We start from the raw sequence: 56341 nt of genomic DNA on the forward strand, positions 1-56341 counted from the left end.
CTTGCTCATTTAAAAAATAAAAATTAACGTTGACGTTTGTCGCTTTGTTCAGTTTTCAAAGTTCAACCGCCGCTCTTGAGCGACTTTCTTATATTAACAAGTTGTCTTTCATTTGTCAACAACTTTTTAATATTTTATTTCTGATGAATTGCGATTGTTTTCCAATCACTCATCAGCGACATTTAATAATTTAACATCTGTGCTATATAAAAGTCAACACTTTTTGAAAAGTTTTTTTGTTTTATCAAAAAATCTTATTTACTTCCCTGCTTTCGCCGAATCTTAGCAAGATCTTTGAAAGGATTTGATACTTTTCTTGAATGTTTCGTTCAAGAACTACATGATTCAAACTTTGTTGAAAAGCAACGTTTGATCTCTTTATCTCTTCTCTAAGTAGTGCTTCTAACTCTAAACACTCCACCTGATTAAATAAACAAATTTTCATTGATTCACCTGCTTTTTGCGACATTGATTCTCACACATCAAAATAAAATCAGTTGTTCTTTTCCTTACCTGTTATTAATTGTAGACAAAACGCATACAAATTAGACAAGTACTACTTATTAAATGAGGTGACAAAATGAATATGTTTTATACTATTCGAGCCAAAAGAATCAAACAGACCATGCTTATCGTAGTTGCTGCGTTTTTTACAAGTTTTTTTCTCTATGCTCAGCAGACGTTTCACTTTCCCGTGTTTTCAACGGATAACGGTCCAAGAGCTGTTTATAAGGCGGATGATAAAAATCCGGAAGTTGCTCTGACCTTTAACATCAGCTGGGGAGATGAAAGAGCTATTCCCATTCTGAATGAACTAAAAAGACAGCATATTGAACATGCTACTTTCTTTTTATCTGCTTCATGGGCTGAACGTCACCCAGATATTGTAGAGCGCATTAAGAAAGAAGGTCACGAAATTGGCACAATGGGCTATGACTATACTTCTTATACAAGCCTAAAACCTAATGAGATTAGACAGGATCTTGCAAAATCAAAGAAAGTCTTTGATTCTCTAGGCCTTAAAGATGTTCACCTTCTTCGTCCTCCTAACGGGCAATTTAATAAAGACATCTTAAAATTAACAGCAGATATAGGATATACTACTGTTCACTGGAGCATTGATTCTAAAGACTGGACAAATCCAGGGGTTGAAAAAATTGTCTCGAATGTTACAAAGCCTTTAGACGGGGGAGATATTATATTGCTGCACGCGTCTGACTCCGCTCAACAAACAGCAAAGGCTATTCCATATATCAAGAATTCATTACAAAATAAAAAAGTCTCAAACGTAAGTATTTCAACATTAATTTCAAATTCAAAAACCCAAGTAAAAGATATCCGCTAAGATTTATTCCCACTGTATATGGAAAGCAAAAGCAGACAAATATACTATTTGTCTGCTTTTGCTATTCTTGCGTGCGTAAGAAGTTTCGGCAAAATAAGAAGTTGATACATATTACAAATTAGAAGTGGAAACAACATAAGGTAAAGCCAGCTTTCTTCATTCGTTCGCAGCGCTGGGAACCATTCAATTGTCGTTACAACAATCATAAAAAACAGCGCTGGTACAAAAGCCTCTTTATTCGTCTGCTTTTTCTTTGCATACGCCACTAACAACCCCACCGCTAACAAGAAAACGCTTAACAAAATATACTTACCTATGCCTTCTCCCGCTTGTTGAAAGAACTTATATCGAAAATAAGCAACGTCAAATAATACAAATAAAACAAATACAATTTGAACCGATTTCCAAAGAGATGCAGATTTAAAAATTCCCAACCCAAATCGGTGAATAGTTAAATATGCAAAGAACCCCATTTGGCTAATTAAACTAAAAATAAACCCTACGCCTACGAGCCATGTTAAAACAGCAACAATTTCTCCTATCTTTCCTTGTTGAAATAAGTGACCGTATTCCCCCCAGCGCACCGCAAACCCAACAACAGCTGTACTTATACCCCCAACAGCTAACGTGGTTAGAAATAGACGAACCCAATTTCGACTATTCACTTCCATCTCCCCCATAAGTTACAAAATTGTACCTTTTCATAAATTGTACCAATCACGTTTTGAAAAATCTAGAGCTCTTTTATGAATAAAAAACCTTGATTATCTCATATTAAGCGTAAGCATATTAGGAAAGGAGCTCATTACTATGAAAAAGCGACTCATGCTCCTCATTTATATAGGAATGTGTATGCTTTTAGCTACAGCCTGTGCACCGCAAGATGAAGAGAACAATGGTATGGATTATGATCAAACAAAGAAAATGGTTGTTGATATTTTAAAAACAGATGAAGGAAAAAAAGCAGTCGAGGCAATTATGAAAGACCCTTCTGTTAGACAAGATATTTTAATGGATCAAAACGCGATAAAAGATACAATTTCTCAAACCTTAGTATCAGATAAGGGCGTGGAATTTTGGAAAAAAGCCATGGATGATCCGAAGTTTGCTGAAAGCTTTGCTAAAAGTTTGGAAAAAGAAAATAAGACGGTCATCAAACAACTAATGAAAGATCCTGAATATCAAGGAATGCTTCAAGATGTTTTAAAGGATCCGGCTATGGAAAAAGAAGTACTGACTGTTTTAAAGAGTAAAGAATATCGCACTTATTTACAAAAGATTATGACCGAAACGTTTGATAGCCCTCTTTATCAATCTAAAATTCAAGACATTCTTTTGAAAGCCGCTGAAGAAACACAAGGTGGACAAAAACAAAGCAGCGACGATGGCGGTTCTTCTTCCGCTGGATCTGACTCAGGGGGAGAACAGCAACAGCAGTGATTAAATACGCATCTCACATGAGATGCGTATTTAATTATGTCATTTATTTTTATTAAAAAACCTAAATGACTTCTTTATATTTTTTAATACTTAGTATTTTTATTGGAATTGTAAACTTTAATTCTTAGCTTTATGGTAAAATATTAGAAATTAACACAATCGTTTTATAGCAAAAGGAGGGAATTCGATGGAATTTCGCGTTATTAAAACGTTTCAAACCATTGTTCGTTTAGGAAGCTTTCAATTAGCCGCTGAATATTTAAAGTACTCTCAGCCTACCATTACACTGCACATTCAAAAGTTAGAATCCGAACTAGGATTTAAGCTTTTAGAACGAGGAAAAAGCATTAAACTTACTGAAGCAGGTAAAATCTTTTACGAACGGGCAAATATTTTACTAAAGGAATATGAATATCTAAATAATACCTTAAAGGATTATTCAACAGGCGAAGCTGGCACGATCCGTATAGGTGCTGCAGAGCCTACAGCAAGCAGTCGACTGCCTTCCATTCTCTCATTATTTAAAAAAAGATATCCCAACACAGAAATTAGCTTACTCGTTGCAGACGAAAAGCACCTTCATCAACATATACGCAATCAAGAAATTGATTTCGCGATTGGCACTGTCTCAGAATCGTTCAGAGATATAGAGTTTGAGGCATTGCTAACGGAAAAACTTGTGCTGCTACTACCATTCAATCATGCGCTAACAAAAAGAAAAACAATCTTTGCAAAAGATTTAATACACGAAACGCTGATTACAGCTGGGCAATCTTCCGTTCAAAAGAAAATTGAGCAGCTAATCTTTGAACGAACAGGACAGCTGCCTGCTAAAGTCCAGTTAGGCACTATTAGCACACTTCAGCATTTTGTAAAAGAAAACTTAGGAATAGCCGTTGTTCCACAAATAAGCGCAACTCTTCCGCCGGATCAAGTGGTGGTTAAAACGATTCATGACTTACATGAGGGGCCTGCAATCGGCATTTTAAAGCACCAGTCTCACACCGTAAGTACAGCTGGAAAAACATTTTTAGCTCTCTTAAAACAAAACCTCGCATTTGATTTAAAAAAGACGCAGATTGAACTCTCTGTATAATAATAAAAAGCACGCGCTCGAACAGCGCGTGCTTTTTATTATTTTCCTGTTGCTGCTTTTTCATTTTCGCAAATAAATGCAATCTTACTTGCAATCTCTCCATATATTTGACCTAAACGATGCGATTCGTCGTAAATGGAAGGTGCAAAATCTTCTTCATTCCAATCAGGCTGACTTAACGGAAGCTGTCCTAACAGCTCTGTCTGAAGTTCCTCAGCCAGTTTTGGACCCCCGCCTTTACCAAATACATACTCTTTTTCCCTTGTTAGCTGGCTTTCAAAGTAAGCCATATTTTCTACAACTCCAATGACCTCATGATCGGTTTTCAAAGCCATAGCACCCGCTCTAGCTGCAACAAATGCCGCTGTAGGATGTGGTGTTGTAATAATCACTTCTTTACAAGCAGGAAGCATGGAGTGAACGTCTAATGCGACATCACCTGTTCCTGGAGGTAAGTCTAGTAAAAGATAATCTAATTCTCCCCATTCAACTTCTGTAAAGAAGCTCGTCAACATTTTTCCGAGCATAGGTCCTCGCCAGATAACAGGTGAATTATCTTCTACAAAGAAGCCCATGGAAATAACTTTTACTCCGAAACGATCAACTGGAATAATCTTTTCACCTTCTACTACAGGACGTTGTGTGATTCCCATCATGTCTGGGACGCTGAATCCATAAATGTCAGCATCAATTAAACCAACTTTTTTTCCTAAACGAGCTAGAGAAACGGCTAAGTTAACAGAGACTGTTGATTTACCAACGCCTCCTTTACCGCTGGCAATAGCAATAAATTCAGGTGCATTCGGACTAGTTAGTAAGTTGCCAGTATTCGGCTGCTCAGCGCGGTACTGCTGAAGTTCCTCAGGCGTAAACTCAACAAATCGCAGTCCAACCGACTGTACACCTGCTTTTTTTAATTCTTCTACAATTGTGCCTTGCAGGCTCAACTGTTCACTCGTACCTGTTTTTGCAACAGCAATCTTCAGGCTTATATGCTGTTTTTCAGCTTTAATTGTTATTTCTTTAATCGCATCTGTTTCTGATAGTTTTTTATTTAAAAATGGATCTGTAATTTCCCCTACTACTTCTTTTACTTGCTTTTCCGTTAGCATACTCCCACCACCATGTTAAAATCTATTTATTTATACTATCAAGTATATCATACATATTAGATTTTTCTGAATAGAAGGGTGCTATGCTTTTTATTTAGGCTTTTCTCCAGTAAAATACCGGCTGACTCCTTCATAGATGGATTCAGCTAACTTTTTTTGATAGCGTTTCGATTGAAGCATTTTACGTTCTGTAGGATTTGACAAGAATCCTACTTCAACCAAAGCACCGGGTGGCTTAGAATGCTTAAGAAGGTAAAGAGTTTGAATAGCTTTTGCTTCACGGGTCGTATTGTCCAGATTATTTCTTAGCTCTTGTTGAATGAGTTTGGCCACTTGCTCGTTTTCTTTTAGGGATCCGTAATAGAAAGTTTGAGCCCCTCTCCACGCAGAGGATGGAATAGCATTCAAGTGAATACTTAAGTACAAATCAGCGTTGGATTTATTAATCATCGTTAAGCGATTTTTTAAGTCTTCTACTTTTCTGCGACTGTATCCTCTTGTATCTTTGGCCGCTAGGTCTTCGTCTTTTTCTCTCGTCATAATAACAAGTGCCCCTTGCTCTTGCAGATAGTCTCGAAGCATTAACGAAATTTTAAGAGTTATTTCTTTTTCAAGCACCTCATCCTCTCCTACCGCTCCTCCATCAACACCGCCATGTCCAGGATCTAGTACAATAACTTTCCCGCTAAGAGGAAGTGAAAGCGAACCGGATGATGTTCTATGATCTATTTGATATTGTACAATGACAAAAAGAACGAGAAGCGCTATAATTGTGCTCATTATTTTTACTTTAGACATTTTATCCCTTCCCTTCTTGCCTCACCTATTTATTTCTATATGGGACAAGAACGGGAATTATGAGTACTTTTTAATGCAAACGTAAACGGCGTCTTTTTTCTGCGGTTCGATAACCTTCTTTCCACCAGTCTTGCACATATCCTTGACACAAATAATACAGACCATCTTGATAAAGATCTGTTACAGACATGCTGACGGCTCCGTACAATGTATCAATTAAAAGAGACTCTTCTTGCTTACTGTGCTTCTGAACATCTTCGTAGCCTTTACCACGTTTACTCACCCGGGCACCTAATAAAAATGATTCGATAGCAATGTCAAGACAGTACTCCTCCACATGTTCGTCTCCTAGCATATTCCACTGAAACATTGGATGAAAATAACGGCGCAGCCTCTCTTGAAGCAAATCAAACGATAGTTCCCTTAGGACTTTGCGTTCATATTTCATTTCTTTTTCATAACGTTTTTCTTTTAAATATGTAACCTCGTTCACGATAACGCCTCCCTTTTTTACATATTGTCTGCACAAGCCTTCGTCTCATACGCAAACAACAAATAAAAAAAGCCTTGGTCCAAAGACCAAGGCTTGAAACGTAATATAAAATTAACGTTTTGAGAATTGTGGTGCACGACGAGCGCCTTTAAGACCGTATTTTTTACGTTCTTTCGCACGAGCGTCACGAGTTAATAGACCAGCACGTTTTAATGTTCCACGGTATTCAGGGTCTGCTTCTAATAAAGCACGAGAGATTCCGTGACGAATAGCGCCAGCTTGACCTGCATAACCTCCACCATTAACGTTTACAAATACGTCATAGTTACCTACAGTTTCAGTTAAAGCAAGTGGTTGTTTTACTACTTCACGTAGTGCAGCAAATGGAATGTATTCTTCGATTTCACGACCGTTGATTGTTACGCGACCGTTACCTGGTACTAAACGTACACGAGCAACAGAGCTTTTACGACGACCAGTTCCGTAATATTGTACCTGTGCCAAGATAATAACCTCCTCTTATTAATTATCCGCGAAGTTCGTAAACTTCTGGTTTTTGTGCTTCATGTGGATGTGTTTCACCAGCATACACATGTAATTTTTTGAACATTTGACGGCCTAGGCTACCTTTTGGAAGCATGCCTTTGATTCCTAATTCAAGCATTTTCTCAGAGTAGTTAGTACGCATTTCTAATGCTGTACGTTGTTTCAAACCACCTGGGTGCATGCTGTGACGGTAATAAATTTTATCAGTTAATTTTTTACCTGTTAATTCGATTTTTGACGCATTGATAAGGATCACGTGATCACCAGTATCAACATGTGGTGTAAAAGTTGGTTTATGTTTACCGCGTAAGATTGATGCTACTTCACTTGCTAAACGACCTAAAGTTTTACCTTCAGCATCGACAACATACCATTTACGCTCTACTTCGTTTGCTTTCGCCATGAAAGTTGTACGCATGAGTTTCCCTCCTAATTTTCATCATCAATTATAAAATTATTTCAACCTTCTATTTCAACACGATTAATTTCCGGGGCTAACCGTGGGGTTAAAATACATACCATATGATATATTATATCTTTAAGCTACTAATGTCAAGAAAATGTTACACCAGGTTTAGTTGTCATAGAAAACGCGCCATAAATATAGTCCTTGCGAAGGCGCAGTTTTCCCTGCACGAGGACGTGATTTGCTTTCTAGAATATCTTTTATAGCATCTGGTTCAATACGGCCTTGTCCTACTTCTAAAAGCGTTCCAACAAGAATACGAACCATATTATACAGAAAGCCACTTCCAACGAATCTAAACACAAGCTGACTATTCTCTTCATACATATCAATCTTGTAAATCGTACGAATCTTATCTTCCACTTCTGTCCTCGCTGAACAAAAGCTTGTAAAGTCGTGTGTACCGAGTAAATATGTGATGGCTTTTTTCATTTTTGAGTAGTCTAATGGATAAGGGTAATGGTATGCATAAGAACGAGTGAAAGGATTTCGATCTTCGCCGCGCAAAATATGATAGCGATACTCTTTTGAAGTAACGTCATACCGGGCGTGAAAATGTGCATCAACTTCACATACATTCTTCATTACAATATCATCTGGTAGCATTGAATTCAATGCTTTTTTCCACTTATCACATGGAATATTTAGGTTTGTGTCAAAATGAATGACTTGCCCCTGTGCATGAACATTTGTGTCCGTTCGTCCAGAGGCGTAAATCGGAACTTTTTTGTTATGCATTTTCTCTAAAACGGCTTCAATCTCCAGTTGAACTGTTCGCTTATTGGGCTGAACTTGATAACCTGAAAAGTGTGTGCCGTCGTATGCAACTATACATTTTAAACGTTTCATCTTTTCACCAAACAATCTTTACGTTCTAATCAGCACTAAAACAACTGCTACTGCCAGCAGAAGTAAAAGCATAATTGTATCTATGCTTCCCCATTTTAATTGACGATACTTTGTACGCCCTTCTCCGCCTTTATATCCTCTTGCCTCCATGGCAATAGCTAGCTCTTCAGCACGCTTAAATGAACCTATAAATAAAGGAACAAGCAAAGGAACGACAGCTTTCAACCGATCCGTAACGGGACCGCTGCTAAAGTCCACTCCTCGTGCTGTCTGCGCTTTAATAATTTTATCTGTCTCTTCCATCAATGTAGGAATAAAGCGAAGAGAAATGGACATCATTAAAGCTAATTCATGAACAGGAAGCTTGAGCTTTTTAAATGGATTCAACAAGCTTTCCATTCCATCTGTTACTTCAATGGGCGTAGTCGTTAACGTTAGCATCGTCGTAATTAAAATTAAGAACAAGAAGCGCAAGGAAATTAAAACACCTTGAATAAGGCCGCCTTTATAGACAGAAAACCATCCCCATTCAAACAAAAGAGGACCTTCCTTCGTCATAAAAATGTGCAAAAGAAACGTGATGATAATAATAAATAGAACGGGCTTTAACCCTCTTAAAATAAAGGAAACGGGCACTTTACTCATGGCCACTATCACAAGGGTATACACACCTAAAAAAGCATAGCCGATAGGGTTATTTGCTAAAAACACAATTAATACATACGCAAATACGAGAAGCAGCTTGGCCCGAGGATCCATTCGATGGACAAAAGAATGACCCGGGACATACTTACCAATAATGATTGAGTTCATCATATTCGTTCACCTTGCTGCATAAGGTGCTGCACTTTCTCTACCACTTCAGAAAAGGTAATAACCGTATCCGATGCTTCAAGCTGAAATTTCTTTTGCAGCTTCAGCATAAAGCGAAGCGATTCTGGAACATCCAATCCATATTCTTTTAGCTGCGTATGCTGACCGAAAACTTCTCTAGGTGACCCTTTCATCGCAATCGTTCCTTTATTCATTACAATTAGCTCATCAGCGTACATAGCTGCATCTTCCATGCTGTGAGTCACGAGAATCGTCGTCAAGCCTTTTTCTTTATGAAGACGATAAATCATATTCATAATTTCTTGACGGCCTCTAGGGTCCAATCCAGCAGTTGGCTCATCTAAAATTAGCACATTAGGATTCATCGCTAGAATACCTGCTATCGCTACACGACGCATTTGTCCACCACTCAAATCAAAAGGAGATCTGGTGAGAATGTCTTCTGGCAACCCCACTAACTTGATAAGCTCTCGTGCTTTTTGCTTTGCTTCTTCTTCCGAAACGCCATAATTCATTGGTCCAAAAGCTATATCTTTTTCCACCGTTTCTTCAAAAAGCTGATGTTCTGGAAATTGAAACACCACGCCTACTTGCTGACGAATAGCTTTTAAATTCTTTTCTTTTCGATTGGCTTTAATAGTGCGCTCACCGATTTGAATTTCACCAGCAGTTGGCTTCAATAAGGCATTCAGATGCTGTATGATTGTTGATTTCCCAGAACCAGTATGGCCAATAACAGCCAAAAATGTACCTGATTGAATGCTTAAATTTAAGTCATGCAGAGCAATTCGTTCAAATGGTGTATTAACTTGATAACGATGCTCTACTTCTTTGAATATAATGTCCATAGTTCGTCCACCAAGTCCTCATCTGTTAAATGAATTTTTGATAAAGGAATTCCTACGGAAGCAAAACGATGGCTTAGTTTAACGGAAAACGGCAAGTCTAGTCCAATATCCGTTAACTTGGAACCTAATGCAAATACTTCGCGTGGAGTACCTGTTGCATAGATCTTCCCTTTGTTCATCACAACGACTCTGTCAGCCATTGCTACTTCATCTAAATCGTGGGTAATTGAAATAACCGTCAGTTGTTTTTCTTCTTTTAATTTTCTAACAGTTTCAAGTACTTCAGTTCGTCCAATAGGATCTAACATAGATGTTGCTTCATCTAGAATGATAACAGATGGCTGTACGGCAATTATACCCGCAATGGCCACACGCTGTTTTTGTCCACCTGATAGCTGATGAGGCTCTTGATCCAGAAAAGCACTCATATTGACCATTTCGATTGCTTCAGGTATACGTTTTTCCATAATTTCAAATGGAATCCCGTTGTTTTCAAGCCCAAACGCAATATCATCTTGAACGGTTGAGCCAACAAATTGATTATCTGGGTTTTGAAACACCATTCCAATCTGCTTGCGCACATCCCATATTGTTTCTTCAGATAAAAGAGTATCGCCCACTCGAACCGTTCCTTTTTCAGGTAGCAAAAGGCCGTTTAGAATTCGTGCCAGCGTCGATTTCCCAGATCCATTATGTCCAGCTATCGCTAACCATTCACCTTTATAAGCAGAGAGAGAAAGGTGATCTAATGTTAGGTCTGCTTCAGGATCGTATCGAAAGCATAAATCTTTTACCTCTAAAGACATTTCTTTCAACGCTATCTTCCTCTCAGCTTTTTCTATTGCAGCATTGCCTACATTGGTTTTTTACGCTATTTACCCGGTTTAAGGTATAAAAAAAGGGCAACGACTAGTTACACACTGTCTCGCCCTTTTCTATCTGTATTAAAAATATTAAACTAATTCAATGATAACCATTGGAGCACCGTCACCACGGCGAGGTCCAACTTTTAAGATACGAGTGTAACCGCCTTGGCGATCTTCGTAGCGAGTAGCGATATCGCTGAATAGTTTTTGTAAAGCGCTTTGACCAGCTTCCTCGTTAGCTACTTCATTACGGATGTAAGATGCAGCTTGACGACGAGCGTGTAGATCTCCACGTTTACCTAAAGTAATCATTTTTTCAACAGTTGAACGTAATTCTTTTGCACGAGCTTCAGTTGTCTCAATGCGTTCACTGATGATTAAATCAGTTGTTAAATCACGAAGAAGCGCCTTGCGTTGTGCGCTTGTACGACCTAATTTACGGTAAGACATGTGAGGTCCCCTCCTTTGTTAAGTAGTTAAACAGGTAGATATAATCAGTCGTCCTTACGTAGACCCAAACCTAATTCTTCAAGTTTAGCTTTAACTTCTTCTAAAGATTTACGGCCTAAGTTACGAACTTTCATCATATCTTCTTCTGTTTTATTAGCAAGCTCTTGTACAGTATTGATGCCTGCTCGTTTTAAGCAGTTGTAAGAACGAACAGATAAATCCAGTTCCTCGATCGTCATCTCTAGAACTTTTTCTTTCTGGTCTTCTTCTTTTTCTACCATGATCTCTGCTTTTTGAGCTTCATCTGTTAAGTTAACGAAGATATTTAAGTGTTCCGTTAGAATCTTTGCACCTAAAGCAACAGCTTTTTCTGGCTCGATGCTACCGTCAGTCCAAACATCCAACGTTAACTTATCGTAATTTGTCATTTGACCAACACGAGTATTTTCTACATAATACGATACGCGAGTAACAGGCGTATAGATTGAGTCAATTGGAAGTACACCAATTGGTTGGTCTTCACGCTTGTTAGCATCGGCAGGATTATAACCTCGACCTGTGCGAGCAGTAAGTCTCATACGGAAATGAGCATCTGACTCAAGTGTTGCAATATGAAGATCCGGATTTAGAACTTCGATATCACTGTCTGCTTGAATGTCAGCAGCCGTTACTGTACCAGGACCTTTAACATCGATCTCAAGTGTTTTCTCTTCATCAGAGTAAATCTTTAACGCTAACTTTTTAACGTTTAAAATGATGTTTGTTACATCTTCAACAACTCCAGGAACTGTTGAAAATTCATGTAATACACCTTCAATTTGAATAGATGTTACAGCTGCACCAGGGAGTGAGGATAATAGGATACGACGTAAGGAGTTACCCAAAGTAGTACCATATCCACGCTCAAGTGGTTCGACGACGAATTTACCGTACTTTCTATCATCGCTGATTTCTACCGTTTCGATTTTTGGCTTTTCAATCTCTATCAATATAAACCCTCCTTCAAAACGTCGAAACCTCGGCTAGACGGCTGATTTCTCAAATGCCTAACCGAAATTCCCTATTAGACAGTTCCCGAATGTGCACAACAAATGGAAAACATTTCGTTGCATGAATAAATTCTACACCATCATCATTATAGACAACGAAATAGAATCTATACATATTAATTATACACGACGACGTTTTGGTGGGCGGCATCCGTTGTGAGGTACAGGAGTAACATCTCTAATAGCTGTTACTTCTAAACCTGCAGCTTGAAGAGCACGGATAGCTGCTTCACGACCAGCACCAGGGCCTTTAACTGTAACTTCAAGAGTTTTCATTCCGTTATCCATAGAAACTTTTGCAGCAGCTTCAGCAGCCATTTGCGCAGCAAATGGAGTGGATTTACGAGAACCTCTGAAGCCAAGTGCGCCTGCACTAGACCAAGCAATCGCATTACCGTGAACATCTGTAATTGTTACAATAGTGTTGTTAAACGTTGAGCGAATATGAGCTACACCAGCTTCAATATTCTTTTTCACGCGACGTTTACGTGTATTAGTTTTACGTGCCATCTGTTAATGACCTCCCTTACTAATTATTTCTTCTTGTTCGCTACAGTACGGCGTGGGCCTTTACGTGTACGAGCATTGTTTTTACTGTTTTGACCACGAACTGGTAAACTACGACGGTGGCGGATACCACGGTATGAACCAATCTCAATTAAACGTTTGATGTTTAAAGAAACTTCACGACGAAGATCGCCTTCTACTTTATAGCTATCTAAAATATCACGAATTTTACCTAATTCTTCTTCTGTTAAGTCACGAACGCGAGTATCTTCAGAAACTCCAGCTTCAGCTAGAACTTTTTCAGCAGTTGGACGACCAATACCGAAAATGTATGTTAATGAAATTACTACACGCTTGTCACGAGGAATATCAACACCAGCAATACGTGCCATATGAATAGTGCACCTCCTTATTGATTAACCTTGTTTTTGTTTATGCTTAGGGTTTTCACAAATTACCATTACTTTACCTTTTCTACGGATAACTTTACATTTTTCGCAGATTGGTTTAACTGATGGTCTGACTTTCATGTTTCATACCTCCTTGATAGTACGGAGTGCATAGGTTTTATTTGAAACGGTACGTAATTCTACCGCGAGTTAAATCGTATGGTGACAATTCTACAGTTACTTTATCACCAGGTAAGATTCGAATGAAATGCATGCGAATTTTTCCTGATACGTGAGCAAGTACTGTATGACCATTTTCTAATTCTACCTTGAACATAGCGTTAGGTAAAGTCTCAGCAACTGTACCTTCAACTTCAATTACATCGTCTTTTGCCATTAAAGTGCTCTCCTTTCTTTGAAACAGTAACAAGCTATCATTAAACGACTTAAAAAGAACCTGTTCTGAACATCCGGAGATCGTAATCATTAAATTCAAGATGATTGACGCTAATATACATCTTTACCATTTTAACAGCAATTCAGACGAAAAACGATCATCGTGAATTTAGATAATTACTGTTTACTGTCCAGTGCATCTAGCGAGGAATGGATAGAGATAACATCCTTTAACATTACAATGCTGTCAGAATTTCATATCCCGTCTCAGTAATTGCAATAGTATGTTCGAAGTGCGCACACATTTTACCATCCACTGTCACAACTGTCCAGTTATCAGGTAATGTTTTTACATATCGCATACCAGCATTCACCATTGGCTCAACTGCCAATACCATGCCTGGACGTAGACGCGGTCCTTTATTCGGTGGACCATAATGAGGTACTTGCGGATCTTCATGTAAGTCTTTGCCGACGCCATGGCCAACATATTCTCTTACAATCGAAAAGTTACGTGATTCTGCGTACTGTTGAATAGCATGTGAAATATTCGACAAACGCTCACCCGGCTTCGCTTCTGCTAATCCTTTGTAGAGAGATTGCTCAGTCACATCAAGCAGCTCTTGATTTTCTAATGAAATCTTTCCTACTCCATATGTCCAAGCTGAGTCACCGTGATAGCCACCGAATTTAGCTCCGATGTCTAAACTGATGATATCCCCTTCATTAAGCTTGCGTTCTCCCGGAATACCATGAACTAATTCTTCATTCACAGAAGCACATACACTGCCGCGAAAACCATTATACCCTTTAAAAGACGGAATTGCATCATGTTGACGAATAAAATTTTCAGCAATTGCATCCAATTCTATAGTCGTAATACCTGGAACGATATGTTTTTTCAACTCTTGATGAGTTAAAGCCACGATTCGTCCAGCTTCACGCATGACCTCAATTTCCTCTGGTGTCTTGCAAATGATCATTGCTTAACCCCAGCAAGTAATTGACGAACATCCTCAAACACAATGTTAATATCTTGATTACCATTAATATTGCGTAGATAACCTTTTTCTTGATAGAAATCAAGTAGAGGTTGAGATTGTTTAACATTAACTGAAAGTCTAGTTGAAACCGTCTCAGCATTGTCATCTGCACGTTGATAAAGCTCTCCGCCACATTTGTCACAAACTCCTTCTTTCGCAGGAGGATTGAATACTAAGTGGTAAGTAGCTCCGCAATCTTTACAAATGCGGCGTCCAGTAAGACGCTCCATTAAAATGCTTTGATCTACATCAATATTAATCACATAATCAATTTGCTTGTTTAGTTCTTTTGTAATTGTTTCAAGAGCTTCTGCTTGGGCTACTGTTCTCGGGAAGCCATCAAGTAAAAAGCCGTTTTCACAATCTTGTTTGTTTAAACGCTCGCGCACAATTCCAATTGTTACTTCATCAGGAACAAGGTTACCTTGGTCCATAAATGATTTAGCTTTTAAACCTAGTTGCGTTCCTTCTTTAATTGCAGCTCGGAACATATCTCCTGTTGAGATATGAGGGATATCGTAATGCTCAACGATTTTTTCTGCTTGAGTACCTTTCCCAGCACCAGGAAGGCCCATTAACACTAAATTCATTTCTTGCTTCCCCCTCAGTATCTTATCCGTTTAATGGGAAAGCAGCCTGCCTCCCACTAAACAGCTTTACTTAATAAATCCCTTATAATGGCGTTTCACTAATTGACTCTCAAGCTGTTTCATTGTCTCAAGAGCTACACCGACAACAATTAACAAACTAGTACCGCCGATCTGAGCAGATGAGGGTAGGTTTGCAATTTTGATGAACAGAACCGGCAACACAGCAATTAACGCAAGGAATATCGAACCGATTAATGTCAGACGATATAACACTTTCGTTAAATAAGCTTGTGTGCTTTTACCAGGACGAATGCCTGGGATGTAGCCACCTTGCTTTTTCAAGTTCTCTGCTACTTGTTCAGGGTTAACTTGAACAAATGTATAGAAGTAACAAAAAGCAATGATTAACGCTACATACACTATCATACCAATTGGCTTAGTATAGTCAAATGTATTCTGAATCCACGTCGTTACATCATTTGGACCGAAAAATGATGCAATTGTTGGTGGTGTGATAATAAATGAAACTGCAAAGATAACAGGAATAACCCCAGCAGCATTTACTTTTAACGGTAAATGAGTGGATTGACCTCCAACAGGATTACGACCAGCTGAACCCTTTGCATATTGAATAGGAATTTTTCGTAGCGCTTGTTGGAAGTAAATAACCCCAACAATAATAGCTAAAACTGCAATCGCAATTAAAACTACCGTTACGATACGAATGAATAATTGATCCCCAACGTCTTCAAATTGCTGTGCATAAATTTGATTTAATGTTGTCGGAATACCAGCTGCAATCCCAGCAAAGATAATGATAGAAATACCATTACCTACGCCTTTTGCAGTAATCTGTTCTCCTAACCACATTAAGAAGGCAGTACCTGCCGTTAACACTGTAGCAATTAGAAGATACGTAGAAATTCCTGGATTAGCGATCAATTGTCCGCCCGAAATATTGTTGAATCCTATAGACATACCTAAAGCCTGGATAAATCCAAGCACAATTGTTCCATAACGAGTTACTTGAGCTAATTTACGGCGCCCAACATCTCCCTGCTTTGACCATTCTGTAAACTTAGGTACAACATCCATCTGCAATAATTGGACGATGATGGATGCTGTAATATAAGGCATAATGCCCATAGCAAGAATGGAAAAGTTTTTTAACGCGCCGCCGCCAAATGTATTCAGAACTCCGAATACATTTAACCCATCTTGCAATTTTAGTACATCCGTATTAACACTTGGTACAGGAATAAATGTACCAATTCGGAAGACAATTAACATTAACAAAGTGAAAAAGATTTTTTGTCTTATTTCACGCACGCGCATTAAATTGGAGATTGTTTGAAACATTAGATCACCTCAACTGTACCGCCAGCAGCTTCGATAGCTTCTTTAGCAGTTGAAGAGAATTTAGCAGCTTTAACAGTTAGCTTAGAGTTTAATGTACCGTTTCCTAGTACTTTAACGCCAGCTTTTGCTTTGCTTACTAAACCAGTTTCGATTAATAATTCTGGTGTTACTTCAGTTCCATCTTCAAAACGGTTAAGAGCTTCTAAATTAACGATCGCGTATTCTTTGCGATTGATATTAGTGAACCCACGTTTTGGAAGACGACGGAATAAAGGAGTTTGACCACCTTCGAAGCCAGGTCTTACGCCACCGCCAGAGCGAGCGTTTTGCCCTTTGTGACCTTTACCTGAAGTCTTTCCGTTACCTGAACCAGTACCACGACCTACACGGTTACGTACTTTACGTGAACCTTCAGCTGGTTTCAATTCATGAAGTTTCATTCCGGAGCACCTCCTTAGAGTGACAATTTATACTTATTGCTCTTTTACTGTAACAAGGTGAGCTACTTTGTTAATCATTCCGCGAATTGCAGGATTATCGTCTTGAACGACAGTTTGATTTAACTTACGTAGGCCAAGTGTACGAACAGTTACACGTTGATCTTCTGGACGACCAATTACGCTACGAGTAAGGGTAATTGCTAGTTTGTTTGCCATTCCATATCCCTCCCTTATCCTAACAGTTCTTCTACAGTCTTGCCACGTAGTTTTGCAACATCTTCAGCACGTTTTAGGTTAGCTAAACCGTTAAGAGTTGCACGTACCATGTTGATTGGAGTGTTTGAACCTAAAGATTTAGATAGAATATCACTTACTCCACCCAATTCTAGTACCGCACGAACTGGGCCACCAGCGATAACTCCTGTACCTTCAGAAGCAGGTTTTAAGAAAATTTGACCTGCACCAAATTGTCCAAGGATTTCGTGTGGAATAGTTGTACCAACCATAGGTACAGTAATTAAGTTTTTCTTCGCATCTTCAATTGCTTTACGGATTGCATCTGGTACCTCTTGTGCTTTACCAGTACCGAATCCAACGTGACCGTTTTTGTCACCAACTACAACTAATGCAGCGAAGCGGAAACGACGTCCACCTTTCACAACTTTAGCTACGCGGTTAACGGTAACAACACGTTCTTCAAGCTCTAATTTATTTGGATCAATACGACGCATGATTTTCCCTCCTTTTACAATTAGAATTGTAATCCAGCTTCACGAGCAGCGTCAGCTAATGCTTTAACACGGCCATGATATAAATAACCGCCACGGTCGAATACTACTTCGTTTACACCTTTTTCTACTGCGCGTTTAGCGACTAATTCGCCAACTTTGATAGCAGCTTCAGTGTTACCAGTGCTTTCTAAAGTCAGGTCTTTATCTAACGTTGAAGCACTTGCGATTGTTACTGAATTTAAATCGTCGATAACTTGTGCGTAAATATGTTGATTAGAACGGAACACGTTTAAACGCGGACGAGTTGCAGTTCCAGATAACTTCGCACGAACACGAGCATGTCTTTTTTTACGAACTTTGTTTTTATCAAGCTTCGTGATCATTTCGGGCACTCCTTTCTTTTACCTAACCGGCATTACTTCTTAGCAGTTTTACCTTCTTTACGACGTACATATTCGCCTTCGTAACGAATACCTTTACCTTTGTAAGGCTCTGGTGGACGAACGTCACGAATATTTGCAGCTAATGCACCTACGCGTTCTTTATCAATACCTTTAATAACGATCTTAGTTTGAGAAGGAACTTCGATTTCGATTCCTGTTTCAGGAGTAATCTCAACTGGGTGAGAGTATCCAACGCTCAATACTAATTTGCTACCAGATTTTTGTGCACGGTAACCTACACCGACTAATTCTAAACCACGTTCGAATCCTTTAGTAACACCTTCAACCATGTTACCTAAAAGGCTACGAGTAGTTCCATGAAGAGCGCGGTGCTCTTTATTGTCACTAGGACGATTAACAACTAATACGTTGTCTTCAACTTTAATTTCGATTTCAGGGTGGAATGTACGAGTTAATTCACCCTTTGGTCCTTTTACAGTTACAGTGTTGCTCTCGTTCGTAACTGTAACACCTGCTGGAAGTTCTAAAGGCTTTTTACCAACACGTGACATAGTTACACCTCCATTCACATTTAAAACTTATTACCAAACGTACGCTAATACTTCTCCACCAGTTTGCTTTTGACGAGCTTCTTTGTCAGTTAAAACACCTTGAGAAGTAGAAACGATTGCGATACCTAAACCGTTAAGTACACGTGGTACTTCGTTAGTTTTTGCATAAACACGTAGACCAGGTTTACTGATACGTTTTAAGCCTGTAATTACACGTTCGTTATTTGAACCGTATTTTAAGAAGATACGGATAATACCTTGTTTGTTGTCTTCGATGTATTCTACATCACGTACGAAACCCTCACGCTTAAGGATTTCTGCAATTTGCTTCTTAATGTTAGAAGCAGGAACTTCAATTTTCTCATGACGAACCATGTTCGCATTGCGGATACGAGTTAGTAAATCTGCAATAGGATCAGTCATTACCATATTAATTTACCTCCTTCCCAAACTTGGGTTTTACCAACTAGCTTTTTTAACACCAGGAATTTGACCTTTATAAGCAAGCTCACGGAAACAAATACGGCAAAGCTTGAATTTACGTAGTACTGAGTGTGGACGTCCACAACGTTCGCAACGTGTATACTCTTGTACTTGGAATTTTTGCTGGCGTTTTTGCTTCGCAATCATTGATTTTTTAGCCACATTTTCGCCTCCTCTGCTTAACGTTGGCAGTTATTACTTCTGGAATGGCATACCGAACTGAGTTAAAAGCTCACGAGCTTCTTCATCAGTGTTTGCTGTTGTAACAATAACGATATCCATACCACGAACTTTAGTTACTTTATCATAATCGATCTCTGGGAAGATCAATTGTTCTTTAACACCTAACGTGTAGTTTCCACGACCATCAAATGCTTTTTTAGATACACCACGGAAATCGCGCACACGTGGAAGTGATACTGATACTAATTTATCGAAGAATTCGTACATACGCTCGCCGCGTAAAGTAACTTTCGCACCGATTGGCATACCTTCACGAAGACGGAAACCAGCGATAGATTTTTTCGCACGAGTTACAACAGGTTTTTGACCAGTGATTTCAGCTAGTTCTTCAACAGCGTTATCTAAAGCTTTTGAGTTAGAAACAGCATCACCGATACCCATGTTGATTACGATCTTGTCGATTTTTGGCACTTGCATTACAGATTCATAATTAAACTTGCTAACTAGAGCAGGAGTAATCTCTTTTGTAAATTTCTCTTTAAGACGGTTCATGTGAACTAAACCTCCCTTCACATTTCATTAATTATTTATCTAAAGTTTCACCAGATTTTTTTGCTACACGTACCTTTTTGCCATCGATAACTTGGTACCCAACACGAGTTGGCTCACCAGATTTAGGATCCAACGGCATTACGTTTGATACGTGGATAGGTGCCTCTTGGCTAACGATTCCACCTTGTGGATTTACTTGAGAAGGTTTAGAGTGTTTTTTCACAACGTTCACGCCTTCAACAAGTACACGGTCTTTCTTTGGGAAAGCTGCAAGTACTTCACCTTGCTTACCTTTGTCTTTACCAGAGATAACCACTACTTTGTCGCCCTTTTTAACATGCATCCTATTCGCACCTCCTTAAAAGGCATTTTGTATTTGTTCTATATATCAATTAGATAACTTCTGGAGCCAATGATACGATCTTCATGAAGTTGTTATCACGTAATTCACGAGCAACTGGTCCGAAGATACGAGTACCACGTGGTCCTTTGTCGTCACGGATGATTACGCAAGCATTTTCGTCGAAACGGATGTAAGAACCGTCAGTACGGCGAACACCACTTTTTGTACGTACAACAACAGCTTTAACAACGTCACCTTTTTTAACAACGCCTCCTGGTGTTGCTTGTTTCACCGTACAAACGATAACATCACCAATGTTTGCTGTCTTACGACCTGAACCACCAAGTACTTTAATAGTAAGTACCTCACGTGCACCAGAGTTGTCTGCAACTTTTAAACGAGATTCTTGTTGAATCATGTACGAAACCTCCCTTCGGATGAATCATTCTTATCCGATCTATCTTAACTATTAGATGATAACAGCTTTTTCTACAACTTCTACTAGACGGAAACGTTTAGTAGCTGATAACGGACGAGTTTCCATGATCTTCACGATATCGCCTAGTTGAGCTGTATTGTTTTCATCGTGAGCTTTGAATTTCTTTGAGTATTTTACACGCTTGCCATAAAGCGAATGCTTTTTGTAAGTTTCAACAAGAACAGTAACAGTCTTATCCATTTTGTCAGAAACTACGCGGCCAGTGTAAACTTTACGTTGGTTGCGTTCACTCATTCTGAAAGCCTCCTCTCAGACTTAATTATTTATTAGCAGCAATCTCTCTTTCACGAACTACAGTTTTCATACGAGCGATCGATTTGCGCACTTCGCGAATACGAGTAGTATTCTCTAATTGTCCAGTCGCTAATTGGAAACGAAGGTTAAACAACTCTTCTTTTAAAGCCTTAACTTTTTGTTCAATTTCAGCAGTGGTAAGGTCACGAATTTCATTAGCTTTCATTAGAATCACCACCAATTTCTTCACGTTTTACAAACTTACATTTTACAGGTAGCTTGTGTGCAGCTAAACGTAAAGCTTCACGTGCAACCTCTTCAGATACACCTGAAATTTCAAACATTACTTTTCCAGGTTTAACAACTGCTACCCAACCTTCAGGAGCACCTTTACCAGAACCCATTCGGACTTCTAGAGGCTTAGCAGTATAAGGTTTAGAAGGGAAAATTTTAATCCATACTTTACCGCCACGTTTCATGTAACGAGTCATTGCGATACGAGCAGCTTCGATTTGACGGTTTGTAATCCAAGAAGCTTCAGTAGCTTGTAAACCGAATTCACCGAAATGTACTTCCGTACCACCTTTAGCGCGTCCACGCATTTTTCCGCGATGTTCGCGACGATATTTAACGCGTTTTGGTAATAACATAATTATTTTCCTCCTTCCTCAGTTTTCTTTTTAGTAGGAAGAACCTCTCCACGATAGATCCATACTTTCACACCAAGTTTACCATAAGTAGTATCTGCTTCAGCGTGAGCATAGTCAATATCAGCGCGAAGTGTATGAAGTGGAACTGTACCTTCACTGTAATATTCAGAACGAGCAATATCAGCTCCGCCTAAACGACCAGATACCATTGTTTTGATACCTTGTGCGCCAGCACGCATACTACGTTGGATAGCTTGCTTTTGAGCACGACGGAATGATACACGGTTCTCAAGTTGGCGAGCGATGTTTTCAGCTACTAGTTTAGCATCTAAATCTGCTCGTTTAATTTCAAGGATGTTAATGTGTACACGCTTGCCTGTTAATTGGTTAAGAGCTTTACGAAGTGATTCTACTTCAGTACCACCTTTACCAATTACCATACCAGGTTTTGCAGTGTGGATCGTTACGTTTAAGCGGTTAGCAGCGCGTTCGATTTCAACTTTAGAAACAGCTGCATCGTTTAAACGTTTAGCGATATATTCACGTACTTTTAAGTCTTCATGTAATAAGTCAGCGTAGTCTTTGCCAGCGAACCATCTTGATTCCCAATCACGGATGACACCGACGCGAAGACCGACCGGATTTACCTTTTGACCCATGAATTATCCCTCCTTCTTTTCTGATACCACGATTGTGATGTGGCTTGTGCGCTTGTTAATTTGGCTTGCACGTCCCATAGCGCGTGGACGGAAACGTTTTAAAGTTGGACCTTCGTTAACAAAAGCGTCAGTAATAACTAAATTGTTAGCGTCCATTTCATAATTGTGTTCTGCATTGGCAATAGCAGATTTTAATACTTTCTCAACGACTGGAGAAGCAGCCTTTGGCGTGTGAAGTAGCACTGCTAGCGCTTCACCCACTTGCTTACCTCGAATTAAATCTACAACTAAACGAACTTTACGAGGAGCAATACGTACTGTTCTCGCGACAGCTTTAGCTTGCATTTAAAAGCCTCCTCTCATATTAGCGTCTTGTTTTCTTATCATCACTTGCGTGACCTTTGTAAGTACGAGATGGTGCGAATTCACCAAGTTTGTGACCTACCATGTCTTCAGTAACATAAACTGGTACATGTTTACGACCGTCATATACAGCAATTGTATGACCAATGAACTGAGGGAAGATAGTTGAACGACGAGACCAAGTTTTTACTACTTGCTTGCTGTCAGTTTCGTTTAACTTCTCAATTTTGTTGATTAAATGGTCATCTACAAAAGGTCCTTTCTTTAAGCTGCGACCCATAAATGAACCTCCCTTCGTGATTGTCCTACGGTTCGTTTGAACCGTAGCTCAATCCCGTTATTTTTTACGACGACGAACGATAAATTTATCGGATTTGTTTTTCTTCTTACGAGTTTTGTAACCAAGTGTTGGTTTACCCCATGGACTCATTGGAGACTTACGTCCGATTGGAGAACGTCCTTCACCACCACCGTGTGGGTGATCGTTAGGGTTCATTACAGAACCACGTACAGTTGGACGAATACCTAACCAACGAGAACGACCGGCTTTACCGATGTTGATTAACTCGTGTTGTTCGTTACCAACTTGACCTACAGTTGCACGACAAGTTGCAAGGATCATGCGTACTTCACCAGAAGTTAAACGTACTAATACGTATTTACCTTCTTTACCAAGTACTTGAGCAGATGTACCTGCAGAACGAACTAATTGTCCACCTTTACCAGGTTTCAATTCGATGTTGTGTACTACTGTACCAACAGGGATGTTAGCTAAAGGAAGCGCGTTACCTACTTTAATGTCAGCTTCAGGACCTGACATAACTTCTAAACCTACTTTTAGGTTTTTAGGAGCAAGGATGTAACGTTTTTCACCATCAGCATAATGAATTAATGCGATGTTAGCTGAACGGTTTGGATCATATTCGATTGTAGCAACGCGTCCAGGTATTCCATCTTTATCGCGTTTAAAATCGATGATACGGTATTGACGCTTGTGCCCACCACCTTGGTGACGAACAGTCAATTTACCTTGGTTGTTACGACCACCTTTTCTCTTGACAGGTGCAAGTAACGATTTTTCTGGTTTGTCAGTAGTAATTTCAGCGAAATCAGAAACTGACATACCACGACGACCATTTGAGGTTGGTTTATACTTTTTAATCGCCATCTCAATTTCCCTCCTTCTCTAGTAATCTTAAGCTTCGAAGAATTCGATTTCGTTGCTCTCTTGAGTTAGTGTTACTACCGCTTTACGACGACGGTTAGTAAGACCACTGTAGCGACCTACACGCTTGAATTTACCTTTGTAGTTCATGATGTTTACTTTTTCAACTTTTACGTCAAAGATTTTTTCGATAGCATCTTTAACCTCAGTTTTATTAGCTTTTACATCAACATCAAACGTATATTTTTTCTCAGCCATTAAGTCTGTTGAACGTTCTGTAATTACGGGGCGCTTAATAATATCACGAGGATCTTTCATTATGCAAGCACCTCCTCTACTTTTTCAACTGCGTCTTTAGTGATTACAAGCTTATCATGGTTCATAACGTCTAATACGCTTAAACCATTAGCTGCAACAACTGTTACACCAGGAATATTACGTGCTGAAAGTGCAACATTTTCGTTAAGATCAGCAGTTACTACTAATGCTTTGCGTTCTACTGTTAGGTTTTTAAGAACTGCTACCATTTCTTTTGTTTTTGGAGCGTCAAAAGAAAGAGCTTCAAGAACAACGATGCTGTTATCTTGAGCTTTAGTTGATAATGCAGACTTAATTGCTAAACGACGAACTTTTTTAGGTAATTTGTAGCTATAGCTTCTTGGAACTGGACCAAATACTACGCCACCACCACGCCATTGTGGAGAACGGATAGATCCTTGACGAGCACGACCAGTACCTTTTTGACGCCATGGCTTACGGCCACCGCCTCTTACTTCAGAACGATTTTTAACTTTAGAAGTACCTTGACGTTGAGATGCGCGTTGCATTACGATCGCGTCGAAAAGTACTTTGTTGTTTGGTTCGATACCGAAAACGGCATCTTGAAGTTCGATCTCTCCAACGTTTTCACCGTTTTGGTTAAACAATGCTACTTTTGGCATTGGTTATTCCTCCTTTCTCGAAGAATTATTATTTAGATTTAACTGCAGATTTAACAGTAACTAGAGATTTTCTAGCTCCTGGCACGTTACCTTTTACTAATAAAAGATTGCGTTCTGCGTCAACTTTAACGATTGATAAGTTTTGCACAGTGATGCGCTCTCCACCCATGCGTCCTGGTAATAATTTACCTTTAAATACGCGGTTTGGAGCTACAGGACCCATTGAACCTGGGCGACGGTGGTAGCGAGAACCATGAGACATAGGTCCGCGAGATTGTCCGTGGCGTTTAATAGCACCTTGGAAACCTTTACCTTTTGAGATTCCTGTTACATCAATTACATCGCCTTCTGCGAAAATATCAACCTTGACTTCTTGACCAACTTCATATGCTGAAGCGTCCACACCGCGTAACTCACGGATGAAGCGCTTAGGAGCAGTATTAGCTTTAGTAGCATGTCCTTTTGCAGGTTTGTTAGATAGTTTTTCACGGATATCTTCGAAACCTAATTGGATTGCTTCGTAACCGTCTGTCTCAGCGTTTTTAACTTGAAGAACTACGTTAGCAGAAGCTTCAATTACTGTTACTGGGATCAAGTCACCATTTTCAGCAAATACTTGAGTCATACCGATCTTTCTTCCTAAGATTCCTTTGGCCATTAGTCACACCTCCTAAGTATCTTTTCATTCTTTATTTTAAATTAAAGTTTAATTTCGATATCTACACCAGATGGTAAGTCTAAACGCATTAATGAATCAACAGTTTGTGGTGTTGGATTCACGATATCAATTAAGCGTTTATGCGTGCGCATTTCGAACTGCTCACGAGAATCTTTATATTTGTGTACTGCACGTAGAATTGTATAAATTGATTTTTCAGTCGGTAATGGAATCGGACCAGATACAGCCGCACCAGAACGTTTTGCAGTTTCTACGATTTTCTCAGCAGATTGATCAAGAATTCTGTGATCATATGCTTTTAAACGAATGCGAATTTTTTCTTTTGCCATTATTTTCCCTCCTTTTTCGCCTATTTTACAATAGACATTCTCCGCGGAAATTTCCCCACACTCGCCATGGCAAAGCGGCCGGGTGTGTCGGCAACCTTCCGCATCATCGCAGTCAAAGACCAACATTTTTATTATACTAAAAATGGGTTCATATTGCAACAATAAAGTTAAAAAACTTTTTTATGTGTCGCACACTTTTTTCATTATATATAAAAGGAGATCATTTTGCAAGTGTAATAGTAAAAACTATCTTTACCTTTTATCACCAAATAAAAAAGGAGTAGGTTACCCTACTCCCTTTACTGAAACGAGAAATTACTCGCTGATTTTAGCTACAACGCCAGCGCCTACTGTACGTCCACCTTCACGGATTGAGAATTTAGTACCTTCTTCAATCGCGATTGGAGCGATAAGTTCAACAGTCATTTCGATGTTGTCGCCAGGCATTACCATTTCTACGCCTTCAGGTAAGTTACAAATACCAGTTACATCAGTTGTACGGAAGTAGAACTGTGGACGGTAGTTTGTGAAGAATGGAGTGTGACGTCCACCTTCGTCTTTAGAAAGAACGTATACTTCAGCAGTAAATTTAGTGTGTGGAGTGATTGAGCCTGGTTTAGCTAATACTTGTCCACGTTGGATTTCTTCACGTGCTACACCACGAAGTAAAGCACCGATGTTGTCGCCAGCTTCAGCATAGTCAAGAAGCTTACGGAACATTTCTACACCTGTTACAGTAGTAGATTTTGGCTCTTCAGTTAAACCGATGATGTCGATAACGTCACCAACTTTAACTTGTCCACGCTCTACACGACCTGTAGCAACTGTACCACGACCAGTGATTGAGAATACGTCCTCAACTGGCATCATGAATGGTTTTTCAGTGTCACGTTCTGGAGTTGGGATGTACTCATCAACAGCGTCCATAAGCTCGATGATTTTAGCTTCCCAATCAGCTTCGCCTTCAAGAGCTTTAAGAGCAGAACCTTTGATTACTGGTACATCGTCACCAGGGAAGTCGTATTCAGAAAGAAGGTCACGTACTTCCATTTCTACTAATTCAAGTAGCTCTTCGTCGTCTACCATGTCACATTTGTTTAAGAATACAACTAGGTAAGGTACACCTACTTGACGAGAAAGAAGGATGTGCTCACGAGTTTGTGGCATTGGACCATCAGCAGCAGATACTACTAAGATACCGCCATCCATTTGAGCAGCACCAGTGATCATGTTTTTAACATAGTCAGCATGTCCTGGGCAGTCAACGTGTGCATAGTGACGAGTGTCAGTTTCATACTCAACGTGTGCAGTTGAGATTGTGATTCCACGCTCGCGCTCTTCTGGAGCAGCGTCGATCATGTCGTAAGCCATTGCTGCACCTTTACCACTTTTCTTAGCAAGAACAGTAGTGATAGCAGCTGTTAAAGTTGTTTTACCATGGTCAACGTGACCAATTGTACCGATATTGGCATGTGTTTTTGAACGGTCGAATTTTTCCTTAGCCATTCGAAAATCCTCCTTAAAATTCATGTAGTTTATGGTTTATGAGGCCGTGAAAGGGAATGAGCTCCACTTTCACAGCGTACATAAGTAGTTATACTTCAATAAAGAGTGAAAATCAATTATTCACCTTTATTTTTTTTAATAATTTCTTCTGAAATTGATTTAGGAACTTCTTCGTAGTGATCGAAGTGCATAGAATATGTTCCGCGACCTTGAGTGTTTGAACGTAATGCAGTTGCATAACCAAACATTTCAGAAAGTGGAACGAATGCACGTACAACTTGAGCGTTACCGCGTGCTTCCATACCTTCTACACGTCCACGACGAGACGTAACGTCACCCATGATATCTCCTAAGTATTCGTCAGGGATAACAACTTCAACCTTCATCATTGGTTCAAGGATAGCTGGGTTACATTTTGATACTGCGTTTTTAAGAGCCATAGAAGCGGCAATTTTAAACGCCATCTCACTTGAGTCAACGTCATGGTAAGATCCATCAACTAAAGCAGCTTTGATATCGATTAATGGATAACCAGCAAGAACACCGTTTTGTAATGCATCTTCAAGACCAGCTTGAACTGCAGGGATGTATTCACGTGGAACTACACCACCAACGATTTTGTTCTCAAATTCAAAGCCTTTTCCTTCTTCGTTAGGTTCGAACTCAATCCAAACGTGACCGAATTGTCCACGACCACCAGATTGACGAGCGAATTTACCTTCAACTTTCGCACCAGCGCGGAAAGTTTCACGGTAAGCTACTTGAGGAGCACCAACGTTTGCTTCTACTTTGAATTCGCGACGCATACGGTCAACGATGATATCAAGGTGAAGCTCACCCATACCAGAGATGATGATTTGACCAGTCTCTGTATTAGTTTCCGCACGGAAAGTTGGATCTTCTTCTTGTAACTTTTGAAGAGCTGTCGTCATTTTATCTTGGTCAGCTTTTGATTTTGGCTCAACAGATAAAGAGATAACTGGCTCTGGGAATTCCATAGACTCAAGAATTACAAGACTCTTTTCGTCACATAGAGTATCACCAGTAGAAGTATCTTTTAATCCTACAGCTGCCGCGATATCTCCAGCGTATACTTCAGAAATCTCTTCACGAGAGTTAGCATGCATTTGTAGGATACGACCTACACGCTCACGCTTACCTTTTGTAGAGTTTTTGATGTATGAACCAGAGCTTAGTACACCAGAGTACACACGGAAGAACGTTAATTTACCAACATAAGGGTCCGTCATAACTTTGAACGCTAATGCTGAGAAAGGAGCGTTGTCGCTAGACTCACGCGTAACTTCTTCTTCTGTGTCAGGTACGATACCTTGGATTGCTGGTACATCAACTGGAGATGGTAGGTAATCAATTACCGCATCTAGCATTAATTGTACACCTTTGTTTTTGAATGCTGAACCACAGATAACTGGGTAGAATTCAACGTCACAAGTACCTTTACGGATACCAGCTTTTAGTTCTTCAACTGTAAGCTCGCCTTCGTCTAAGTACTTCATCATTAATTCTTCGTCAAGTTCTGCAACAGCTTCTACTAGGCTTGCACGGTATTCTTCAGCTTGCTCTTTGTATTCCTCAGGAATTTCACGAGATTCTGAACGAGTACCTAAGTCATCTTCGTAGAAGTATGCTTTCATTTCCACAAGGTCAATGATTGCTTCGAAGTCATCTTCAGCACCGATTGGCAACTGAATTGGGTGAGCATTTGCACCTAAACGATCGTGGATCGTTTTTACAGAGTACAAGAAGTCAGCACCAATTTTGTCCATTTTGTTAACGAATACGACACGGGGAACACCGTACGTAGTCGCTTGACGCCATACTGTTTCTGTTTGAGGCTCAACACCAGATTGAGCATCAAGAACTGCCACAGCGCCATCAAGTACACGTAATGAACGCTCAACTTCAACAGTGAAGTCTACGTGTCCAGGAGTATCGATGATGTTAACGCGGTGACCTTTCCAAGAAGCAGTTGTCGCAGCAGACGTGATAGTGATACCACGTTCTTGCTCTTGCTCCATCCAGTCCATTTGTGAAGCTCCTTCATGAGTTTCACCAATTTTATGGATACGGCCAGTATAATAAAGAACACGCTCAGTTGTTGTTGTTTTACCAGCATCAATGTGAGCCATGATCCCAATATTACGAGTGTTTTCTAAGGAGAACTCTCTTGCCATCTTAGGTATTTCTCCTTCCATATTATAATTTGTTTTTTTAAAAGTTTCGTTAAAAGATTACCAACGGTAATGAGCAAATGCTTTATTAGCTTCTGCCATTTTGTGAGTATCTTCACGTTTCTTAACTGCAGCACCAGTGTTGTTAGCTGCGTCAAGGATTTCGTTAGCTAAACGCTCTTCCATCGTTTTTTCTCCACGAAGACGAGCATAGTTTACTAACCAACGAAGACCTAAAGTAGTACGACGCTCTGGACGTACTTCTACAGGAACTTGGTAGTTAGAACCCCCTACACGGCGTGCTCTAACTTCTAGTACAGGCATGATGTTTTTAAGAGCTTGGTCGAATACTTCCATAGCTTCTTTACCACTGCGCTCTTGTACTAAATCGAATGCTCTATAAAGAATAGCTTGTGACTTACCGCGCTTTCCATCAAGCATCATTTTGTTGATTAAGCGAGATACAAGCTTAGAATTGTAAATCGGATCTGGTAATACGTCTCTTTTTGCAACAGGTCCCTTACGTGGCATTCTACTTCCTCCTTTCACTTTTAAAAGTTTATCTATTAATTGTTAAGCTATTATTTTTTAGCTGCTTTTGGTCGCTTAGTACCATATTTAGAACGACCTTGCATACGGCCATCCACACCAGCAGTATCAAGTGCACCACGTACGATATGGTAACGTACCCCTGGTAAATCTTTTACACGTCCACCGCGGATAAGTACCACGCTGTGTTCTTGTAAGTTGTGACCAATACCTGGGATATAAGCTGTTACCTCGATACCGTTTGTTAAACGTACACGAGCATATTTACGAAGAGCCGAGTTCGGTTTCTTCGGTGTCATAGTACCCACACGTGTACATACACCACGTTTTTGTGGAGAAGATTGGTTAGTTTGAGCTTTCTTGAAGCTGTTGTAACCTCTGTTTAAAGCAGGTGAGTCAGATTTTTTACCTTTACTCACACGACCATTACGGATTAATTGGTTAATAGTAGGCATTTAATTTTTCCTCCTTTCGCCTTTTGTAAGACCACACATCCAGGTGGTTCATTTTTTAGCAAAAAACAAAGTCTTTGAAACTAAAAGTTCAAAAACGTGTTAACTAATAATTGCAACAGTTGCAGCGTTAACTTCTATCCTACAAGCTTGACCAAGCTTTCGCATAGAAGGGACATACGTATACGGAACGTTTTCTTGCTGTGCCGTTTTTGCCACAATGGATGTGACATAAAAATCAGCGTCTTCAGCAATGATGACTTCCTTTACTGTACCTTTTTTTAATGCTTTCACCGTCTGCTTTGTTCCTACAATAATATGATCAGCCTGTAATACTTTTTCATAAGACATTATCATATCCTCCAAAGTAACAGGTAGTTTATAGGAGCACCTTTGATATAGTATCATTCCCTAGAATGGATGTCAACTAACGTTTCGTAGTTTTTTTAAAAAACATCCATTCTAGAGTAATGATTTTATAATTAGTCGATTGTTACCGTTTCTTCAGCTTGGTTTTTGATTGGTTCAGCATTACGATATCTCGTCATACCTGTACCAGCCGGAACTAGCTTACCAATGATAACATTCTCTTTAAGTCCAAGCAACTCATCACGTTTTCCTTTGATTGCAGCATCTGTAAGAACACGAGTTGTTTCTTGGAATGACGCAGCAGATAAGAAGGAATCAGTTTCAAGAGATGCTTTTGTAATACCAAGTAATACAGGACGGCCTGTCGCTGGACGATTGCCTTCAAGTAATACTTTTTCATTAGCATCAGTGAATTGGTGAATATCAAGTAATGAACCTGGTAATACATCTGTATCTCCTGAATCCATTACGCGCACTTTACGAAGCATTTGGCGAACCATTACCTCTACGTGTTTATCTCCAATTTCTACCCCTTGCATACGGTATACTTTTTGCACCTCACGAAGCAAGTACTCTTGTACAGCCGTGATGTCTTTTACTTTTAGTAATTCTTTAGGATCAATTGAACCTTCCGTTAATTCTTGACCACGTGCAATGCGCTGTCCTTCAATAACTTTCAGGCGTGCACTGTACGGAGCTGTGTAAGAACGAGTTTCAATCTCTCCTTGAACAGTAATTTCGTGCTGACGATCGCGTCCTTCAGAAATGCCGGCAATTGTACCTTCAATTTCAGAAATAACGGCTTGACCTTTAGGGTTACGCGCTTCGAAGATCTCTTGGATACGCGGTAAACCTTGAGTGATATCGTCTCCAGCAACCCCACCTGTATGGAATGTACGCATCGTTAACTGTGTACCTGGCTCACCGATAGATTGAGCAGCGATGATACCAACTGCCTCACCCACTTCAACTTCTGAACCAGTTGCAAGGTTACGACCGTAACATTTTTTACATACACCGTGGCGAGTGTTACATGTGAATGCAGAACGAATCCATACTTCTTCAACACCAGCATCCACAATTGTTTCAGCTAGGTCTTCTGTAATTAATTCGTTTTCTTTCACTAACACTTCGTTTGTTCCTGGGTGAAGTAGTGTTTTTCTTGCATAACGTCCAATTAGACGCTCATCAAGTTTCTCAATTTCTTCTGTTCCTTCTTTGATTGCAACAGCCAGAATACCGCGGTCTGTACCACAGTCGTCATCACGTACGATAACGTCTTGTGCCACGTCAACCAGACGACGAGTAAGGTAACCTGAGTCAGCTGTTTTAAGAGCCGTATCGGCAAGACCTTTACGTGCACCATGGGTAGAGATAAAGTACTCTAATACTGTTAAACCTTCACGGAAACTAGATTTGATTGGTAACTCAATGATACGACCGGACGGGTTGGCCATTAGTCCACGCATACCTGCAAGCTGAGTGAAGTTAGATGCGTTACCACGGGCACCAGAGTCACTCATCATGAAGATTGGGTTGCGTTTGTCTAATGACGCCATTAATTTACCTTGGATAACGTCTTTCGCGCTACTCCATACAGAGATAACACGCTCATAACGCTCATCTTCAGTAATTAAACCGCGACGGAATTGTTTTAGTACGTTATCTACTTTAGCTTGCGCTTCTGTTAAGATAACTTCTTTTTCTCCTAAAACCACGATATCAGCTACACCAACTGTAATACCAGCTTTAGTAGAATATTTGAAACCTAGGTCTTTCATACGGTCAAGCATTTTAGAAGTCTCAGTAATTTTGAAACGTTTAAATACTTCAGCGATAATATTACCTAAGATTTTTTTCTTAAACGGTGCGATAGCCGGTTGATTCTTGATGAATTCCTTCACATCTGCACCTTTTTCAACAAAGTACTTCTCAGGAGTTTTCACTTCTAAGTTTTCTCTTGTTGGTTCGTTAATGTATGGGAACGATTTTGGTAAAATTTCGTTGAAAACTAATTTACCAACCGTTGTAACAAGCAACTGTTGATTTTGTGCTTCTGTAAACGTTTCGTTGTTTAAAGAACCTGCATACACACCTACACGTGTATGAAGATGCACATAACCGTTTTGGTACGCTAATAGTGCTTCATTTGTATCCTTGAACACCATGCCTTCTCCAACTGCCTCTTCACGCTCAAGCGTTAAGTAGTAGTTACCTAATACCATATCCTGTGAAGGTGTAACAACTGGTTTACCATCTTTAGGGTTCAAGATATTTTGAGCAGCAAGCATTAAGATACGTGCTTCTGCTTGTGCTTCCGCAGATAATGGAACGTGAACCGCCATTTGGTCACCGTCAAAGTCAGCGTTATATGCTGTACATACAAGCGGATGAAGACGAATAGCGCGACCTTCTACAAGCGTAGGTTCAAATGCTTGAATACCTAGTCTGTGTAGCGTTGGTGCACGGTTTAAAAGAACTGGGTGCTCTTTAATAACCGATTCTAATACGTCCCATACTTCAGGTTGCACACGTTCAATTTTACGTTTTGCACTCTTGATGTTATGAGCTAAACCGCGTTCAACAAGCTCTTTCATTACGAAAGGTTTGAAAAGCTCTAACGCCATTTCTTTTGGAAGACCACATTGATACATCTTTAAGTTCGGACCTACAACGATTACCGAACGGCCAGAGTAGTCAACACGTTTACCTAATAAGTTTTGACGGAAGCGACCTTGCTTACCTTTTAACATGTGAGAAAGAGATTTTAATGGACGGTTACCTGGTCCTGTTACCGGACGGCCACGACGACCATTATCGATTAATGCATCTACAGCTTCTTGAAGCATACGCTTTTCGTTTTGAACGATAATGCTAGGAGCTCCAAGGTCTAATAAACGCTTTAAGCGGTTGTTACGGTTAATTACACGGCGATATAAATCATTTAGATCAGACGTAGCAAAGCGTCCACCATCTAATTGAACCATTGGACGAAGTTCTGGCGGAATAACCGGTAGAACGTCTAAAATCATCCAAGAAGGTTCGTTACCAGAATGACGGAAAGCCTCTAGTACCTCTAAACGTTTAATAGCACGTGTACGACGTTGACCTTGAGCAGTTTTCAATTCTTCTTTCAAAGCATCTACTTCTTTATCAAGATCGATGTCATGCAATAATTTTTTAACAGCTTCAGCACCCATTGCTGCATGGAAAGTTTGTCCGTACTTCTCACGATACGCACGGTATTCTTTCTCTGATAAAAGCTGTTTCTTTTCAAGTGGTGTATCACCAGCATCTGTTACTACATAAGAAGCAAAATAAATGATTTCCTCTAGCGCACGAGGGGACATGTCTAAGACAAGTCCCATGCGGCTAGGAATACCTTTGAAGTACCAAATATGTGAAACAGGTGCAGCTAGTTCGATGTGACCCATGCGTTCACGACGAACTTTTGCGCGCGTAACTTCTACGCCACAACGATCACATACAACACCTTTATAACGAACGCGCTTATATTTTCCGCAGTGACATTCCCAGTCCTTTTGTGGACCAAAAATACGCTCACAGAATAAGCCGTCTTTTTCAGGTTTTAACGTACGATAGTTGATCGTTTCAGGTTTTTTTACCTCACCGTACGACCAAGAACGAATTTTATCTGGCGAAGCTAGACCGATTTTCATATACTCAAAGTTATTTACATCTAGCAAGGAGCCTACCTCCCTTTTAATCTACAGGTTTTTTCCCTTAACGTTTATATGAAAGTAATTCCTTACTCTTTTGTGACAGGATCTTTTTGTCCTTCAGAAAGGCTTTCTTCGTTATCTGCAATAATTGATTCTGTTGGTTGCTCATGGTCCTCTTCTGAGTCCATGATATCAATTTCTTGCTCGTCAGCAGAAAGCATCTTCACATCCATACCTAAACTTTGTAGTTCTTTGATTAATACTTTGAACGATTCAGGTATGCCAGGTTCTGGAATGTTTTCACCTTTAACAATTGCTTCGTATGTTTTCACACGACCTACTACGTCGTCTGATTTCACTGTTAAGATCTCTTGTAATGTATAAGCAGCACCGTATGCTTCAAGTGCCCATACTTCCATCTCACCAAAACGCTGTCCACCGAACTGCGCTTTACCACCAAGTGGTTGTTGTGTAACAAGTGAGTATGGTCCAGTAGAACGAGCGTGAAGTTTATCGTCTACCATGTGAGCAAGTTTGATCATGTACATGATTCCTACTGATACACGGTTATCGAATGGTTCACCTGTTCGACCATCATATAGAACTGTTTTAGCATCACGAGACATGCCAGCTTCTTCGATTGTTGCCCAAACATCTTCCTCACGCGCACCATCAAATACTGGAGACGCAACGTGAATGCCAAGCTTACGAGCAGCCATACCTAAATGAAGCTCTAGCACCTGACCGATGTTCATACGAGATGGTACCCCTAATGGGTTTAACATGATGTCAATTGGCGTACCGTCTGGTAGGTAAGGCATATCTTCTTCCGGTAAAATACGTGAAATTACACCTTTGTTACCGTGACGACCGGCCATTTTGTCACCTTCAGAAATTTTACGCTTCTGAACAATGTATACACGGACTAATTGGTTTACACCTGGTGGTAATTCGTCGCCATCTTCACGGTTGAAGACTTTAACATCAAGGATAATTCCACCGCCGCCGTGCGGTACACGAAGAGAAGTATCACGAACTTCACGCGCTTTTTCACCGAAAATAGCGTGTAGAAGACGTTCTTCAGCTGTTAGTTCTGTTACACCTTTTGGCGTTACTTTACCAACTAAAAGATCTCCATCTTTTACTTCTGCACCAATGCGGATGATTCCACGCTCATCTAAGTTGCGAAGCGCATCTTCACCTACGTTTGGAATGTCACGCGTAATTTCTTCAGGTCCAAGTTTCGTATCACGAGACTCAGATTCATATTCTTCAATATGAACAGACGTATATACATCGTCTTTCACAAGGCGTTCACTCATGATGATGGCATCCTCATAGTTGTAACCATCCCATGTCATGAAACCAACCATTACGTTTCGTCCTAAAGCAAGCTCACCTTTTTCCATTGAAGGACCGTCGGCTAAGATCTCACCTTTTACTACTTCGTCGCCAACTGAAACAATTGGACGCTGGTTGTAACAAGTACCTTGGTTAGAACGAACGAATTTTAATAATTTGTATTGATCTAAGTTACCTTTAACTTTTTGTCCGTCTACTTCTTCATAGCGGCGAACAAAAATTTGTTTTGCTTCTACGCGCTCTACAACGCCAGGGTATTTACAAATCACGGCTGCACCAGAGTCTTTACCAGATACATATTCCATACCTGTACCTACGATTGGTGCTTCAGGATTTAATAAAGGTACTGCTTGACGTTGCATGTTCGCACCCATTAATGCACGGTTAGAGTCATCGTTCTCTAAGAATGGGATACATGCTGTAGCGGCAGATACAACTTGTTTTGGTGATACATCCATATAGTCTAAACGATCGCGACGGATAACCGTGTTTTCTCCACGGAAACGTGCAACGACATTTTCATCTAAGAATGAACCATCATCACCTAGACGAGCGTTCGCTTGGGCTACAACATAGTTATCTTCTTCATCAGCTGTTAAGTAGTCAATTCGCTCTGTCACTTTACCTGTTTCAGGATCGATACGACGGTAAGGTGTTTCGATGAAACCGAATTTGTTTACTTTTGCATAAGAAGAAAGTGAGTTGATTAACCCGATATTCGGACCCTCTGGCGTTTCAATCGGACACATACGGCCATAGTGGGAGTAGTGAACGTCACGCACTTCGAAACCAGCGCGTTCACGCGTTAAACCACCAGGTCCTAGAGCTGAAAGACGACGTTTGTGCGTCAATTCGCCTAATGGATTCGTTTGATCCATGAACTGTGATAATTGAGAACTTCCAAAGAACTCTTTAATCGCCGCAATAACTGGACGAATATTAATTAATTGTTGAGGTGTGATTGTATTCGTGTCTTGAATTGACATTCTTTCACGAACAACACGTTCCATACGAGATAAACCGATACGGAATTGGTTTTGTAACAATTCACCTACAGAACGCAGACGACGGTTACCTAAGTGGTCGATATCATCTGTGTCTCCTACTTGATGAAGCAAGTTAAAGAAGTAACTGATTGATGCTAAAATATCAGCAGGTGTGATATTTTTAACTTCTTCTGTTACATAAGCGTTGCCTGATACAGTGATGACTTTTTCACCTTCTGGATCATTTGGCGCATAAATCTTAATAGATTGTAATGTAACATCGTCTTCTACTACTCCACCAACCGGACTATAAGTTTTGAAGTTTACGCCACCTTCAAGCATCGGAATCAAGCGATCTAGCAGACGGCGATCAATCATTGCGCCTTTTTCTGCAATAATTTCACCTGTTTCAGGATCAACTAATGTTTCAGCTAGCTTTTGATTAAATAAGCGATGTTTGATATGAAGCTTTTTATTAATTTTATAGCGACCTACGTTCGCTAAGTCATATCGTTTTGGATCAAAGAAGCGAGATACTAATAGAGACTTCGCATTCTCAACTGTCGGTGGTTCACCCGGACGTAAACGCTCATAGATTTCTAATAGCGCTTTTTCCGTTGTTTCCGTATTATCTTTTTCAAGCGTATTACGGATGTATTCATTATCACCGATTAAATCGATAATCTCTTGGTCAGAACCGAAACCTAGCGCGCGTAACAGCACTGTTACTGGCAGTTTACGAGTACGATCAATACGCACGTATACTACATCTTTTGCATCAGTTTCATATTCTAGCCATGCACCACGGTTAGGGATAACAGTTGCTGTATATCCTTTTTTACCGTTTTTATCAAGCTTTCCACTATAGTAAACACTTGGTGAACGAACCAACTGTGATACGATAACACGCTCAGCACCATTAATTACAAAGGTACCTGTTTCGGTCATCAATGGGAAATCTCCCATGAACACATCTTGGTCTTTTACTTCACCTGTTTCTTTATTAATTAACCGCACCTTAACACGAAGAGGTGCTGCATAAGTTACATCACGTTCTTTAGACTCTCCTACTGAATACTTTGGCTCACCTAAGCTGTAATCAATAAATTCTAGTGATAAGTTACCTGTAAAATCATCAATTGGAGAAATATCTTGGAACATTTCTCGTAAACCTTCATCTAAAAACCATTGGTATGAAGCCGTTTGAATCTCGATTAAGTTCGGTAACTCTAAAACTTCACTAATACGAGCATAACTTCTGCGTTGGCGGTGGCGTCCATACTGAACTAGTTGACCTGTCAACTGATTCACCCCTCAAATCAAGCGTTATTATTCAAAATATATAATAAACCATATGTTTATTATTGAACAAAAGAAAAATGGTCTCTTTAAATAGAAAACCACAATTTCATAAAAACGTACTATTGATTTTATTAGTTTTTCCCATATAATTCAAAATTATACCTTTTATTTTATGTATAACCCGAGCTTATATGGAATATTTATATATTGGCATTTTATAATGCTAACATACTAAAAAATATTAGTCAACATTTTTTAGCACATATGATATAATATCCTTTTTTCTTTTCTACTACTTCTACTTCATTAAATAGAGATTCTAATTTCGCAAGAGCAGATGGCGCTCCTTGCTTTTTCTGAATCACAATCCAAAGTTCTCCTTGGTCAGCAAGGTGATCTAATGACTTTTCTAGAATTTCATGAACAACTTTTTTACCCGCACGGATCGGCGGATTACTAAGAATAGCTGCAAAATTCGTTTCCTTCACATTTTCATAGCAAGAGCTTTGATAGATTGAAACATTTGATACTGAATTAACTTCAGCATTTTTTTGAGCTAGTGCTAATGCACGTTCATTAACATCGACCATATGAACGTTTCTTTGGCTATCCTCTTTTGCAAGAGCCAACCCAATCGGGCCATATCCGCACCCAACATCCAGAAGCGGGCCGGGACTCTCAGGCATTTGAAACGTTTCAATTAACAGGCGCGATCCAAAATCGATCTCTTTTTTTGAAAAAACACCGCTGTCACTCGTAAATGAAAAAGAGGTTCCTCTCAATTCAAATGAAAAGCGCTCTTCATTACTTGCAGACGATGGTGTATTAGAAAAATAATGTTCTGTCAAAATAGAACCTCCTAATCAATATGTTCTTCTTTACTATAAATGAAAAGGATGACAGAAGCAAAAAAGCTCGCTTGTACAAGCGAGCTTTTTTATATCAGTTGTTAAGCAATAATTACTTAACTTCTACAGAAGCGCCAACTTCTTCAAGTTTAGCTTTTGCTTCTTCAGCTTCTTCTTTAGAAATACCTTCTTTAAGAGCTTTTGGAGCGTTATCAACGATTTCTTTAGCTTCTTTTAAGCCAAGACCAGTGATTTCACGTACTACTTTGATAACTTTGATTTTTTGTCCGCCAGCACTTTCAAGTACTAGGTCAAATTCAGTTTTCTCAGCAGCAGCTTCACCAGCAGCACCGCCAGCTACAGCTACAGGAGCAGCAGCAGTTACGCCAAATTCTTCTTCGATTGCTTTTACTAAATCGTTAAGTTCTAAAACAGTCATATTTTTAACTGCTTCAATGATTTGTTCTTGAGTCATTGTTAATTTCCTCCTTGTGATTGTGTTATATATAACAGACTAGATTATGCACCTTGTTCTTCTTTTTGATCTGCCACAGCTTTTGTAGCAAGAGCAAGGTTGCGAATTGGAGCTTGAAGCACGCTAAGCAACATAGAAAGTAAGCCTTCGCGAGATGGTAGTTCTGCAAGTGCTTTAATTTCTTCAACAGATGCAACATTACCTTCAATTACACCAGCTTTGATTTCTAACGCTTCGTGTTCTTTAGCGAAGTTGTTTAAAATTTTAGCTGGAGCAACAACATCTTCTCCACCAAATGCGATTGCATTTGGACCTACTAACGCATCATTAAGATCTGTTAGTTCAAGTTTTTCTACAGCACGGCGAGTTAAAGTGTTTTTGTAAACTTTGAACTCAATGCCTGCTTCACGTAATTGCTTACGAAGTTCAGTAACTTCAGCAACATTCAAACCACGGTAGTCAACGACAACTATTGAGTTACTCGCTTGAAGTTTTTCAGCAATTTCGTCTACGACTTGTTTCTTTTGTTCAATTACGTTGCTCATCTTTACACCTCCTGTAGATTTCCTTCCGTACACTCAGACAAGGTGCAATAAAAAACCTCCATGACAATAAAGACATGGAGGTGTAGTAAGCGAACCATAACGTTTCACTAATTTATCTCACACACCTCGGTAGGAAATTAAGCTTTGCAGCACCTACTGTCTACGGTACAAATGTTATTCTTTTTAACAACATTATCTATTATAATCAGGGACTTTCAAAAAGTCAACACCGATTTATTTCCAAATTTATTAAGCAGAGAATGAAGCAGTATCAACTTTGATACCAGGGCCCATTGTTGAAGTAACAGCTACGTTCTTCATGTATGTGCCTTTTGCTGCTGCCGGCTTAGCTTTTACCATAGTTTCGAAGATTGTAGTGAAGTTTTCAACTAACTTGCTCTCTTCGAAAGATACTTTACCGATTGGTACGTGGATGTTACCAGCTTTATCAACACGGTATTCTACTTTACCAGCTTTGATTTCGTTAACTGCTTTTTGAACATCAAATGTTACTGTACCAGTTTTAGGGTTTGGCATTAAACCTTTAGGTCCTAATACACGACCAAGTTTACCAACTTCACCCATCATGTCTGGAGTAGCTACGATTACATCGAACTCGAACCAACCTTGTTGGATTTTGTTGATGTAGTCAGCATCGCCAACGTAGTCAGCGCCTGCAGCTTCAGCTTCTTTAGCTTTTTCGCCTTTAGCGAATACTAATACACGTTGAGTTTTACCTGTACCGTTTGGTAGTACTACTGCACCACGAATTTGTTGGTCAGCTTTCTTAGGGTCAACTCCTAAACGGAATGCTACTTCTACAGTTGCATCAAATTTAGTTGTGTTTGTTTTCTTTACTAATTCAATCGCTTCTTGTACTGAATAAGTTTGTGTACGATCTACAAGCTTAGCAGCTTCAACGTACTTTTTACCTTTTTTAGCCATTTTTGTTTCCTCCTTATGTGGTTTTAACGGAATAACCTCCCACTAATAAAGGTTGCGAGCATAGGAAAACTTCCATTTCTCGCAACCTTCTAACACCCAATCAAATGGAATTAGTCTTCAACTACGATTCCCATACTGCGCGCTGTACCTTCTACCATGCGCATTGCAGATTCAACGCTAGCAGCGTTTAAGTCAGGCATTTTAGTTTCAGCAATCTCACGCACTTTGTCACGCTTGACTGTTGCAACTTTATTACGGTTTGGTTCACCAGAACCAGACTCAATACCAGCCGCTTTCTTAAGTAGTACAGCAGCAGGTGGAGTTTTCGTAATAAATGTAAATGAACGGTCTTCAAATACCGTGATTTCAACAGGAATGATAAGACCAGCTTGATCAGCTGTGCGAGCGTTAAACTCCTTACAGAAACCCATGATGTTAACACCGGCTTGACCTAATGCAGGACCAACTGGTGGCGCTGGATTTGCTTTACCTGCAGGAATTTGTAACTTAACAAGTTTAATTACTTTTTTAGCCACGAGACACACCTCCTTAAGTCCGTGATGTGGTAATAGGGCGATGCCCTCCCACTCAATGTTCTTTATATATAAAATAAAGAAATAGTTGTTTTAGTCTCTAGTTTTGAGACATACTGACTTATGAAATATTAACATTAAACTTCATGAATTGCAAGGTCTTACAGATTATATTTTTTCAATTTGTGTAAAGTCTAGCTCTACTGGCGTTTGTCTTCCGAACATATCGACATGAACCTTAACTTTACGTTTATCTGTATCGATTTCTTCAATGGTACCTTCGAAGTTTGCAAACGGACCTTCTTGAACCAATACTGTTTCTTTTAGTTCAAAGTCAAAGTCAGCATGCTGCTCGTCCATGCCCATTTGTTTTAAGATCATTTCTACTTCTTCTGGTAGAAGAGCAGTTGGCTTTGATCCAGAACCTGCTGAACCTACAAAGCCCGTAACGCCAGGTGTATTACGAACTACATACCATGAATCATCTGTCATGATGATTTCAACTAACACGTACCCTGGGAATACTTTTTTCTTTGTAATCTTTTCTTTGTTGTTCTTAATTTCTCTTTCTTCTTCTTCAGGAACAACAACGCGGAAAATTTTATCTTGCATACCCATTGTTTCTACGCGCTTTTCTAAATTTGTTTTTACTTTATTTTCATATCCAGAATAAGTATGGACTACATACCAATTTTTCTCCATTTCTGAGGACTATACGTCCTTCCCTCCCAGCTCACTATAAAATAAGATGTCCTAATCTATTGCACAGACAACGTACTAGGAAAATAGTTGACTCCTAGCACAATCATTCTTAAAGCAAATTAAAAAACCCGTCTCCGGGCTTTTCTGAAAAAAACATAATTTAGCTTTATTATACCATGATTTAAGTCAATTTATTCAAGGGATTAAACGAATAAGTGACGAAATTCCGTAATCAACTACTACAAAAAAGAGTGTCATAAATACAACTGTAGAAATAACAGTAATTGTATAACGAGTTAGCTCATTTTTTTTAGGCCAACTTACCTTCTTCATCTCACGCCCAACATCACGCAAGAAATTTCCTACACGGTTCATGTTTGTAACCTCCAATAAATTAAAAGGGGTATTAGTCTGTGCAGATTATTGATCTACTTTGTTTCACGATGAATCGTATGTGCGTTACACGTTTTGCAAAACTTCTTCATTTCTAAACGCTCTTCGTTTTGCTGTGTGTTTTTCATAGTCGTATAGTTACGACTAGCGCATTGCACACACGCAAGTACAACTTTTTTACGCATAATGTCAACCACCTATAGAGTGATAATGTCTATAAAAAAGTATCACAGACTTTCTTAGCATGTCAATATGAGGATAGAAGGCTACATTGTGATTTCACGAATCTCGAGGTAGCGCTCTAATTTCCTCTTCACACGCTGAAGTGCATTATCGATGGATTTGACGTGGCGGTTTAACTCTTCTGAAATTTCTTGATAAGATTGACCATCTAAATAAAGAACGAGAACTTTTCGCTCAAGATCACTTAACAGTTCAGCCATCTTTAATTCAATATCATCAAACTTCTCTCGATTAATGAGCAACTCTTCTGGATTTGCTACTTTTGTCCCCGAAATAACATCCATTAAGGTTCGGTCGGACTCTTCATCATATATTGGCTTGTCCAATGATACATAAGAGTTTAATGGAATATGTTTTTGCCTTGTTGCGGTTTTAATAGCGGTAATAATTTGCCTGGTAATGCAAAGTTCAGCAAAAGCTTTAAACGAAGTTAGCTTATCTTCTCTAAAATCTCTAATTGCCTTGTATAACCCTATCATACCTTCTTGTACAATATCTTCACGGTCTGCCCCAATTAAAAAATACGACCGCGCCTTTGCTCGCACAAAGTTTTTGTATTTATGAATCAAATACTCTAATGCGTCAATATCGCCTTTATGCACAAGATCGACAACTGTTTCATCCTCTTGTTGTTCGAAATGAGCATGCAGTTTTCTCCCATAAGTATCGCCCATATCGATCCCCCCGACCGCACAGTAGATAGAAATATTATACAGTAGCTAATTCCGTACCGTCAATAACCTCACCGCTGTCCCCGGCGCCATTTTTCGAAAATTTCGGCTACTTGATTGGAAAGTTGAATGCGTGCCGCTGGCTTTTGATTTTGAATAGACTTCACATCAAGATTAATATGTTTCTCAATTTGCTCAATTTCGTTGTACAATTCTCGAGCAGAAATTCTAAGCGCACCTTGTCCAAAGATTGCCCACTGCTCCGTAAAATCAGATGTAGCAACATGAATCTGTGTCTTTACATTGTTTAGCTCTTGAGCCAGCTTTTCAATGTACTCATCCGCTGTTTCATTTTCTCGTGTAAATACAACGTCAACCTTATGATTTTTTGCCTTCTTTTCAATTCCTTCGACCATATGAGCATCGAAGACAATAATGACACGATACCCCATATATGCTTGATACTCTGCCATCTTTTCAATTAACAGGTCTCGAGCACCCGCTAAATCATTATCTCTAAGCTTTCTTAGGTCGGGCCACGCACCTATCATGTTATAACCATCCACCAGTAGAATATCCATTTTTATTCACCTAGAGGATGGCGTTTTCGGTAAACCTCATACATGAGAAGACTAGCTGCTACAGATGCATTTAACGATGTAACATGCCCAACCATTGGAAGCTGTACAAGAAAGTCGCATTTTTCACGAATCAAACGACTCATGCCTTTTCCTTCACTTCCAATCACTAACGTAAGCGGCATACCTCCATCTAAGTTGCGGTAATCGTCACTTTCTTTCGCATCCGTTCCAACAATCCATACGCCTCGATCTTTTAATTCATCAATCGTCCTTGATAGGTTTGTTACCCTTGCTACAGGAATATGTTCAATCGCTCCTGTAGACGCCTTTGCTACAGTGGCCGTTAATCCAACTGAACGGCGCTTTGGAATAATGATACCGTGTGCGCCAACGGCATCGGCTGTTCGCATAATAGAACCTAAATTATGGGGATCTTCGAGCTCATCTAACAGAAGGAAAAACGGACTTTCATTACGTTTTTCCGCTAAGTTAAATAAATCATCTAACTCTGCATACTGATAAGCAGCAACTTGTGCAGCTACTCCTTGATGAATACCGTCTACCATTTGCTCAATTTTCTTTTTCGGTACAAACTGCACCAATACACCATTACGTTTTGCTAACTGCGTGATTTGCCCCATAGAACCGCCTTGCGATCCTTCGGCAATCCATAGTTTGTTAATGTCACGCCCAGACTTTAGGGCTTCTAGGACCGGATTACGTCCAATGATAAATTCATGTTCCATGATTCATTCCTCCCTCTCCTTCATCGACGAAAGAGATAGCTTTAGTAATAAGTTCCATCATTCTTTCTTCTTCACCTAAAAGATACAAATAGCCTACGACCGCTTCAAATGCTGTACTGTAGCGATACGTTTGCACATCTGTGTTTTTAGGGACTGTACCAGACTTTGCATTGCGTCCTCGGCGCAGTACACCTTCTTCTTCTTCAGTAAAAAAGTTTTCATTTTTAAAATAATATACGATTTGTGCTTGTGCTTTTGCTGATACATATTTTTTAGCTTTATTATGAAGCTGGTTAGGGCGCACTGTCCCTAACACCAGCAGGTGGCGGCGAACATGTAAATCAAACACCGCATCACCCATATAAGCAAGAGCTAAGCTATTTAGCTGTTTTACATCTAATTTACTGCTGCTCATAACACTATTATCCTCTTTTCCATCTTGTTCCTTGCGCCGTATCTTCTAAAATAATATTTTTAGCCTTTAATTCATCTCGAATTTGATCTGCTAATTGGAAATTACGATCTTTACGAGCTTGAATACGATCTTGGATCAATTGATCAATTTCTTCGTCTAAAAGTTCAGCTTCTCCAAATGCAATGCCTATTGCAGCACCTAGTTCTTTAAACTCTTTAATAAAGGCTTCAATTACATCTGTAGACGTTGTTTGTTCTAATAAATACAAGTTAGCTTGCTTTGCTAGCTCGAACAGAACAGAAATGGCATTTGCCGTATTAAAATCATCATCCATCTCTTCAACAAAGGTCTCGCGAAGCTCTTTTAGCTTTTCAAACCATTCTGAAGCATCTTCTTGAAGATTTGTTGCTGCCTCTAGACGGTGAGTTAAGTTGCCGTAAGCTGTTTGCAGACGCTCAAACCCTTTGCGCGTATTCTCTAAAATTTCTTCGTTATAGTTAATTGGGTGACGATAGTGAACAGATAAAATAAAGAATCGAAGTAGGGAAGGATCATGCTTTTTAATAATGTCATGAACTAACACGAAGTTCCCTAGTGATTTAGACATCTTTTCATTATCAATATTGATATATCCGTTATGAAGCCAGTATTTCGCAAACGATTTCCCAGTGAGCGCTTCTGATTGAGCAATTTCATTTTCGTGATGAGGGAAAGCTAAATCCTGACCTCCCGCGTGGATATCAATTGTATCACCTAAATACTTGCGCGCCATCGCCGAGCATTCAATATGCCAGCCTGGTCTTCCTTGACCCCAAGGACTATCCCATGCAATCTCTCCATCTTTGGTTGCTTTCCAAAGAGTAAAGTCTAATGGATCTTCTTTCTTTTCTCCAACTTCGATACGAGCACCGGATTGCAATTCATCAATGGACTGATGTGATAATTTTCCGTATCCTTCAAATTTACGCGTACGATAGTATACGTCGCCCTCTGACTCATACGCATAGCCTTTTTTCACCAGTTCATCAATGAATTCAATAATGATATCCATATTTTCAGTTACGCGTGGATGCACATCGGCATGCTTGCATCCAAGAGCTGACGTATCTTCAAAGTAGGCATCGATAAAGCGGTTTGCGATCGTTGGAACATCTTCTCCTAACTCTTTTGCTGCCTTAATTAATTTATCATCCACATCTGTGAAGTTTGAGACATACTCCACGTCGTAGCCTCTAAATTCTAAATAGCGGCGCACCGTATCAAATACGATCGCAGGACGTGCATTTCCAATATGAATATAGTTATACACGGTCGGTCCGCACACGTACATTTTGACTTTGTTTTCTTCTAGCGGTACAAACGTCTCTTTTTGACGTGTTAACGTGTTATATAGCTTAATTGCCATGGTGAATCTTCCCTTCTTTTAATTCCTTTAATTGATTTTGCAGGTGTAAAATTTCTTTCTCTAGCTGTTTGAAACGCTCTGCATCTGGATCTGGCAAATCTTGATGATTCAAATCTTTTGGAATCCGGACGCCATTTTGAATGACGACTCGGCCAGGGATACCAACAACCGTTGAGTTTTCTGGGACGTCATTTAACACAACTGAGCCTGCTCCAATTTTGGAGTGCGCATGAATCGTAATCGACCCTAGCACTTTAGCACCTGTTGCAATTAAGACATTGTCTTCAATCGTCGGGTGACGCTTTCCTTTTTCTTTCCCTGTTCCTCCGAGTGTTACTCCTTGATATACTGTTACATTATCTCCAATTTCGCACGTTTCCCCAATAACAATTCCCATTCCGTGGTCAATAAAAAAGCGGCGGCCAATTTTCGCACCCGGATGAATTTCAATCCCTGTGAAGAATCGGCTAATTTGTGAGATTACACGTGCCAGAAAAAACCACTTTCTTTTAAAAAGCCCGTGAGCGAATCTATGTGCCCAAATAGCATGCAACCCTGAATAGGTTAATATCACTTCAATATAACTTCTTGCTGCAGGATCTTGTTCAAATATGGCCTCAATGTCTTCCTTTAACAACTTTAGCATCATCTCACCCCAATTCCGCTATTCCTTTATCTACTCATTGATTGTATAAAAAAACGCCCCTATGTCAAATGACACAGAGACGTATATACGCGGTTCCACTCTGTTTGGATCAACAAACAATCCCAACTCTTCTCTCATAACGTGAAAGTAACCGCTTTTGCCTACTTACTTAGTAGCATTCAACAAAAGACTCAAAGGCGCACTTCAACAAGTTTTGTCATAGGTTACTTTCAGCCGGTGATAACCCTCTCTGATATGCAATGAACTTGCCTACTCTTCCTTCTCAACGATATCCATATTTGATTATTTTATCATATGGGCAAAATAGAAATTTGTTAACTATAAATGCTTTCTAGACGAGCTAAAACTGTTTCTTTCCCTAAAAGAGAAATAGCTTTTGGAAGCTCGGGACCGTGTGTTTCGCCTGTTGTTGCTACACGAATTGGCATAAATAGTTTTTTACCTTTTTGACCTGTTGCTTTTTGTACAGCCTTTGTTGCTGCCTTAATTTCATCAGCGCTGAATTCTTCTAAGGAAGAAATCTCTTCAGCAAATGCTTTTAACACTTCCGGTACTTGTTCTTCAGCAAGTACTGCTTTTGCTTCTTCACTGTAATCAATTTCTTTCTTAAAGAACATTTCAGTAAGTTCAACAATCTCAGCGCCAAAGCTCATTTGTTCTTGGTATAGAGCGACTAAGTCACGTACCCATTGTTCTGTTTCTGCATCGCGCGTTTCTTCAACTTTTCCAGCTTTCACTAAGTGAGGAACTGATAAAGCTACTACCTCGTCTAAATCCAATTGTTTCATGTATTGGTTGTTCATCCAACGTAATTTGCTTGTATCAAATAGTGCTGGAGATTTTGATAAACGAGCTGGGTCAAAAATTTCAATAAACTGTTCTTTAGAGAAAATTTCTTCTTCTCCCACAGGTGACCAGCCAAGCATTGTAATAAAATTAAATAGTGCTTCTGGCAAGTAGCCTAATTCTTTATATTGCTCGATAAACTGAATGATTGACTCATCACGTTTACTTAGCTTGCGACGATTTTCATTTACGATTAACGTCATATGACCAAATACAGGAGGCGTCCAGCCTAAAGCTTCATACACAAGAATTTGCTTCGGTGTATTGGAAATATGGTCATCTCCGCGTAGAACATGTGTCATCTTCATTAGATAATCATCAATGGCTACAGCGTAGTTATATGTTGGTGTACCGTCTTTTTTCACAATAACGAAATCACCAATGCCTTCAGACTCAAACGATACTTCATCTTTGACAATATCATTCCACTTAATTTCTGTGTTACTAGGAACACGGAAGCGAATGCTCGGCTCACGGCCTTCTGCTTCTAGTTCAGCACGCTGTTCAGCTGTTAAGTTACGGCACTTACCTGAATAGCGCGGCATTTGACTGTTCGCCTGCTGTTCTTCACGCTCTTTTTCAAGCTCTTCTGACGTACAGTAACAGTGATAAGCTAATCCTTTTTCAAGAAGTTCTTCCGTATATTTTTGATAGATTTCCGTACGTTCAGACTGGCGGTAAGGACCGTACTCCCCGCCTACGTCGATACTTTCATCCCATTCAATACCTAACCATTTTAAATAGCGCAGCTGACTTTCTTCGCCGCCTTCGATATTACGCTTTTGATCTGTATCTTCAATACGGATAATAAATTTACCGTTTTGATTTCGTGCAAATAAATAATTAAATAGTGCTGTTCTTGCATTCCCTATATGAAGATGTCCAGTTGGACTCGGGGCATAACGAACTCTTACTTCGCTTGACATAACTAAGATGACCTCCAATTTAATATTACTTATAGTATGTATTTATATGTTTTAGACATGTTCTAATTTTATCACCAAATAGGTATCTGTCAAAGTCAACTGTTTTTATTTTTGATAAACTAAAACGGCTGCTTGGGCAGCGATTCCTTCTTCACGTCCCGTAAAACCTAACTTTTCTGTTGTTGTTGCCTTGACGTTAATTTGAGAAATGCTTGCTTCTAACAGCTGCGCAATACGCTCTCTCATTGGTTCAATGTAAGGAGCCATTTTAGGTTTTTGCGCGATAATCGTGCAATCTACATTGCTTAATTCATAACCTTCATCTTTTAGTAGTTTCCATACGTGTTGAAGAAGCTTTGCTGAATCAGCATCTTTAAATTCAGGGTCTGTATCCGGAAAATGCTTTCCGATATCTCCTTTAGCCGCCGCTCCTAATAAGGCATCTGCGATTGTATGTAACAGCACATCTGCATCTGAGTGGCCTAATAATCCTTTTTCATACGGAATTTCTAAACCGCCGATGATTAAAGGTCTTCCTTCTGCAAATTCATGTACGTCGAAACCTTGTCCTACTCGAATGTTCATTTTTCCACTCCTTCAGTCCTGTTTAGCTTTGTTAATATAGCTTCTGCATATAACAAATCTTCTGGTGTTGTTAGTTTTATATTATCGTAATTTCCCTCTACAATCGATACTTTTTGTCCCGCTTTTTCTACTAAGCTTGCATCATCGGTGCCTAAGTATTCATTTGTTTTTGCTTTTTCGTGTGCATCCATTACTACATCAAAAAGAAAAGCCTGCGGCGTTTGAATAGCCCACAAGCTAGAGCGCTCAACTGTTTCAATGACAGTCCCCTGTTCCACACGCTTAATTGTGTCTTTTACTGGAACAGCCAGTACAGCAGCCTTATCACTAGCAGCTTTTTCTACTAACTCATGGATTGTGTTTTGTTGAACAAATGGTCGAGCGCCATCATGAATTAATACCATTTGAGCCTGCTTTAGACTTTTAAGGCCGTTATAAACGCTATGTTGACGTTCATCGCCTCCAACTGTCAATGATTGAACCTTTTGAATTGGATATTCAGTTAATAACTCTTCAAAAATCGCCACTTCTTTTTCGTTTACAACTAGTACAATTCCACTGCACCAAGGATCTTGTTCGAATTTTTGCAGCGTATGAATGATAAGCGGAACGTTTTGAATAGTTAAAAATTGTTTGTTCCGCCCCGCTTTCATTCGCTTCCCCTGCCCTGCAGCTAAAACGATAATTTCATACTTCATAGGTATACTCCCTTTACCTGTTACGTCACAGTGCTTTTTCTAATAACTTGGGTTTCGCAAAAATCATACGGCCTGCTGAGGTTTGGAGTACGCTCGTCACCAGTACATCAATTTGCTTTCCAATGTAATTTCTTCCTTCTTCTACCACGATCATTGTACCGTCATCAAGATAGGCAATACCTTGATTATGCTCTTTACCATCTTTTATAACCAACACATTCATTTCTTCTCCCGGAAGCACAATTGGCTTAACGGCATTTGCTAAGTCATTAATATTTAAGACGCCGACATTTTGAAGTTCACATACTTTATTTAAATTAAAGTCGTTTGTAACGACCAACCCAGAAGTCAGCTTTGCCAATTTGACCAGCTTACTGTCCACTTCTTGAATGTCTTCGAAATCGCCTTCATAAATTTCTACCTTCATTGCCAGTTCCTTTTGAATACGGTTTAGAATATCTAGACCTCGTCTACCTCTGTTTCGTTTTAGAACATCCGACGAATCAGCAATATGCTGAAGTTCCTCAAGCACAAAGCGCGGAATAACAATCGTTCCGTCTAAAAATCCTGTTTGACAAATATCTGCGATACGACCGTCAATAATAACGCTTGTATCTAAAATTTTAAGAGACTTTAGTGATTCTTCATTATCTGCTTCTTCTTCTTGCCCTTTTTTCTTCCCAATTCGAGATGGCATGGAAAACACGTTCACAAGCTCATCACGTTTTTTAAACCCGACTTGAAACCCTAAGTAACCTAAAAGAATACTTAGAAAGATTGGTAAAATGGTACTTACTACTTGAAGTTGAATTCTGCCTAAAAAAGCTCCGACCAAGTAGGCTACAATAAGCCCTAAAATCAATCCTAAGCTACCAAAAAGTACATCCGTTACAGGCGCCTTCAGCAACGCCTCTTCCACTCGGCGAATTAATTCAACTATATAATCAACAATCCAAAACGTGACAAGGAAAAACAAAATAGCTCCCAGTATTGCATCGACGTAAGGTTTTTCTAGAAATGCTACATCTTGCAGATTTAATAATTGAATAAGTTCAGGTATAAAAAAGACGCCCAATGTACCACCTGTAATAATAAAAAATAACTGTACAAAACGTTTTAACACGCCTTCACCTCCCTTTATCATTATAAACAGTTTACAATGATTGAAACCTGTTATTTAACCAAAAAACAGAATTTGTAAACAAACTGTCACTTTTTTTGTATTTTCACAATATCTTAATGAATCAAACATTTAATGTCAATTAATATCCTATAGCTGACGGTTTGTAAGATGCTGCTCTTTTAGTCTTTTTAGGCCTTCTCTAATTTTCCGTGCTCGAATTTCACCGATGCCTTCTACCTCATCCAATTCTTCTACCGACGCATCTGCTATCGTTTTTAAATCCCCTAATTCATCAATGAGATTTTCAATAATAATCGATGGAAGTCTTGGAATTTTATGAAGCATTCGATACCCTCTAGGAATAACGCTGTCTTCAAAGCTTGTATACATAGGATATCCCATTAAGCGAAGGAGCGTTTGGTCATCGAGAAGAACATTATTTGACGGCTGCTGCATGCGTTCAATCACTCGGTAAGGGTCAAAGCTGAGGTCATACATATAATCTTTGATTAATAAAGTTGCTTCTTCCTCTAAGTGAGAAAGCAGTTCATTCATTTGGAGACGAATTAGCCTTCCTTCTGTTCCTAACTCGCTAATATAGCTCAAAATTTCATTTTTAATACGCAAAACCATTTCTGTACGATGAAGCGACTGCAGCACATCTGTGTGAGTTACTTGCTCTTCAAACTCTAATGCACTGAGACTTGTAATCGATTCATCTAATACCGCCTTGTACTTTTCAAGGGTTCCAAGCGCTTGATTCGCTTTTGCTAAAATAACGCTAATGTCTTTCAATACATACTGCAGAGACCCTTTGTAAAGCGTAATCACATTCCGTCTTTGTGAAATGGCTATCACCAATACACCTGACTGCTTAGCTACGCGCTCCGCTGTACGGTGACGCATTCCTGTCTGTGAAGAAGGGGTAGAGGGATCTGGCATGAGCTGAGCATTAGCAAACAATATCTTGCTTCCGCTGTCGTTTAAAATAAGCGCTCCATCCATTTTGGCTAACTCGTATAAATGCGCAGGTGTAAATGCACAATTAATCGAAAATCCTCCATCTACCATCTTTTTGACTTGTTCATTGTAGCCCATAACAATTAAGCCGCCCGTCTTTGCCCGCAAGACGTTATCGATACCGTCACGAATAGGGGTTCCTGGTGCTACAAACTGCAGAATTTCTGATATTTGTTTTTGACTAACTGTTGTTTTTTCTCCTTCCACTGCTTATCCTCCTAATGTATATTGCAGAGCCTCCGCTACTGTTGATACCCCAATCACATCAATACCATCTGGGACTTTCCATCCTCCTAAATTTTTCTCCGGAATAATAATTCGTTGGAACCCTAATTTTACCGCTTCTTGAACGCGCTGTTCAATTCTAGACACTCGGCGTACTTCGCCTGTTAATCCTACCTCTCCTACAATAACATCTGTAGCGCTAGAAGCAGCATCTCTGAAGCTTGAAGCAATGCTAACGGCTACAGCTAAATCGATTGCTGGTTCATCTAATTTCACTCCACCTGCTACTTTTAAATAAGCATCTTGATTCTGCAGCAGCATTCCTACACGCTTTTCTAAGACAGCCATGATAAGCGAAACGCGATTATGATCTACTCCTGTCGCCATTCTTCTAGGGTTTCCAAAGCTCGTTGGACTGATTAGCGCCTGCAGCTCTACTAATACGGGTCTTGTCCCTTCCATTGAAGCGACAACAACCGAACCTGCTGCTCCCTGAGACCGTTCTTCTAGAAAGATTTCGGATGGATTCAATACTTCTTCTAGCCCACTTTCTTTCATTTCAAAAATGCCCATTTCATTTGTAGATCCAAATCGGTTCTTAACCGCTCTTAATATACGATACGTATGATGGCGCTCTCCTTCAAAATAAAGAACCGTATCTACCATATGTTCAAGAAGTCTTGGACCCGCAATGGCCCCTTCTTTCGTTACATGACCCACAATAAAGATGGCAATGCCATTCGTTTTAGCAACACGCATTAGTTCAGCCGTACACTCTCGCACCTGTGAGACGCTTCCTGGCGCTGATGTCACATCAGCATGGTAAATGGTTTGAATTGAATCAATCACCACAAAATCAGGCTGCATGCTTGAGATGGCCTCTAGTATTAATTCTAAGTTTGTTTCTGCGTGAACATAAAGCTCTTCAGCTTTTACACCTAGCCTGTCCGCTCTTAACTTCGTTTGTTTGGTTGATTCCTCTCCCGAAATATATAGTACTTTATTTTGTTTCATTGCTAACTGCGCGGAGGTTTGCAAAAGTAAAGTAGACTTTCCGATACCCGGATCTCCCCCTATTAAAACGAGTGACCCTCTGACAATACCGCCTCCTAATACACGGTTTAACTCTGCAGAAGGTGTAAAAATCCGTGGTTCTGTTGTAGATTCAATCGCTGTAATTGACTGAGGTTTTTGAACTTTAGAAGCAGTAGCTCCGGAAAAAGCTCCTCGGCGTGATGATTTCGTTTCTTCCATTTCTTCCACCATCGAATTCCAGCTTCCGCATCCAGGACATTTCCCCATCCATTTTGCGGATTCATATCCGCAATGCTGACATGCAAATTTTGTTTTTCGTTTCGCCATTATGTTATCAATCTCTCCGTTCATTCAATCGATTTCTATCTCTATTGTACACTATTTCCTAAGCTAAAATAAAAAGGGAGGCATACGTGTTTTTTCGTATGCCTCGTCTTGGTTTGAGTAAATTTAGCTGATGCTGCTTGGAGCGGAGGATTTAACAACAAATTCTCCTTTGTCTACATCTAGCGTCACTTTCTGACCTTTTTGAACAACCCCTTTTAGCAGCTCTTCAGATAAACGGTCTTCAATATGTTTTTGAATTGCTCTACGAAGTGGACGAGCGCCGTATTCTGGGTCAAAACCTTCCTCTGCAATCTTATCAATTGCTTCTTTTGTTAATTCAAGATCAATTTCTTGCTCTTTTAAGCGTTTTGTTAACTGGTCCGCCATTAATTTAACGATTTCAGCTAAGTGAGGTTTCTCCAATGAATGGAAGACGATAATTTCATCTATACGGTTTAGGAACTCCGGACGGAATGCGCGCTTCATTTCCGCCATTACTTTTCCTTTCATATCTTTGTAGTCTTGGCCTTCTGCTTCTACTGTGAACCCTAAGTGCTTGCTTCGTTTTAATGTGTCCGCACCTACGTTTGATGTCATAATTAAAATTGTATTACGGAAATCAACTGTACGGCCTTTTGAATCTGTTAAGCGTCCATCTTCTAACACTTGTAATAAAATGTTAAATACATCCGGATGTGCTTTTTCAATTTCGTCTAAAAGAACAACTGAGTAAGGTTTTCTTCTTACTTTTTCCGTTAACTGGCCGCCTTCTTCGTATCCAACATATCCTGGAGGTGAACCTACTAAGCGTGAAGTAGAATGTTTCTCCATGTACTCAGACATATCGATACGAATCATTGCGTCTTCGTCGCCAAAGATTGACTCCGCTAATGCGCGTGCAAGCTCTGTTTTACCAACCCCTGTTGGTCCTAAGAAAATGAATGAACCAATTGGGCGTTTTGGATCTTTCAAGCCTGCTCTAGCACGGCGCACAGCTTTTGCAACTGCTTTTACCGCTTCTTCTTGCCCAATTACACGAGAGTGAAGAATCTCTTCCATGTTTAGCAGTCTTTCTGTCTCTTCCTGTGCCAGTTTAGAGACCGGTACACCCGTCCAGCTAGATACCACCATCGCAATATCTTCTACGGTTACAGCTGAGTTTTCTTTACCTTGCTGCTCTTTCCAAATTTTCTTTGTGTCTTCTAATTCTTCGCGTAGGCGTTGTTCTGTGTCGCGTAAAGATGCTGCTTTTTCAAATTCTTGACTTTGAACAGACGCATCTTTTTCATTGCGTACTGATTCTAATTTTTGCTCTAATTCCTTTAAATTTGGCGGCGTTGTAAATGAACGTAAACGCACTTTTGAACCAGCTTCATCAATTAAATCGATTGCTTTATCCGGTAAGAAACGATCTGAAATGTAGCGATCTGATAGTTTCACCGCTTGCTCGATTGCCTCATCAGAAATAGATACTCGGTGATGCGCTTCATAACGGTCACGAAGCCCTTTTAAGATTTGAATAGACTCTTCCAACGTTGGTTCATCCACTTGAATTGGCTGGAAGCGACGCTCTAACGCTGCATCTTTTTCAATATATTTTCTGTATTCATCTAAAGTCGTAGCACCGATACACTGAAGTTCTCCACGAGCAAGAGACGGTTTTAAAATATTAGAAGCATCGATAGCACCTTCTGCACCACCAGCGCCAATTAATGTGTGTAACTCATCGATAAAGAGAATGATATTACCTGCTTGACGAATTTCATCCATTACTTTCTTCAGGCGATCTTCAAATTCTCCGCGATATTTTGTACCAGCCACGACCGTTCCCATATCCAAAGTCATAACGCGTTTGTCACGTAAAATTTCTGGAACTTCATTGTTGACGATTTGCTGAGCCAAACCTTCAGCGATTGCCGTTTTACCGACACCTGGCTCCCCAATTAATACAGGATTGTTTTTTGTACGTCGGCTTAACACTTCAATAACACGCTGAATTTCTTTCCCACGTCCGATAACAGGGTCTAAGCTTCCTTCGCGCGCTACAACTGTTAAATCGCGTGCTAAGCTGTCTAGCGTAGGTGTATTGGCATTTGAAGAACCTCCGCCTTGATGGCTTGAAGCAGCTTCATTGCTACCTAATAAATGAAGTACTTGCTGACGAGCTTTATTTAGGCTGACACCTAGATTATTTAAAACGCGTGCTGCAACGCCTTCACCTTCACGAATTAAGCCTAGTAAGATATGTTCTGTTCCTACGTAAGAATGACCAAGCTTTCGGGCTTCATCCATTGAAAGTTCAAT

At 39.7% G+C, this 56341-nt stretch carries 71 protein-coding genes and 2 other annotated features (1 of these 73 cut by a window edge); of the genes, 3 read left to right on the forward strand and 68 right to left on the reverse strand.

Annotated features, from left to right (window positions below; genetic code table 11):
• Positions 1–580 precede the first annotated feature (580 nt).
• Positions 581–1345: a polysaccharide deacetylase family sporulation protein PdaB gene (gene pdaB / locus ACMX9J_RS25645; protein WP_028412720.1), complete on the forward strand. Its 765-nt coding sequence runs from the start codon at positions 581–583 to the stop codon at positions 1343–1345.
• Positions 1346–1389: 44 nt separating this feature from the next.
• On the opposite strand, the gene ACMX9J_RS25650 is transcribed toward pdaB, so the two are convergent.
• Complete coding sequence (locus tag ACMX9J_RS25650; RefSeq protein WP_028412721.1) at positions 1390–2010, reverse strand: KinB-signaling pathway activation protein; 621 nt, start codon at positions 2008–2010, stop codon at positions 1390–1392.
• Between the two features lie 145 nt (positions 2011–2155).
• Here ACMX9J_RS25650 and gerD point away from each other — a divergent pair, with 145 nt between their 5' ends.
• Positions 2156–2785, forward strand: a complete 630-nt coding sequence (gene gerD, locus ACMX9J_RS25655) for a spore germination lipoprotein GerD (protein ID WP_033580786.1) — start codon at positions 2156–2158, stop codon at positions 2783–2785.
• 187 nt (positions 2786–2972) lie between these two features.
• A complete protein-coding gene (locus ACMX9J_RS25660) occupies positions 2973–3881 on the forward strand; it encodes a LysR family transcriptional regulator (RefSeq protein ID WP_014462003.1) in 909 nt (302 codons plus the stop codon).
• Positions 3882–3919: 38 nt separating this feature from the next.
• Here the strand turns inward: ACMX9J_RS25660 and ACMX9J_RS25665 are convergent, their stop codons facing one another.
• The 67 genes from ACMX9J_RS25665 to clpC form a co-directional block, all read right to left on the reverse strand.
• Positions 3920–4993, reverse strand: a complete 1074-nt coding sequence (locus tag ACMX9J_RS25665; protein WP_416226397.1) for a P-loop NTPase — start codon at positions 4991–4993, stop codon at positions 3920–3922.
• A gap of 90 nt (positions 4994–5083) precedes the next feature.
• Positions 5084–5791 (reverse strand): N-acetylmuramoyl-L-alanine amidase CwlD, encoded by a 708-nt coding sequence (gene cwlD, locus ACMX9J_RS25670; RefSeq protein WP_014462005.1) that lies wholly within the window; start codon positions 5789–5791, stop codon positions 5084–5086.
• A gap of 70 nt (positions 5792–5861) precedes the next feature.
• Entirely contained in the window at positions 5862–6284 is a 423-nt protein-coding gene (locus ACMX9J_RS25675; RefSeq protein ID WP_028412723.1) for a DUF2521 family protein, read from the reverse strand.
• Positions 6285–6395: 111 nt separating this feature from the next.
• Positions 6396–6788 (reverse strand): 30S ribosomal protein S9, encoded by a 393-nt coding sequence (gene rpsI, locus ACMX9J_RS25680; protein WP_013054959.1) that lies wholly within the window; start codon positions 6786–6788, stop codon positions 6396–6398.
• Positions 6789–6810: 22 nt separating this feature from the next.
• Complete coding sequence (rplM, locus tag ACMX9J_RS25685; RefSeq protein ID WP_013054958.1) at positions 6811–7248, reverse strand: 50S ribosomal protein L13; 438 nt, start codon at positions 7246–7248, stop codon at positions 6811–6813.
• Between the two features lie 156 nt (positions 7249–7404).
• Complete coding sequence (gene truA, locus ACMX9J_RS25690) at positions 7405–8145, reverse strand: tRNA pseudouridine(38-40) synthase TruA (RefSeq protein WP_013054957.1); 741 nt, start codon at positions 8143–8145, stop codon at positions 7405–7407.
• An 18-nt stretch (positions 8146–8163) separates the two neighbouring features.
• Complete coding sequence (locus ACMX9J_RS25695; RefSeq protein ID WP_176345075.1) at positions 8164–8961, reverse strand: CbiQ family ECF transporter T component; 798 nt, start codon at positions 8959–8961, stop codon at positions 8164–8166.
• On the reverse strand, positions 8958–9827 hold the full coding sequence (locus tag ACMX9J_RS25700; RefSeq protein ID WP_416226398.1) for an energy-coupling factor ABC transporter ATP-binding protein: 870 nt from the start codon (positions 9825–9827) through the stop codon (positions 8958–8960). The genes ACMX9J_RS25695 and ACMX9J_RS25700 overlap by 4 nt, the downstream gene beginning before the upstream one ends.
• Complete coding sequence (locus ACMX9J_RS25705) at positions 9803–10642, reverse strand: energy-coupling factor ABC transporter ATP-binding protein (RefSeq protein ID WP_013054954.1); 840 nt, start codon at positions 10640–10642, stop codon at positions 9803–9805. Before ACMX9J_RS25705 ends, ACMX9J_RS25700 begins: the two co-directional genes overlap by 25 nt.
• Before the next feature lie 138 nt (positions 10643–10780).
• On the reverse strand, positions 10781–11143 hold the full coding sequence (gene rplQ / locus ACMX9J_RS25710; RefSeq protein WP_013054953.1) for a 50S ribosomal protein L17: 363 nt from the start codon (positions 11141–11143) through the stop codon (positions 10781–10783).
• 44 nt (positions 11144–11187) lie between these two features.
• The gene (locus ACMX9J_RS25715; RefSeq protein ID WP_013054952.1) at positions 11188–12132 is read right to left on the reverse strand and encodes a DNA-directed RNA polymerase subunit alpha; all 945 of its coding nucleotides are present in this window, start codon (positions 12130–12132) and stop codon (positions 11188–11190) included.
• Between the two features lie 180 nt (positions 12133–12312).
• Positions 12313–12702, reverse strand: a complete 390-nt coding sequence (gene rpsK, locus ACMX9J_RS25720; protein WP_028412666.1) for a 30S ribosomal protein S11 — start codon at positions 12700–12702, stop codon at positions 12313–12315.
• A gap of 23 nt (positions 12703–12725) precedes the next feature.
• Positions 12726–13091: a 30S ribosomal protein S13 gene (rpsM, locus tag ACMX9J_RS25725; protein WP_013054950.1), complete on the reverse strand. Its 366-nt coding sequence runs from the start codon at positions 13089–13091 to the stop codon at positions 12726–12728.
• 24 nt (positions 13092–13115) lie between these two features.
• A complete protein-coding gene (gene rpmJ, locus ACMX9J_RS25730) occupies positions 13116–13229 on the reverse strand; it encodes a 50S ribosomal protein L36 (protein WP_003156543.1) in 114 nt (37 codons plus the stop codon).
• A 37-nt stretch (positions 13230–13266) separates the two neighbouring features.
• The gene (gene infA / locus ACMX9J_RS25735) at positions 13267–13485 is read right to left on the reverse strand and encodes a translation initiation factor IF-1 (protein WP_010285101.1); all 219 of its coding nucleotides are present in this window, start codon (positions 13483–13485) and stop codon (positions 13267–13269) included.
• 235 nt (positions 13486–13720) lie between these two features.
• Positions 13721–14467 carry a type I methionyl aminopeptidase gene (gene map / locus ACMX9J_RS25740; RefSeq protein ID WP_028412665.1) on the reverse strand — a complete coding sequence of 249 codons (747 nt, stop codon included), beginning with the start codon at positions 14465–14467 and terminating at the stop codon, positions 13721–13723.
• Complete coding sequence (locus ACMX9J_RS25745) at positions 14464–15117, reverse strand: adenylate kinase (protein WP_013054948.1); 654 nt, start codon at positions 15115–15117, stop codon at positions 14464–14466. The genes map and ACMX9J_RS25745 overlap by 4 nt, the downstream gene beginning before the upstream one ends.
• Before the next feature lie 66 nt (positions 15118–15183).
• Positions 15184–16476, reverse strand: coding sequence for a preprotein translocase subunit SecY (gene secY / locus ACMX9J_RS25750; protein WP_013054947.1), 1293 nt, complete (start codon positions 16474–16476; stop codon positions 15184–15186).
• Complete coding sequence (rplO, locus tag ACMX9J_RS25755) at positions 16476–16916, reverse strand: 50S ribosomal protein L15 (RefSeq protein ID WP_013054946.1); 441 nt, start codon at positions 16914–16916, stop codon at positions 16476–16478. The genes secY and rplO overlap by 1 nt, the downstream gene beginning before the upstream one ends.
• Before the next feature lie 33 nt (positions 16917–16949).
• Entirely contained in the window at positions 16950–17132 is a 183-nt protein-coding gene (gene rpmD, locus ACMX9J_RS25760) for a 50S ribosomal protein L30 (RefSeq protein WP_013054945.1), read from the reverse strand.
• Between the two features lie 14 nt (positions 17133–17146).
• Positions 17147–17647 carry a 30S ribosomal protein S5 gene (gene rpsE, locus ACMX9J_RS25765; protein WP_013054944.1) on the reverse strand — a complete coding sequence of 167 codons (501 nt, stop codon included), beginning with the start codon at positions 17645–17647 and terminating at the stop codon, positions 17147–17149.
• Positions 17648–17667: 20 nt separating this feature from the next.
• Positions 17668–18030, reverse strand: coding sequence for a 50S ribosomal protein L18 (rplR, locus tag ACMX9J_RS25770; protein ID WP_013054943.1), 363 nt, complete (start codon positions 18028–18030; stop codon positions 17668–17670).
• A 32-nt stretch (positions 18031–18062) separates the two neighbouring features.
• The gene (gene rplF / locus ACMX9J_RS25775; RefSeq protein WP_013054942.1) at positions 18063–18602 is read right to left on the reverse strand and encodes a 50S ribosomal protein L6; all 540 of its coding nucleotides are present in this window, start codon (positions 18600–18602) and stop codon (positions 18063–18065) included.
• 30 nt (positions 18603–18632) lie between these two features.
• Positions 18633–19031 (reverse strand): 30S ribosomal protein S8, encoded by a 399-nt coding sequence (rpsH, locus tag ACMX9J_RS25780; protein WP_013054941.1) that lies wholly within the window; start codon positions 19029–19031, stop codon positions 18633–18635.
• Between the two features lie 30 nt (positions 19032–19061).
• Complete coding sequence (locus ACMX9J_RS25785) at positions 19062–19247, reverse strand: type Z 30S ribosomal protein S14 (RefSeq protein ID WP_013054940.1); 186 nt, start codon at positions 19245–19247, stop codon at positions 19062–19064.
• Between the two features lie 33 nt (positions 19248–19280).
• Positions 19281–19820, reverse strand: coding sequence for a 50S ribosomal protein L5 (gene rplE / locus ACMX9J_RS25790; RefSeq protein WP_013054939.1), 540 nt, complete (start codon positions 19818–19820; stop codon positions 19281–19283).
• A gap of 31 nt (positions 19821–19851) precedes the next feature.
• Positions 19852–20163 carry a 50S ribosomal protein L24 gene (gene rplX, locus ACMX9J_RS25795; RefSeq protein WP_013054938.1) on the reverse strand — a complete coding sequence of 104 codons (312 nt, stop codon included), beginning with the start codon at positions 20161–20163 and terminating at the stop codon, positions 19852–19854.
• Between the two features lie 49 nt (positions 20164–20212).
• Positions 20213–20581, reverse strand: a complete 369-nt coding sequence (gene rplN, locus ACMX9J_RS25800; RefSeq protein ID WP_013054937.1) for a 50S ribosomal protein L14 — start codon at positions 20579–20581, stop codon at positions 20213–20215.
• Between the two features lie 51 nt (positions 20582–20632).
• A complete protein-coding gene (gene rpsQ / locus ACMX9J_RS25805; RefSeq protein WP_013054936.1) occupies positions 20633–20896 on the reverse strand; it encodes a 30S ribosomal protein S17 in 264 nt (87 codons plus the stop codon).
• A 25-nt stretch (positions 20897–20921) separates the two neighbouring features.
• Positions 20922–21122 (reverse strand): 50S ribosomal protein L29, encoded by a 201-nt coding sequence (gene rpmC, locus ACMX9J_RS25810; RefSeq protein WP_013054935.1) that lies wholly within the window; start codon positions 21120–21122, stop codon positions 20922–20924.
• A complete protein-coding gene (gene rplP, locus ACMX9J_RS25815) occupies positions 21112–21546 on the reverse strand; it encodes a 50S ribosomal protein L16 (RefSeq protein ID WP_013054934.1) in 435 nt (144 codons plus the stop codon). Before rplP ends, rpmC begins: the two co-directional genes overlap by 11 nt.
• Positions 21547–21548: 2 nt before the next feature.
• Positions 21549–22205 (reverse strand): 30S ribosomal protein S3, encoded by a 657-nt coding sequence (gene rpsC, locus ACMX9J_RS25820; RefSeq protein WP_013054933.1) that lies wholly within the window; start codon positions 22203–22205, stop codon positions 21549–21551.
• 3 nt (positions 22206–22208) lie between these two features.
• Positions 22209–22550 carry a 50S ribosomal protein L22 gene (rplV, locus tag ACMX9J_RS25825; RefSeq protein WP_013054932.1) on the reverse strand — a complete coding sequence of 114 codons (342 nt, stop codon included), beginning with the start codon at positions 22548–22550 and terminating at the stop codon, positions 22209–22211.
• Positions 22551–22569: 19 nt separating this feature from the next.
• Positions 22570–22848 (reverse strand): 30S ribosomal protein S19, encoded by a 279-nt coding sequence (gene rpsS, locus ACMX9J_RS25830; RefSeq protein ID WP_013054931.1) that lies wholly within the window; start codon positions 22846–22848, stop codon positions 22570–22572.
• A 57-nt stretch (positions 22849–22905) separates the two neighbouring features.
• Complete coding sequence (gene rplB / locus ACMX9J_RS25835; protein WP_013081374.1) at positions 22906–23736, reverse strand: 50S ribosomal protein L2; 831 nt, start codon at positions 23734–23736, stop codon at positions 22906–22908.
• A gap of 27 nt (positions 23737–23763) precedes the next feature.
• Entirely contained in the window at positions 23764–24051 is a 288-nt protein-coding gene (gene rplW / locus ACMX9J_RS25840) for a 50S ribosomal protein L23 (RefSeq protein ID WP_028412664.1), read from the reverse strand.
• A complete protein-coding gene (rplD, locus tag ACMX9J_RS25845; RefSeq protein ID WP_013081372.1) occupies positions 24051–24674 on the reverse strand; it encodes a 50S ribosomal protein L4 in 624 nt (207 codons plus the stop codon). Before rplD ends, rplW begins: the two co-directional genes overlap by 1 nt.
• Positions 24675–24702: 28 nt before the next feature.
• Positions 24703–25332 carry a 50S ribosomal protein L3 gene (gene rplC, locus ACMX9J_RS25850; protein WP_013054927.1) on the reverse strand — a complete coding sequence of 210 codons (630 nt, stop codon included), beginning with the start codon at positions 25330–25332 and terminating at the stop codon, positions 24703–24705.
• Positions 25333–25373: 41 nt separating this feature from the next.
• Positions 25374–25682 (reverse strand): 30S ribosomal protein S10, encoded by a 309-nt coding sequence (rpsJ, locus tag ACMX9J_RS25855; protein ID WP_013054926.1) that lies wholly within the window; start codon positions 25680–25682, stop codon positions 25374–25376.
• A gap of 315 nt (positions 25683–25997) precedes the next feature.
• Positions 25998–27188, reverse strand: a complete 1191-nt coding sequence (tuf, locus tag ACMX9J_RS25860) for an elongation factor Tu (RefSeq protein WP_013081371.1) — start codon at positions 27186–27188, stop codon at positions 25998–26000.
• Between the two features lie 116 nt (positions 27189–27304).
• On the reverse strand, positions 27305–29383 hold the full coding sequence (fusA, locus tag ACMX9J_RS25865) for an elongation factor G (RefSeq protein ID WP_028412663.1): 2079 nt from the start codon (positions 29381–29383) through the stop codon (positions 27305–27307).
• A gap of 57 nt (positions 29384–29440) precedes the next feature.
• Positions 29441–29911: a 30S ribosomal protein S7 gene (gene rpsG / locus ACMX9J_RS25870; protein ID WP_013054923.1), complete on the reverse strand. Its 471-nt coding sequence runs from the start codon at positions 29909–29911 to the stop codon at positions 29441–29443.
• Positions 29912–29961: 50 nt separating this feature from the next.
• Positions 29962–30384, reverse strand: coding sequence for a 30S ribosomal protein S12 (gene rpsL, locus ACMX9J_RS25875; protein ID WP_013054922.1), 423 nt, complete (start codon positions 30382–30384; stop codon positions 29962–29964).
• Between the two features lie 99 nt (positions 30385–30483).
• Complete coding sequence (locus ACMX9J_RS25880) at positions 30484–30732, reverse strand: 50S ribosomal protein L7ae-like protein (protein ID WP_013054921.1); 249 nt, start codon at positions 30730–30732, stop codon at positions 30484–30486.
• Positions 30733–30863: 131 nt separating this feature from the next.
• Positions 30864–34457 (reverse strand): DNA-directed RNA polymerase subunit beta', encoded by a 3594-nt coding sequence (rpoC, locus tag ACMX9J_RS25885; RefSeq protein ID WP_013081369.1) that lies wholly within the window; start codon positions 34455–34457, stop codon positions 30864–30866.
• Between the two features lie 62 nt (positions 34458–34519).
• Positions 34520–38083, reverse strand: coding sequence for a DNA-directed RNA polymerase subunit beta (rpoB, locus tag ACMX9J_RS25890; protein ID WP_028412662.1), 3564 nt, complete (start codon positions 38081–38083; stop codon positions 34520–34522).
• Between the two features lie 245 nt (positions 38084–38328).
• Entirely contained in the window at positions 38329–38931 is a 603-nt protein-coding gene (locus ACMX9J_RS25895) for a class I SAM-dependent methyltransferase (protein ID WP_034263652.1), read from the reverse strand.
• Positions 38932–39043: 112 nt separating this feature from the next.
• On the reverse strand, positions 39044–39406 hold the full coding sequence (gene rplL / locus ACMX9J_RS25900) for a 50S ribosomal protein L7/L12 (protein WP_013054917.1): 363 nt from the start codon (positions 39404–39406) through the stop codon (positions 39044–39046).
• A gap of 44 nt (positions 39407–39450) precedes the next feature.
• The gene (gene rplJ / locus ACMX9J_RS25905; RefSeq protein ID WP_013054916.1) at positions 39451–39951 is read right to left on the reverse strand and encodes a 50S ribosomal protein L10; all 501 of its coding nucleotides are present in this window, start codon (positions 39949–39951) and stop codon (positions 39451–39453) included.
• A 40-nt stretch (positions 39952–39991) separates the two neighbouring features.
• Positions 39992–40135, reverse strand: a sequence feature (ribosomal protein L10 leader region).
• A 65-nt stretch (positions 40136–40200) separates the two neighbouring features.
• Complete coding sequence (gene rplA, locus ACMX9J_RS25910; RefSeq protein ID WP_013054915.1) at positions 40201–40896, reverse strand: 50S ribosomal protein L1; 696 nt, start codon at positions 40894–40896, stop codon at positions 40201–40203.
• Between the two features lie 110 nt (positions 40897–41006).
• Entirely contained in the window at positions 41007–41432 is a 426-nt protein-coding gene (rplK, locus tag ACMX9J_RS25915) for a 50S ribosomal protein L11 (RefSeq protein WP_013054914.1), read from the reverse strand.
• 165 nt (positions 41433–41597) lie between these two features.
• Positions 41598–42131 (reverse strand): transcription termination/antitermination protein NusG, encoded by a 534-nt coding sequence (nusG, locus tag ACMX9J_RS25920; protein WP_014462032.1) that lies wholly within the window; start codon positions 42129–42131, stop codon positions 41598–41600.
• Between the two features lie 195 nt (positions 42132–42326).
• Positions 42327–42506 (reverse strand): preprotein translocase subunit SecE, encoded by a 180-nt coding sequence (secE, locus tag ACMX9J_RS25925; protein WP_013054912.1) that lies wholly within the window; start codon positions 42504–42506, stop codon positions 42327–42329.
• Between the two features lie 53 nt (positions 42507–42559).
• A complete protein-coding gene (gene rpmG / locus ACMX9J_RS25930) occupies positions 42560–42709 on the reverse strand; it encodes a 50S ribosomal protein L33 (RefSeq protein ID WP_013081365.1) in 150 nt (49 codons plus the stop codon).
• Between the two features lie 81 nt (positions 42710–42790).
• Complete coding sequence (gene sigH / locus ACMX9J_RS25935) at positions 42791–43441, reverse strand: RNA polymerase sporulation sigma factor SigH (RefSeq protein ID WP_028412660.1); 651 nt, start codon at positions 43439–43441, stop codon at positions 42791–42793.
• 68 nt (positions 43442–43509) lie between these two features.
• Positions 43510–44019, reverse strand: coding sequence for an NYN domain-containing protein (locus ACMX9J_RS25940; RefSeq protein ID WP_013081364.1), 510 nt, complete (start codon positions 44017–44019; stop codon positions 43510–43512).
• Between the two features lie 2 nt (positions 44020–44021).
• On the reverse strand, positions 44022–44765 hold the full coding sequence (rlmB, locus tag ACMX9J_RS25945; protein WP_014462034.1) for a 23S rRNA (guanosine(2251)-2'-O)-methyltransferase RlmB: 744 nt from the start codon (positions 44763–44765) through the stop codon (positions 44022–44024).
• Positions 44755–45180, reverse strand: a complete 426-nt coding sequence (locus ACMX9J_RS25950) for a Mini-ribonuclease 3 (protein WP_013054907.1) — start codon at positions 45178–45180, stop codon at positions 44755–44757. The genes rlmB and ACMX9J_RS25950 overlap by 11 nt, the downstream gene beginning before the upstream one ends.
• A 7-nt stretch (positions 45181–45187) precedes the next feature.
• Entirely contained in the window at positions 45188–46585 is a 1398-nt protein-coding gene (gene cysS / locus ACMX9J_RS25955; protein ID WP_033580789.1) for a cysteine--tRNA ligase, read from the reverse strand.
• Positions 46575–47231, reverse strand: a complete 657-nt coding sequence (gene cysE, locus ACMX9J_RS25960) for a serine O-acetyltransferase (RefSeq protein ID WP_025753192.1) — start codon at positions 47229–47231, stop codon at positions 46575–46577. Before cysE ends, cysS begins: the two co-directional genes overlap by 11 nt.
• Positions 47232–47303: 72 nt before the next feature.
• Positions 47304–47527: a binding site (T-box leader), on the reverse strand.
• A gap of 39 nt (positions 47528–47566) precedes the next feature.
• The gene (gene gltX, locus ACMX9J_RS25965) at positions 47567–49024 is read right to left on the reverse strand and encodes a glutamate--tRNA ligase (protein WP_028412658.1); all 1458 of its coding nucleotides are present in this window, start codon (positions 49022–49024) and stop codon (positions 47567–47569) included.
• Positions 49025–49129: 105 nt separating this feature from the next.
• Complete coding sequence (gene ispF, locus ACMX9J_RS25970) at positions 49130–49609, reverse strand: 2-C-methyl-D-erythritol 2,4-cyclodiphosphate synthase (RefSeq protein ID WP_013054903.1); 480 nt, start codon at positions 49607–49609, stop codon at positions 49130–49132.
• Positions 49606–50307, reverse strand: a complete 702-nt coding sequence (ispD, locus tag ACMX9J_RS25975; RefSeq protein WP_028412657.1) for a 2-C-methyl-D-erythritol 4-phosphate cytidylyltransferase — start codon at positions 50305–50307, stop codon at positions 49606–49608. Before ispD ends, ispF begins: the two co-directional genes overlap by 4 nt.
• Positions 50308–50332: 25 nt before the next feature.
• On the reverse strand, positions 50333–51430 hold the full coding sequence (locus tag ACMX9J_RS25980) for a PIN/TRAM domain-containing protein (protein WP_014462040.1): 1098 nt from the start codon (positions 51428–51430) through the stop codon (positions 50333–50335).
• A gap of 147 nt (positions 51431–51577) precedes the next feature.
• Positions 51578–52657 carry a DNA integrity scanning diadenylate cyclase DisA gene (gene disA, locus ACMX9J_RS25985; protein WP_013054900.1) on the reverse strand — a complete coding sequence of 360 codons (1080 nt, stop codon included), beginning with the start codon at positions 52655–52657 and terminating at the stop codon, positions 51578–51580.
• Between the two features lie 3 nt (positions 52658–52660).
• Entirely contained in the window at positions 52661–54037 is a 1377-nt protein-coding gene (gene radA, locus ACMX9J_RS25990; protein ID WP_013054899.1) for a DNA repair protein RadA, read from the reverse strand.
• Between the two features lie 123 nt (positions 54038–54160).
• On the reverse strand, positions 54161–56341 hold the 3' portion of the coding sequence (gene clpC, locus ACMX9J_RS25995; protein ID WP_014462041.1) for an ATP-dependent protease ATP-binding subunit ClpC. 261 nt of this gene lie beyond the right edge of the window; only the last 2181 of its 2442 coding nucleotides appear in the window; the start codon falls outside the window, past its right edge — the gene reads right to left on this strand; the stop codon is at positions 54161–54163.

The sequence above is a fragment of the Priestia sp. RMT2NF4 genome (assembly GCF_047872835.1).
Taxonomy (GTDB): domain Bacteria; phylum Bacillota; class Bacilli; order Bacillales; family Bacillaceae_H; genus Priestia; species Priestia zanthoxyli.

What these genes read in the sequence shown, in the direction of transcription:
- pdaB (WP_028412720.1), top strand. Translation starts at nt 581, where the DNA reads ATGAATATGTTTTATACTATTCGAGCCAAAAGAATCAAACAGACCATG.
- gerD (WP_033580786.1), top strand. Translation starts at nt 2,156, where the DNA reads ATGAAAAAGCGACTCATGCTCCTCATTTATATAGGAATGTGTATGCTT.
- ACMX9J_RS25660 (WP_014462003.1), top strand. Translation starts at nt 2,973, where the DNA reads ATGGAATTTCGCGTTATTAAAACGTTTCAAACCATTGTTCGTTTAGGA.
- ACMX9J_RS25665 (WP_416226397.1), bottom strand. Translation starts at nt 4,993, where the DNA reads ATGCTAACGGAAAAGCAAGTAAAAGAAGTAGTAGGGGAAATTACAGAT.
- cwlD (WP_014462005.1), bottom strand. Translation starts at nt 5,791, where the DNA reads ATGTCTAAAGTAAAAATAATGAGCACAATTATAGCGCTTCTCGTTCTT.
- rplM (WP_013054958.1), bottom strand. Translation starts at nt 7,248, where the DNA reads ATGCGTACAACTTTCATGGCGAAAGCAAACGAAGTAGAGCGTAAATGG.
- truA (WP_013054957.1), bottom strand. Translation starts at nt 8,145, where the DNA reads ATGAAACGTTTAAAATGTATAGTTGCATACGACGGCACACACTTTTCA.
- ACMX9J_RS25695 (WP_176345075.1), bottom strand. Translation starts at nt 8,961, where the DNA reads ATGATGAACTCAATCATTATTGGTAAGTATGTCCCGGGTCATTCTTTT.
- ACMX9J_RS25700 (WP_416226398.1), bottom strand. Translation starts at nt 9,827, where the DNA reads ATGGACATTATATTCAAAGAAGTAGAGCATCGTTATCAAGTTAATACA.
- rplQ (WP_013054953.1), bottom strand. Translation starts at nt 11,143, where the DNA reads ATGTCTTACCGTAAATTAGGTCGTACAAGCGCACAACGCAAGGCGCTT.
- rpsK (WP_028412666.1), bottom strand. Translation starts at nt 12,702, where the DNA reads ATGGCACGTAAAACTAATACACGTAAACGTCGCGTGAAAAAGAATATT.
- rpsM (WP_013054950.1), bottom strand. Translation starts at nt 13,091, where the DNA reads ATGGCACGTATTGCTGGTGTTGATATTCCTCGTGACAAGCGTGTAGTA.
- rpmJ (WP_003156543.1), bottom strand. Translation starts at nt 13,229, where the DNA reads ATGAAAGTCAGACCATCAGTTAAACCAATCTGCGAAAAATGTAAAGTT.
- infA (WP_010285101.1), bottom strand. Translation starts at nt 13,485, where the DNA reads ATGGCAAAAGACGATGTAATTGAAGTTGAAGGTACAGTTGCTGAGACT.
- map (WP_028412665.1), bottom strand. Translation starts at nt 14,467, where the DNA reads ATGATCATTTGCAAGACACCAGAGGAAATTGAGGTCATGCGTGAAGCT.
- ACMX9J_RS25745 (WP_013054948.1), bottom strand. Translation starts at nt 15,117, where the DNA reads ATGAATTTAGTGTTAATGGGCCTTCCTGGTGCTGGGAAAGGTACTCAA.
- secY (WP_013054947.1), bottom strand. Translation starts at nt 16,476, where the DNA reads ATGTTTCAAACAATCTCCAATTTAATGCGCGTGCGTGAAATAAGACAA.
- rplO (WP_013054946.1), bottom strand. Translation starts at nt 16,916, where the DNA reads ATGAAACTTCATGAATTGAAACCAGCTGAAGGTTCACGTAAAGTACGT.
- rpmD (WP_013054945.1), bottom strand. Translation starts at nt 17,132, where the DNA reads ATGGCAAACAAACTAGCAATTACCCTTACTCGTAGCGTAATTGGTCGT.
- rpsE (WP_013054944.1), bottom strand. Translation starts at nt 17,647, where the DNA reads ATGCGTCGTATTGATCCAAATAAATTAGAGCTTGAAGAACGTGTTGTT.
- rplR (WP_013054943.1), bottom strand. Translation starts at nt 18,030, where the DNA reads ATGATCACGAAGCTTGATAAAAACAAAGTTCGTAAAAAAAGACATGCT.
- rplF (WP_013054942.1), bottom strand. Translation starts at nt 18,602, where the DNA reads ATGTCACGTGTTGGTAAAAAGCCTTTAGAACTTCCAGCAGGTGTTACA.
- rpsH (WP_013054941.1), bottom strand. Translation starts at nt 19,031, where the DNA reads ATGGTAATGACTGATCCTATTGCAGATTTACTAACTCGTATCCGCAAT.
- rplE (WP_013054939.1), bottom strand. Translation starts at nt 19,820, where the DNA reads ATGAACCGTCTTAAAGAGAAATTTACAAAAGAGATTACTCCTGCTCTA.
- rplX (WP_013054938.1), bottom strand. Translation starts at nt 20,163, where the DNA reads ATGCATGTTAAAAAGGGCGACAAAGTAGTGGTTATCTCTGGTAAAGAC.
- rplN (WP_013054937.1), bottom strand. Translation starts at nt 20,581, where the DNA reads ATGATTCAACAAGAATCTCGTTTAAAAGTTGCAGACAACTCTGGTGCA.
- rpsQ (WP_013054936.1), bottom strand. Translation starts at nt 20,896, where the DNA reads ATGAGTGAACGCAACCAACGTAAAGTTTACACTGGCCGCGTAGTTTCT.
- rpmC (WP_013054935.1), bottom strand. Translation starts at nt 21,122, where the DNA reads ATGAAAGCTAATGAAATTCGTGACCTTACCACTGCTGAAATTGAACAA.
- rplP (WP_013054934.1), bottom strand. Translation starts at nt 21,546, where the DNA reads ATGTTATTACCAAAACGCGTTAAATATCGTCGCGAACATCGCGGAAAA.
- rpsC (WP_013054933.1), bottom strand. Translation starts at nt 22,205, where the DNA reads ATGGGTCAAAAGGTAAATCCGGTCGGTCTTCGCGTCGGTGTCATCCGT.
- rplV (WP_013054932.1), bottom strand. Translation starts at nt 22,550, where the DNA reads ATGCAAGCTAAAGCTGTCGCGAGAACAGTACGTATTGCTCCTCGTAAA.
- rpsS (WP_013054931.1), bottom strand. Translation starts at nt 22,848, where the DNA reads ATGGGTCGCAGCTTAAAGAAAGGACCTTTTGTAGATGACCATTTAATC.
- rplB (WP_013081374.1), bottom strand. Translation starts at nt 23,736, where the DNA reads ATGGCGATTAAAAAGTATAAACCAACCTCAAATGGTCGTCGTGGTATG.
- rplW (WP_028412664.1), bottom strand. Translation starts at nt 24,051, where the DNA reads ATGAAAGATCCTCGTGATATTATTAAGCGCCCCGTAATTACAGAACGT.
- rplD (WP_013081372.1), bottom strand. Translation starts at nt 24,674, where the DNA reads ATGCCAAAAGTAGCATTGTTTAACCAAAACGGTGAAAACGTTGGAGAG.
- rplC (WP_013054927.1), bottom strand. Translation starts at nt 25,332, where the DNA reads ATGGCCAAAGGAATCTTAGGAAGAAAGATCGGTATGACTCAAGTATTT.
- rpsJ (WP_013054926.1), bottom strand. Translation starts at nt 25,682, where the DNA reads ATGGCAAAAGAAAAAATTCGCATTCGTTTAAAAGCATATGATCACAGA.
- tuf (WP_013081371.1), bottom strand. Translation starts at nt 27,188, where the DNA reads ATGGCTAAGGAAAAATTCGACCGTTCAAAAACACATGCCAATATCGGT.
- fusA (WP_028412663.1), bottom strand. Translation starts at nt 29,383, where the DNA reads ATGGCAAGAGAGTTCTCCTTAGAAAACACTCGTAATATTGGGATCATG.
- rpsG (WP_013054923.1), bottom strand. Translation starts at nt 29,911, where the DNA reads ATGCCACGTAAGGGACCTGTTGCAAAAAGAGACGTATTACCAGATCCG.
- rpsL (WP_013054922.1), bottom strand. Translation starts at nt 30,384, where the DNA reads ATGCCTACTATTAACCAATTAATCCGTAATGGTCGTGTGAGTAAAGGT.
- ACMX9J_RS25880 (WP_013054921.1), bottom strand. Translation starts at nt 30,732, where the DNA reads ATGTCTTATGAAAAAGTATTACAGGCTGATCATATTATTGTAGGAACA.
- rplL (WP_013054917.1), bottom strand. Translation starts at nt 39,406, where the DNA reads ATGACTCAAGAACAAATCATTGAAGCAGTTAAAAATATGACTGTTTTA.
- rplJ (WP_013054916.1), bottom strand. Translation starts at nt 39,951, where the DNA reads ATGAGCAACGTAATTGAACAAAAGAAACAAGTCGTAGACGAAATTGCT.
- rplA (WP_013054915.1), bottom strand. Translation starts at nt 40,896, where the DNA reads ATGGCTAAAAAAGGTAAAAAGTACGTTGAAGCTGCTAAGCTTGTAGAT.
- nusG (WP_014462032.1), bottom strand. Translation starts at nt 42,131, where the DNA reads ATGGAGAAAAATTGGTATGTAGTCCATACTTATTCTGGATATGAAAAT.
- secE (WP_013054912.1), bottom strand. Translation starts at nt 42,506, where the DNA reads ATGAACCGTGTAGGAAATTTCTTGCGTGATGTTGGGCGTGAGATGAAG.
- rpmG (WP_013081365.1), bottom strand. Translation starts at nt 42,709, where the DNA reads ATGCGTAAAAAAGTTGTACTTGCGTGTGTGCAATGCGCTAGTCGTAAC.
- sigH (WP_028412660.1), bottom strand. Translation starts at nt 43,441, where the DNA reads ATGGGCGATACTTATGGGAGAAAACTGCATGCTCATTTCGAACAACAA.
- ACMX9J_RS25940 (WP_013081364.1), bottom strand. Translation starts at nt 44,019, where the DNA reads ATGGATATTCTACTGGTGGATGGTTATAACATGATAGGTGCGTGGCCC.
- rlmB (WP_014462034.1), bottom strand. Translation starts at nt 44,765, where the DNA reads ATGGAACATGAATTTATCATTGGACGTAATCCGGTCCTAGAAGCCCTA.
- ACMX9J_RS25950 (WP_013054907.1), bottom strand. Translation starts at nt 45,180, where the DNA reads ATGAGCAGCAGTAAATTAGATGTAAAACAGCTAAATAGCTTAGCTCTT.
- cysS (WP_033580789.1), bottom strand. Translation starts at nt 46,585, where the DNA reads ATGGCAATTAAGCTATATAACACGTTAACACGTCAAAAAGAGACGTTT.
- cysE (WP_025753192.1), bottom strand. Translation starts at nt 47,231, where the DNA reads ATGCTAAAGTTGTTAAAGGAAGACATTGAGGCCATATTTGAACAAGAT.
- gltX (WP_028412658.1), bottom strand. Translation starts at nt 49,024, where the DNA reads ATGTCAAGCGAAGTAAGAGTTCGTTATGCCCCGAGTCCAACTGGACAT.
- ispF (WP_013054903.1), bottom strand. Translation starts at nt 49,609, where the DNA reads ATGAACATTCGAGTAGGACAAGGTTTCGACGTACATGAATTTGCAGAA.
- ispD (WP_028412657.1), bottom strand. Translation starts at nt 50,307, where the DNA reads ATGAAGTATGAAATTATCGTTTTAGCTGCAGGGCAGGGGAAGCGAATG.
- radA (WP_013054899.1), bottom strand. Translation starts at nt 54,037, where the DNA reads ATGGCGAAACGAAAAACAAAATTTGCATGTCAGCATTGCGGATATGAA.